General features: G+C 60.4%; 51 protein-coding genes and 1 pseudogene (1 of these 52 only partly in view). 35 read left to right on the top strand and 17 right to left on the bottom strand.

All coding sequences use genetic code 11. From position 1 onward, the window contains the following. Positions 1-677, top strand: partial view of a DUF808 domain-containing protein gene (locus tag AO064_RS07485; protein ID WP_012723078.1) — the 3' portion only. Its footprint begins 238 nt before the window's first position; the window shows 677 of its 915 coding nt (coding positions 239-915); its start codon lies beyond the left edge, outside the window; its stop codon occupies positions 675-677. A gap of 166 nt (positions 678-843) precedes the next feature. Here AO064_RS07485 and AO064_RS07480 read toward each other — a convergent pair whose 3' ends face one another. The 3 genes from AO064_RS07480 to AO064_RS07470 form a co-directional block, all read right to left on the bottom strand. Further along, the gene (locus AO064_RS07480) at positions 844-1,275 is read right to left on the bottom strand and encodes a hypothetical protein (RefSeq protein WP_064052889.1); all 432 of its coding nucleotides are present in this window, start codon (positions 1,273-1,275) and stop codon (positions 844-846) included. Positions 1,276-1,537: 262 nt separating this feature from the next. Then, positions 1,538-2,326, bottom strand: a complete 789-nt coding sequence (locus AO064_RS07475) for an MlaA family lipoprotein (RefSeq protein ID WP_012723080.1) — start codon at positions 2,324-2,326, stop codon at positions 1,538-1,540. Next, on the bottom strand, positions 2,319-3,617 hold the full coding sequence (locus tag AO064_RS07470) for a serine/threonine protein kinase (RefSeq protein ID WP_046033851.1): 1,299 nt from the start codon (positions 3,615-3,617) through the stop codon (positions 2,319-2,321). The genes AO064_RS07475 and AO064_RS07470 overlap by 8 nt, the downstream gene beginning before the upstream one ends. Positions 3,618-3,853: 236 nt before the next feature. Between AO064_RS07470 and AO064_RS07465 the strand changes: the two genes are divergently transcribed. Next, the gene (locus AO064_RS07465) at positions 3,854-4,222 is read left to right on the top strand and encodes a hypothetical protein (protein WP_012723082.1); all 369 of its coding nucleotides are present in this window, start codon (positions 3,854-3,856) and stop codon (positions 4,220-4,222) included. Between the two features lie 81 nt (positions 4,223-4,303). On the opposite strand, the gene AO064_RS07460 is transcribed toward AO064_RS07465, so the two are convergent. Beyond that, positions 4,304-5,857, bottom strand: a complete 1,554-nt coding sequence (locus AO064_RS07460) for a glycoside hydrolase family 17 protein (protein WP_064052888.1) — start codon at positions 5,855-5,857, stop codon at positions 4,304-4,306. Between the two features lie 332 nt (positions 5,858-6,189). Here AO064_RS07460 and AO064_RS07455 point away from each other — a divergent pair, with 332 nt between their 5' ends. The 3 genes from AO064_RS07455 to AO064_RS07445 all read left to right on the top strand — a co-directional run bounded on the left by AO064_RS07455 (position 6,190) and on the right by AO064_RS07445 (position 9,270). Beyond that, on the top strand, positions 6,190-7,041 hold the full coding sequence (locus tag AO064_RS07455; protein ID WP_012723084.1) for a glycine betaine ABC transporter substrate-binding protein: 852 nt from the start codon (positions 6,190-6,192) through the stop codon (positions 7,039-7,041). Between the two features lie 262 nt (positions 7,042-7,303). Further along, positions 7,304-7,615 carry a DUF485 domain-containing protein gene (locus AO064_RS07450; protein WP_064052887.1) on the top strand — a complete coding sequence of 104 codons (312 nt, stop codon included), beginning with the start codon at positions 7,304-7,306 and terminating at the stop codon, positions 7,613-7,615. Beyond that, positions 7,612-9,270, top strand: a complete 1,659-nt coding sequence (locus tag AO064_RS07445; protein ID WP_012723086.1) for a cation acetate symporter — start codon at positions 7,612-7,614, stop codon at positions 9,268-9,270. Before AO064_RS07450 ends, AO064_RS07445 begins: the two co-directional genes overlap by 4 nt. A 267-nt stretch (positions 9,271-9,537) precedes the next feature. On the opposite strand, the gene gltA is transcribed toward AO064_RS07445, so the two are convergent. Next, positions 9,538-10,827: a citrate synthase gene (gene gltA / locus AO064_RS07440; protein ID WP_012723087.1), complete on the bottom strand. Its 1,290-nt coding sequence runs from the start codon at positions 10,825-10,827 to the stop codon at positions 9,538-9,540. A 365-nt stretch (positions 10,828-11,192) separates the two neighbouring features. Here gltA and sdhC point away from each other — a divergent pair, with 365 nt between their 5' ends. From sdhC to AO064_RS07385, 11 genes are all read left to right on the top strand, one after another. Further along, a complete protein-coding gene (sdhC, locus tag AO064_RS07435) occupies positions 11,193-11,567 on the top strand; it encodes a succinate dehydrogenase, cytochrome b556 subunit (protein WP_003190005.1) in 375 nt (124 codons plus the stop codon). Further along, the gene (gene sdhD / locus AO064_RS07430; RefSeq protein WP_003172805.1) at positions 11,561-11,929 is read left to right on the top strand and encodes a succinate dehydrogenase, hydrophobic membrane anchor protein; all 369 of its coding nucleotides are present in this window, start codon (positions 11,561-11,563) and stop codon (positions 11,927-11,929) included. The genes sdhC and sdhD overlap by 7 nt, the downstream gene beginning before the upstream one ends. 3 nt (positions 11,930-11,932) lie before the next feature. Further along, positions 11,933-13,705 (top strand): succinate dehydrogenase flavoprotein subunit, encoded by a 1,773-nt coding sequence (gene sdhA / locus AO064_RS07425; protein ID WP_012723088.1) that lies wholly within the window; start codon positions 11,933-11,935, stop codon positions 13,703-13,705. Between the two features lie 11 nt (positions 13,706-13,716). Next, positions 13,717-14,421: a succinate dehydrogenase iron-sulfur subunit gene (locus tag AO064_RS07420; RefSeq protein ID WP_003172807.1), complete on the top strand. Its 705-nt coding sequence runs from the start codon at positions 13,717-13,719 to the stop codon at positions 14,419-14,421. Positions 14,422-14,682: 261 nt separating this feature from the next. Further along, positions 14,683-17,514, top strand: a complete 2,832-nt coding sequence (locus AO064_RS07415) for a 2-oxoglutarate dehydrogenase E1 component (protein WP_064052886.1) — start codon at positions 14,683-14,685, stop codon at positions 17,512-17,514. Between the two features lie 44 nt (positions 17,515-17,558). Continuing rightward, complete coding sequence (odhB, locus tag AO064_RS07410; RefSeq protein WP_064052885.1) at positions 17,559-18,782, top strand: 2-oxoglutarate dehydrogenase complex dihydrolipoyllysine-residue succinyltransferase; 1,224 nt, start codon at positions 17,559-17,561, stop codon at positions 18,780-18,782. A gap of 99 nt (positions 18,783-18,881) precedes the next feature. Further along, entirely contained in the window at positions 18,882-20,318 is a 1,437-nt protein-coding gene (lpdA, locus tag AO064_RS07405; protein ID WP_012723091.1) for a dihydrolipoyl dehydrogenase, read from the top strand. A gap of 204 nt (positions 20,319-20,522) precedes the next feature. Next, positions 20,523-21,689, top strand: a complete 1,167-nt coding sequence (sucC, locus tag AO064_RS07400) for an ADP-forming succinate--CoA ligase subunit beta (protein WP_003210567.1) — start codon at positions 20,523-20,525, stop codon at positions 21,687-21,689. Beyond that, positions 21,689-22,570, top strand: a complete 882-nt coding sequence (gene sucD / locus AO064_RS07395; protein ID WP_003210566.1) for a succinate--CoA ligase subunit alpha — start codon at positions 21,689-21,691, stop codon at positions 22,568-22,570. The genes sucC and sucD overlap by 1 nt, the downstream gene beginning before the upstream one ends. 416 nt (positions 22,571-22,986) lie before the next feature. Continuing rightward, positions 22,987-24,300 (top strand): branched-chain amino acid transport system II carrier protein, encoded by a 1,314-nt coding sequence (brnQ, locus tag AO064_RS07390; RefSeq protein WP_046033847.1) that lies wholly within the window; start codon positions 22,987-22,989, stop codon positions 24,298-24,300. Between the two features lie 196 nt (positions 24,301-24,496). Further along, positions 24,497-25,234 (top strand): DUF599 domain-containing protein, encoded by a 738-nt coding sequence (locus AO064_RS07385; protein WP_012723094.1) that lies wholly within the window; start codon positions 24,497-24,499, stop codon positions 25,232-25,234. Between the two features lie 90 nt (positions 25,235-25,324). On the opposite strand, the gene AO064_RS07380 is transcribed toward AO064_RS07385, so the two are convergent. Beyond that, entirely contained in the window at positions 25,325-25,576 is a 252-nt protein-coding gene (locus tag AO064_RS07380; protein ID WP_012723095.1) for a hypothetical protein, read from the bottom strand. 158 nt (positions 25,577-25,734) lie between these two features. Between AO064_RS07380 and AO064_RS07375 the strand changes: the two genes are divergently transcribed. The 4 genes from AO064_RS07375 (at position 25,735) to AO064_RS07360 (ending at position 29,449) form a co-directional block, all read left to right on the top strand. Then, entirely contained in the window at positions 25,735-26,211 is a 477-nt protein-coding gene (locus tag AO064_RS07375; protein WP_064052884.1) for a PaaI family thioesterase, read from the top strand. Further along, positions 26,208-26,660, top strand: a complete 453-nt coding sequence (locus tag AO064_RS07370; protein WP_064052883.1) for a PaaI family thioesterase — start codon at positions 26,208-26,210, stop codon at positions 26,658-26,660. The genes AO064_RS07375 and AO064_RS07370 overlap by 4 nt, the downstream gene beginning before the upstream one ends. Before the next feature lie 89 nt (positions 26,661-26,749). Further along, positions 26,750-28,654, top strand: coding sequence for a molecular chaperone HtpG (htpG, locus tag AO064_RS07365; RefSeq protein ID WP_043205029.1), 1,905 nt, complete (start codon positions 26,750-26,752; stop codon positions 28,652-28,654). A gap of 66 nt (positions 28,655-28,720) precedes the next feature. Further along, entirely contained in the window at positions 28,721-29,449 is a 729-nt protein-coding gene (locus AO064_RS07360) for a dienelactone hydrolase family protein (protein ID WP_064052882.1), read from the top strand. Between the two features lie 54 nt (positions 29,450-29,503). Here AO064_RS07360 and AO064_RS07355 read toward each other — a convergent pair whose 3' ends face one another. Next, positions 29,504-30,370: a pirin family protein gene (locus AO064_RS07355; RefSeq protein WP_064052881.1), complete on the bottom strand. Its 867-nt coding sequence runs from the start codon at positions 30,368-30,370 to the stop codon at positions 29,504-29,506. A gap of 64 nt (positions 30,371-30,434) precedes the next feature. Next, positions 30,435-30,851: an OsmC family protein gene (locus AO064_RS07350; protein ID WP_012723101.1), complete on the bottom strand. Its 417-nt coding sequence runs from the start codon at positions 30,849-30,851 to the stop codon at positions 30,435-30,437. Between the two features lie 139 nt (positions 30,852-30,990). On the opposite strand from AO064_RS07350, the gene AO064_RS07345 reads away from it, so the two are divergent. Next, positions 30,991-32,013, top strand: a complete 1,023-nt coding sequence (locus AO064_RS07345) for an amidohydrolase family protein (protein WP_012723102.1) — start codon at positions 30,991-30,993, stop codon at positions 32,011-32,013. Between the two features lie 144 nt (positions 32,014-32,157). On the opposite strand, the gene fabB is transcribed toward AO064_RS07345, so the two are convergent. The 5 genes from fabB to AO064_RS07320 form a co-directional block, all read right to left on the bottom strand. Continuing rightward, positions 32,158-33,378: a beta-ketoacyl-ACP synthase I gene (gene fabB, locus AO064_RS07340; protein ID WP_012723103.1), complete on the bottom strand. Its 1,221-nt coding sequence runs from the start codon at positions 33,376-33,378 to the stop codon at positions 32,158-32,160. Positions 33,379-33,389: 11 nt separating this feature from the next. Then, a complete protein-coding gene (gene fabA, locus AO064_RS07335; RefSeq protein WP_010211704.1) occupies positions 33,390-33,905 on the bottom strand; it encodes a 3-hydroxyacyl-[acyl-carrier-protein] dehydratase FabA in 516 nt (171 codons plus the stop codon). A gap of 249 nt (positions 33,906-34,154) precedes the next feature. Further along, a complete protein-coding gene (locus AO064_RS07330; protein ID WP_064052880.1) occupies positions 34,155-36,056 on the bottom strand; it encodes an ATP-binding protein in 1,902 nt (633 codons plus the stop codon). Next, positions 36,053-36,982, bottom strand: a complete 930-nt coding sequence (locus tag AO064_RS07325) for an ABC transporter substrate-binding protein (protein ID WP_064052879.1) — start codon at positions 36,980-36,982, stop codon at positions 36,053-36,055. Before AO064_RS07325 ends, AO064_RS07330 begins: the two co-directional genes overlap by 4 nt. Position 36,983: 1 nt before the next feature. Beyond that, a complete protein-coding gene (locus tag AO064_RS07320; protein WP_341844896.1) occupies positions 36,984-39,104 on the bottom strand; it encodes a TonB-dependent receptor plug domain-containing protein in 2,121 nt (706 codons plus the stop codon). 195 nt (positions 39,105-39,299) lie between these two features. On the opposite strand from AO064_RS07320, the gene AO064_RS07315 reads away from it, so the two are divergent. The 9 genes from AO064_RS07315 (at position 39,300) to AO064_RS07275 (ending at position 47,145) form a co-directional block, all read left to right on the top strand. Continuing rightward, positions 39,300-40,325 carry an NAD(P)H-dependent glycerol-3-phosphate dehydrogenase gene (locus AO064_RS07315; RefSeq protein ID WP_012723107.1) on the top strand — a complete coding sequence of 342 codons (1,026 nt, stop codon included), beginning with the start codon at positions 39,300-39,302 and terminating at the stop codon, positions 40,323-40,325. A gap of 10 nt (positions 40,326-40,335) precedes the next feature. Further along, positions 40,336-40,683 carry a DUF4389 domain-containing protein gene (locus tag AO064_RS07310; protein ID WP_012723108.1) on the top strand — a complete coding sequence of 116 codons (348 nt, stop codon included), beginning with the start codon at positions 40,336-40,338 and terminating at the stop codon, positions 40,681-40,683. Next, entirely contained in the window at positions 40,680-41,129 is a 450-nt protein-coding gene (gene sixA, locus AO064_RS07305; RefSeq protein WP_064052877.1) for a phosphohistidine phosphatase SixA, read from the top strand. Before AO064_RS07310 ends, sixA begins: the two co-directional genes overlap by 4 nt. 85 nt (positions 41,130-41,214) lie before the next feature. Beyond that, a complete protein-coding gene (locus AO064_RS07300; RefSeq protein ID WP_064052876.1) occupies positions 41,215-42,864 on the top strand; it encodes an AMP-binding protein in 1,650 nt (549 codons plus the stop codon). 30 nt (positions 42,865-42,894) lie between these two features. Then, complete coding sequence (locus AO064_RS07295) at positions 42,895-43,338, top strand: hotdog fold thioesterase (protein WP_012723111.1); 444 nt, start codon at positions 42,895-42,897, stop codon at positions 43,336-43,338. A 97-nt stretch (positions 43,339-43,435) separates the two neighbouring features. After that, entirely contained in the window at positions 43,436-44,239 is an 804-nt protein-coding gene (locus tag AO064_RS07290) for an alpha/beta fold hydrolase (RefSeq protein WP_064052875.1), read from the top strand. Beyond that, positions 44,236-45,090 carry an alpha/beta hydrolase gene (locus tag AO064_RS07285; RefSeq protein ID WP_064052874.1) on the top strand — a complete coding sequence of 285 codons (855 nt, stop codon included), beginning with the start codon at positions 44,236-44,238 and terminating at the stop codon, positions 45,088-45,090. Before AO064_RS07290 ends, AO064_RS07285 begins: the two co-directional genes overlap by 4 nt. Positions 45,091-45,192: 102 nt before the next feature. Next, on the top strand, positions 45,193-46,011 hold the full coding sequence (locus AO064_RS07280; RefSeq protein ID WP_064052873.1) for a DUF4892 domain-containing protein: 819 nt from the start codon (positions 45,193-45,195) through the stop codon (positions 46,009-46,011). Positions 46,012-46,083: 72 nt separating this feature from the next. After that, the gene (locus AO064_RS07275; protein WP_012723115.1) at positions 46,084-47,145 is read left to right on the top strand and encodes an AI-2E family transporter; all 1,062 of its coding nucleotides are present in this window, start codon (positions 46,084-46,086) and stop codon (positions 47,143-47,145) included. A gap of 53 nt (positions 47,146-47,198) precedes the next feature. On the opposite strand, the gene AO064_RS07270 is transcribed toward AO064_RS07275, so the two are convergent. After that, positions 47,199-48,236, bottom strand: coding sequence for a sensor histidine kinase (locus tag AO064_RS07270; RefSeq protein ID WP_046033839.1), 1,038 nt, complete (start codon positions 48,234-48,236; stop codon positions 47,199-47,201). Further along, the gene (locus AO064_RS07265) at positions 48,236-49,000 is read right to left on the bottom strand and encodes a response regulator (RefSeq protein ID WP_043206166.1); all 765 of its coding nucleotides are present in this window, start codon (positions 48,998-49,000) and stop codon (positions 48,236-48,238) included. Before AO064_RS07265 ends, AO064_RS07270 begins: the two co-directional genes overlap by 1 nt. A gap of 261 nt (positions 49,001-49,261) precedes the next feature. On the opposite strand from AO064_RS07265, the gene pyrF reads away from it, so the two are divergent. Further along, the gene (gene pyrF, locus AO064_RS07260) at positions 49,262-49,960 is read left to right on the top strand and encodes an orotidine-5'-phosphate decarboxylase (RefSeq protein ID WP_012723118.1); all 699 of its coding nucleotides are present in this window, start codon (positions 49,262-49,264) and stop codon (positions 49,958-49,960) included. 68 nt (positions 49,961-50,028) lie between these two features. Here the strand turns inward: pyrF and AO064_RS07255 are convergent, their stop codons facing one another. Beyond that, a complete protein-coding gene (locus AO064_RS07255; RefSeq protein ID WP_064052872.1) occupies positions 50,029-51,036 on the bottom strand; it encodes an NADP-dependent oxidoreductase in 1,008 nt (335 codons plus the stop codon). 229 nt (positions 51,037-51,265) lie between these two features. On the opposite strand from AO064_RS07255, the gene AO064_RS07250 reads away from it, so the two are divergent. From AO064_RS07250 to AO064_RS31730, 4 genes and pseudogenes are all read left to right on the top strand, one after another. Then, positions 51,266-52,027, top strand: coding sequence for an SDR family oxidoreductase (locus tag AO064_RS07250; RefSeq protein WP_012723120.1), 762 nt, complete (start codon positions 51,266-51,268; stop codon positions 52,025-52,027). Between the two features lie 203 nt (positions 52,028-52,230). Then, positions 52,231-53,643 carry an aminotransferase-like domain-containing protein gene (locus tag AO064_RS07245; protein WP_064052871.1) on the top strand — a complete coding sequence of 471 codons (1,413 nt, stop codon included), beginning with the start codon at positions 52,231-52,233 and terminating at the stop codon, positions 53,641-53,643. A gap of 114 nt (positions 53,644-53,757) precedes the next feature. Continuing rightward, positions 53,758-54,819 (top strand): annotated as a pseudogene (locus tag AO064_RS31735) (HAMP domain-containing protein); the annotation flags it as partial. After that, positions 54,808-55,725 carry a methyl-accepting chemotaxis protein gene (locus AO064_RS31730; protein WP_370636081.1) on the top strand — a complete coding sequence of 306 codons (918 nt, stop codon included), beginning with the start codon at positions 54,808-54,810 and terminating at the stop codon, positions 55,723-55,725. The pseudogene AO064_RS31735 and the gene AO064_RS31730, both read left to right, overlap by 12 nt. A 36-nt stretch (positions 55,726-55,761) precedes the next feature. Here AO064_RS31730 and AO064_RS07235 read toward each other — a convergent pair whose 3' ends face one another. After that, complete coding sequence (locus AO064_RS07235) at positions 55,762-56,574, bottom strand: alpha/beta fold hydrolase (RefSeq protein ID WP_064052869.1); 813 nt, start codon at positions 56,572-56,574, stop codon at positions 55,762-55,764. Between the last annotated feature and the right edge of the window lie 464 nt (positions 56,575-57,038).

Here is a 57,038-nt window from a genome sequence, read left to right as displayed (position 1 = left end):
GTGCATTCGCGCCGTGGGCGGTGACGCCGCTGCTGATGCTCGGGGGTGCCTACCTGTGTTTTGAAGGTTTCGAGAAGCTCGCGCATAAATTCCTGCACAGCAAGACCGAAGACCAGGCTGAACGTGCGCAGCTGGTCGAGGCCGTGGCCGACCCGGCCACCGATCTGGTGGCCTTTGAAAAGGACAAGATCAAAGGCGCCATCCGCACCGACTTCATCCTCTCGGCCGAAATCATCGCCATCACCCTCGGCACTGTGGCTGACGCGCCGTTGATGCAGCAGGTGGTCGTGTTATCCGGCATTGCCATTGTCATGACCATCGGTGTCTACGGGCTGGTGGCTGGCATCGTCAAGCTGGATGACCTGGGCCTGTGGCTCACCCAGAAGCCTGGCCAAGTGGCACGCAGTATCGGCGGCGCGATCCTGCGGGCGGCGCCTTACATGATGAAGAGCCTCTCCGTGATCGGTACAGCGGCGATGTTCCTGGTGGGCGGCGGCATTCTCACCCATGGCGTGCCGGTGGTGCATCACTGGATCGAGACGCTCAGCCAGGGCGCGGGCGGGGCGGCGTGGCTGGTGCCGGTGCTGCTGAATGGGGTGGCGGGGATTATTGCGGGCGCGGTGGTGCTGGCGGTGGTCAGCGTGATCGGCAAGGTGTGGAAAACATTCAAGGCTTGATGCGGGTGTGGAATTAAAAAGGCCGCTCAACCGAACGGCCTTTTTGTGCGCGTTTACTGTGCAGTCTGCACGTTGTGTGATGTTCATAAGCATCTTGGTTTTTGCGGGCAGGTGATACTGTCAGGTGCTGCCCGCGCAAACTTTTACTTACCCACGCTGATGGCGTTTAATCTTTGGGGATGAGGTATTCATAAAGCTTTTCAAGTTCAGAGCCCGGTTTAGTCAATTCAGACACGCTGTGAACGGCCCTACGGTTCATATACAGTTGGGCCCCGTCGATCTGGTGATTACCGTTTTGATCAAAACTCTTGATTATTTCATTGGCTTTCAGAAGGGAAGCCTGCCTCTCTTTTTTGCTGCGACTCACATCGTCCCAGTCACCTACGCGCTGCTTCAACAACGCGCTGGGGGTAGATATCGAAAAATCCTTAGTCACCGGGTCAACGTACTCGATGGCATCGTAGAGATTGCGGCCTAGTGAAGCAAGATAAGGGGTTTTTTCTGCTTTCTCAGGCCTCATGTGGTTTGAAGGCTGTGAAGGCAATGCAGGTGCCGCATAGAAAAACCGTTGGGGGTCGAGGGTCATAGAGGGCGACATATAACAATCCTTGTGTGATTTTTAATGTAACGATATTGAAAGTTAAGTTGGAGTCCATTTGCTGTCCTCATAAAGTGATTGGCGAATGAGGGAGGGGGGTTCCTAAAATAGATAGTTTGTAACGCTTATGAGAAATACCTTTTAGCTCGTAGGGTATGTATGTTTGCAGTCGTAGGGGGTTTTACTAATTGTATGGTGTTCTGCTGGCCATAAAAAAAGGCCATTCGACTTGCTCGAATGGCCTTGTTCTTATTGAGCTTTTTTACTCAGCTATTTGTAACTTTCGAGACTCAGTATAGATGTACCGCACCTTCTCATACTCGAACGGCGAGTTCATCTGACCATACCGGAAGCTGGTCTGGTAGCGCTTGTCGACCGCGCGCAGGGCCCAGACTTCCGGGTGGTTGGAGCTGACTTCGGCCACGTTGAGGAAGTTGATCTGGGTTTCGGCGGTGTAATCGACCAGCAAACCGCCGGTGTCGCGCAGGTTCGATGGGCCGAAGATCGGCAGCACCAGGTAGGCGCCGCCGGGCACGCCGTAGAAGCCCAGGGTCTGGCCGAAGTCTTCGCTCTGGCGCGGCAGGCCCATGGCGGTGGCTGGGTCCCACAGGCCGGCGATGCCGATAGTGGTGTTGACCAGCAGGCGCCCGGTGGTTTCCAGGGAGCGGTGGCCCTTGAGCTGAAGCAGGCTGTTCAACAGGTTGGGCACATCGCCCAGATTGTTGAAGAAGTTGCTCACGCCGGTGCGCAGGAAGCTGGGCGTCACATAGGTGTAACCGTTGACCACCGGCAGGAACACCCACTGGTCGAAGCGGTAGTTGAAGTGGTACACGCGACGGTTCCACGATTCCAGTGGGTCGTACACGTTGAGTGCGGTCAGCGACGAACGCTCGAACTCGCGCTGGTCCAGGCCCGGGTTGAACTTGAGCTTGGTCAGCGGTTCCTTGAACCCGTCGGCACCCACGTTGACCGGCTCATGGGCCTTGCTGTTGTCGGCATTGGCCACGCCTGCGCACATCAAGGCGGCAAGCAGCAGAAGATATTTAGCCACGGAAGAACTCCAGCATGGCGTCGGCGTTGACGCGGTAATTAAGGTTGCCGCAGTGGCCGCCCAGCGGGTAGACGGTCAAGCGATCGCCGAAGGTTTTACGCAGGAAACCGAGGTCGCCAGGGCCGAGGATTACGTCGTCGGCGTTGTGCATGACGGCGATCTTCGGGTTGGTGTGCAGGTAGTCCTTAAGGGCGTACAGGCTGACCTGGTCGACCAGTTGCAAGAGGCTGCCGCCATCGGAACGGGCTCGCCACATCGGGATCACCTGTTCGGTGAGGTAGCAATCGAAATCACATTGCAGTGCACGTTTGAGGAACGGCGTGAGGCTGGTGCCTTCGGTGATCGGGTACTTCGGCGGGATGATCAAGCCACGGCGGTTGATCAAGTCCGAGGTAAAGGCGATGTCGGCCGCCGAGAAGCGGAACGAGGTGCCGATCAGCATGGCCATCTGTTCGTTGGTCAGGTGCTGCTTGGATTGCTGGAAGTCGTAGAGCAGGGCGTCATTGAGGTCAATGTAGCCCTTTTGCTGGAAGTAACGGGTCAGCTTGTTCAGCACCAGCTCGTAGAAGGTGGTGGTGTTGTTGATGCCCTTCACTTCAGTTTGAACAAGCTTGTCGAGGTTGGTGATCGAGGTGTAGAGGTTGACCGGCGGGTTCAGCAGCAGCACTTTCTTGAAGTTGAAGCTGCGACGGGTCTCGTCGAGCTTGCTGACAAACGCCGCATCCAGGGCGCCGAGGCTGTAGCCGGTGAGGTAGAAGTCGGTCACCGGCAGCGAGGCGTTCTGCGCCCGCACGGCCTGCATCACGCGGTACATGTCTTCGGCGTCTTCCTGGGTGATCCCCGGAGTCGCGAAGCGCGAGGCGGCGCTGATGAAGTCGAAGCTGGTGGGCGACGACAGTTGCACCACGTGGTAGCCGGCCTGGTAATAGAGCTTTTTCAGGTATTCGTTGATGCTGCTGTCAAACCGCGCGCCGGTGCCCGCGATCAGAAAGATCAGCGGCGCGGCGCGATCCTGCTTGGCGATGCGGTAGGTGAGTTTCTTCACCGCCCAGAAGTTGTCCGGCAGGCTGAACTCGCGCTCGGGGCGCATGTTCAAGGTGTAGTCGGATTGGTTGATCTCGTCATCGTTCGGCAATTTGGGCCGAAGGTCGGGCGGTGTGGTGGCGATAGTCGCTTCAAATGGGTTGGTCAAAGGGTAGCCATAGCTGGCTTGGTCGATATCGACGGCCAGTGCTGACGCACTCAGAAAAAGGCTGCCCAGTAAGGCAGCACAGCGCAAGGAACGGAGCATGACTTAATCCCTAGGAGGAAACGTGCTTAATGAAGTTCGCAGGCTATGACCGCCGTCCTATCGCCGAAGTGCCATCACTCGGCACGAAATGTCGGAAAAAAACGTCGGAATCGGGGTAATAGTAGCCAGACGATACACTTTGACACGTGTAGGTGAACACTAATTGTGTATATGCGCCTTGCTAATGGCCGGCGGGGCATTAAGCTGAGCGCCGTTTTTGCCTATCGGAGTGCCTCATGTCCCGTCGTTTGCCGCTGATTTTGCTGCTTGTTGCACTGCCGCTATGGCTGGCCGCCAGTTACGGTGCGCGCTATGGCTTTATGGAAGATGGCCAGTGGGTCGGTATCTGTGCGGACGAAGCCAGCCGTTGGGAATGCCAGTTGCGTTCGAACCTGGGGTTGATGATCCACTTCAAGGTGCTGGGCTGGGCGGCGCTGATCACGTCGGTGCTGGCGTTTTTCGTGCCGGGTCGTGCAGGGTGGGGTTTGGCGGTGCTGGGGATGGTCTTCGGTTTGCCGGCGCTGGCGTTGTACAACACCACGTTTGCGGTGTTTGCGGTGGTGATTGCGGGGTTGCGGTTGGTCAGGAAGCCCCGCGTCGCCTGATAGGGCCTCATCGGGGGCAAGCCCCCTCCCACATTTGGAATGCATTCCCCTGTGGGAGGGGGCTTGCCCCCGATAGCGATGTTAAATCTTGCGTACCCGCAAGCAGCGCCACAAGGCTGCCGTCATGAGCAGGCTCACGACCGCCCAACCCCACGCCTGCTGGTTCAACAACCCTTCACGGTACAACTGCGGCGCAATGCCCGCACCGATGATAAAGGTCAGCAGCGCAATCTCCCGACGCGGTCCGGTCACCGGCCGCACCAGGTACACCAAGGCCGGCACTACCAGCGCCGCCGTCGGGAAGCTGCGATAGCGCGGGTCAAACACCAACGCCAGCATCATCACCGCGCCAGCGAACCCGGCAATCGCCACCAGCCAGCCCGCGCGCTGTTCCAGCCAGTTGAAGGCCCGTGCGCGCCAACCTTCCCGGGCGCTCAGGGCCAGTGCCGCGTGAGCCAGCACCAGCAGGTTCAACACCACCAGCAAGCCTGCCCACACCCATTCATCATTGAAACGCGCGGTAACGCGGGTCAGTTCAGCCCAGGTGCCGATGGCGCATGCGGAAACGGCGCCCAGCAGCGGCAGGGCGATAGCGGCACGCACACTGCGTACACGACCACCCAGCACCAAGGCGCCCAGCAGGATGATCCCGCCCACCCCCAGCCACAGTGGCCAGTAAGGCACATTGGTCACTGGCCCGGCGAGAATGCCCTTGTCCTGGCGGTCGGCATCGAACAGGCCCCAGTAACCGCCCACGGCGCCTTCGCTGGCGCGCTTCCACGGCTGGTCAAAGGCTTCGATCAGGTTGTAACGCCAGCCATTGGCCTCGGCCATGGCCACGAAGCCGCGCATGAACTTGGCTTCGTTGACCCGGCTTGGCACGGCGGTTTCGCGCTGGCGGCCTTCGCTGGGCCAGCCGGTTTCACCGATCAGGATGTCCTTGGGCGCAAACTTGTTGCCAAAGGTCTGGCGCACGTCACCCACGTGCTTGAGGGCCTGGTCGATGCCGGACGGCTCATCTTCCCAGTACGGCAACAGGTGGATCGTGAGGAAGTCCACCGCCGGCGCGATTTCCGGGTGTTGCAGCCAGAACTCCCAGACATCCGCGTACGTCACCGGCTGCTTGATCTGGCTTTTGACAGTGTGGATCAGCGCCACCAGCTGTTTGGCGGTGACTTCCTTGCGCAGCAGCGCTTCGTTGCCGACGATCACTGAGGTCACGACGTCAGGGTTGGCGTTGGCCGCGGCGATCAATTCGTTGACTTCCTTGGCGGTCGCCACCGGGTCGCTGCTGACCCAGGCACCGGCCATCACCTTAAGGCCATGCTTGCGTGCCATTTCCGGCAAGGCTTCCAGGCCGGTCATGGAGTAGGTGCGAATGCACTCGAAGCGGGTCGCCAGCAGGGCCAGGTCAGCGTCCATGCGCTCCGGACGCAGGGTGAACGGCTGGTCAAACGGCGACTGGTCCTTATCGAATGGCGTGTAGGACGCGCACTGCATCTTGTGCGTGGCGCTGGCGACGTCGGGCAGTACCACCGGCCGGCCGAGGCCATACCAGTAGCCGATCATGGCCAGCAGGCCAAGGATCAAGGCGAAGCAATAGGGGAGGGCAGGGAAGCGGGCGGTCGCGGGCATGGTTGGCTTATCTGGAGGAGCAAAGGCGCGCATCTTACCCGGATTTAGCCCTTCCCAGTGGGGCAGCATAATTTTGACATGCAAAGTTCGGGCGGGATTCTGGCGTCAAATCCTACAAAGCGTCCTACTGGCTATGTGATGTCGTTTCCTGCTTGCACAAGGTCGCTGACAGAGCAGGTCGAAGGTCCCGGCAGGTTGATGATCGAAGCGTCAGTACTCCGCTGACGGCGCACTACCGTGATCGATGCGCGTGAAGGGGGCGCGGTGCACCACATAACAACAGGTTGACGTCGCTCGGCATCCGCCGGGCGCAGCACTTTCGGGGAAGTACGATGAAGATGCGACGACTCTTGGGCGCAGCTGCCACTCTGGTAGTTGCGATGAGCTCCACACTGGCCAGCGCCGACAGCAAAACCCTGAGCATCGGCTATGTGGATGGCTGGTCTGACAGCGTTGCCACCACGCACGTGGCGGCTGAGGTGATCAAGCAAAAGCTCGGTTATGACGTGAAACTGCAAGCGGTCGCCACCGGGATCATGTGGCAGGGTGTCGCCACCGGCAAACTCGATGCCATGCTCTCCGCCTGGCTACCCGTGACGCACGGTGAGTATTGGGCGAAGAACAAGGACAAGGTGGTCGACTACGGCCCTAACTTCAAGGACGCGAAGATCGGCCTGATCGTGCCGGAGTACGTCAAGGCCAAGTCCATCGAAGACCTCAAGACCGATACCACCTTCAAGAACAAGATCGTCGGCATCGACGCCGGTTCAGGCGTGATGCTCAAGACCGACGAAGCCATCAAGCAATACGGCCTTGATTACAAGCTGCAAGCCAGCTCGGGCGCGGCGATGATCGCCGAGTTGACCCGTGCCGAAGACAAACAGGAATCCATTGCGGTCACCGGTTGGGTGCCACACTGGATGTTCGCCAAATGGAAGCTGCGCTTCCTGGACGATCCAAAAGGGATTTATGGTGCTGCTGAAACCGTCAACAGCATCGGCAGCAAGGGCCTGGAGAAGAAAGCGCCGGAAGTCGCGGCCTTCCTGAAGAAATTCCAGTGGGCCTCCAAGGACGAAATCGGCGAAGTCATGCTCGCTATCCAAGAGGGCGCCAAGCCGGATGCCGCGGCCAAGGATTGGGTAGCCAAGCACCCTGAGCGTGTGGCCGAGTGGATCGGTAAGTAACTCCCCAATGCCTTGATACACCCCCTGTGGGAGGGGGCTTGCACCCGATGGCAGTGTTTCAGTCAGCTTATCTGTAGCTGACCCACTGCCATCGGGGGCAAGCCTCCTCCCACATTATTTTCGTGACCCGCAAATCTTTCTTCGCCCTCCCAATCCCTCGCTACACTCCCTCTAATACTAAGGTCGTCTGGAACCTGTTCCGCAGCCGCATACAGTGGATACGTTCCAATAATAAAAAAGCTGTGCTGCGAGGATAAAAACAATGAACGACAGCATTTACCTCTCGATTCAAAACAGCCCGCGTTTCAAGGAGCTGGTGAGAAAAAGGGAACGGTTCGCCTGGATTCTCTCGGCGATCATGCTAGGGCTCTACTCCGGATTCATCTTGTTGATCGCCTACGGGCCACACGTGCTGGGGGCCAAGATCAGCCCCGGTTCATCGATTACCTGGGGCATTCCCCTGGGCGTCGGGCTGATTGTGTCTGCGTTTGTCCTGACCGGCATCTATGTGCGTCGGGCCAACGGCGAATTTGACGACCTGAACAATGCGATTCTCAAGGAGGCTGCGCAATGATCCGGCGTCTACTGGCAGTACTCGGCGCTTCGCTTTTTGCTCCAGCCCTTTGGGCGGCGGACGCATTGACCGGTGAAGTACACAAACAACCGCTGAACGTCTCCGCCATCTTGATGTTCGTCGCGTTTGTCGGTGCCACTCTGTGCATCACCTACTGGGCTTCCAAACGTAACAAGTCGGCGGCCGACTACTATGCGGCCGGCGGCAAGATCACCGGCTTCCAGAACGGCCTGGCGATTGCCGGCGACTACATGTCGGCGGCGTCTTTCCTGGGTATTTCCGCGCTGGTGTTTACCTCCGGCTACGACGGCCTGATCTACTCGATCGGCTTCCTGGTGGGCTGGCCGATCATTCTGTTCCTGATCGCAGAGCGCCTGCGTAACCTGGGCAAGTACACCTTTGCCGACGTGGCGTCCTATCGCCTCGGGCAAACCCAGATCCGCAGCCTGTCGGCCTGTGGCTCGCTGGTGGTGGTGGCGTTCTACCTGATCGCGCAGATGGTGGGCGCGGGCAAGTTGATCCAACTGTTGTTCGGCCTGGACTACCACGTGGCGGTGATCCTGGTGGGCATCCTGATGTGCCTGTATGTGCTGTTCGGCGGCATGCTGGCGACCACGTGGGTGCAGATCATCAAGGCTGTGCTGTTGCTGTCCGGTGCCTCGTTCATGGCGCTGATGGTGATGAAGCACGTCAACTTTGACTTCAACATGCTGTTTGCCGAGGCGATCAAGGTTCACCCTAAAGGTGAGGCGATCATGAGCCCTGGCGGTCTGGTGAAAGACCCGATCTCGGCATTCTCCCTGGGCCTGGCACTGATGTTCGGTACCGCCGGCCTGCCGCACATCCTGATGCGCTTCTTTACCGTGAGCGACGCTAAGGAAGCGCGTAAGAGCGTGTTGTATGCAACCGGCTTCATCGGCTACTTCTACATCCTGACCTTTATCATCGGCTTCGGCGCGATCTTGCTGGTCAGCACCAACCCGGCGTTCAAGGATGCGGCAGGCGCCTTGCTGGGCGGTAACAACATGGCGGCGGTGCACCTGGCCAACGCGGTGGGCGGCAGTATCTTCCTGGGCTTCATCTCGGCCGTGGCCTTCGCCACCATCCTGGCAGTGGTTGCCGGTTTGACCCTGGCGGGTGCCTCGGCGGTGTCCCACGACCTGTATGCCAGCGTGATCAAGAAAGGCAAGGCCAACGATAAAGATGAGATTCGCGTGTCGAAGATCACCACCATCGCCCTGGCGGTGCTGGCTATCGGCCTGGGTATCCTGTTCGAAAGCCAGAACATTGCGTTCATGGTCGGCCTGGCGTTCTCCATTGCTGCCAGCTGTAACTTCCCGGTGTTGCTGCTTTCCATGTACTGGAAGAACCTCACCACCCGTGGCGCGATGATCGGCGGCTGGTTGGGCCTGGTCAGTGCGGTTGGCCTGATGGTGCTGGGCCCGACCATCTGGGTCTCGATCCTGCATCACGAAAAAGCCATCTTCCCGTACGAGTACCCGGCGCTGTTCTCGATGATCATTGCGTTCGTCGGCATCTGGTTCTTCTCTATCACCGACAAGTCGGCGGCGGCAGAGAAAGAGCGTGCGCTGTACTTCCCGCAGTTTGTGCGTTCGCAGACTGGCCTGGGGGCGAGCGGGGCGGTTAATCACTAAGGTTGCAGTTGGATAAAGAATGCCCCGGTCGCAAGGCCGGGGCATTTTTTTACCTGAATATCGGTGAGGGTGGGTCTGTAGTGAGCGGGCTTGCCCCGCGCTGGGTGGCGAAGCCGCCCCATCTCAGGCACTCAGTTCTCCAATTAGAACCGAGGTGCCTGGGTTTGGGGCGGCTTCGCCACCCAGCGCGGGGCAAGCCCGCTCACTACAAGTTGCACAAATGAATAAGGCCTCCAGAGGAGGCCTTATTCAGTACAACTCAAGTGCTTACTTGCGATCTTCCAGCTTGGTGATGTCACGCGACTCGTAGCCGGTGTACAGCTGGCGCGGGCGGCCAATCTTGTACGGGCTGGAGAGCATTTCTTTCCAGTGGGAGATCCAGCCCACGGTCCGCGCCAGGGCGAAGATCACGGTGAACATGCTGGTTGGAATGCCGATCGCCTTGAGGATGATCCCCGAGTAGAAGTCGACGTTCGGGTACAGCGAGCGTTCGATGAAGTACGGGTCGGTCAGGGCGATCTCTTCCAGGCGCATGGCCAGTTCGAGTTGCGGATCGTTCTTGATCCCCAGTTCCTTCAACACTTCGTCGCAGGTCTGCTTCATCACGGTGGCGCGTGGGTCGCGGTTTTTGTAGACCCGGTGACCGAAGCCCATCAACTTGAACGGATCGTTCTTGTCCTTGGCCTTGGCGATGAATTTGTCGATGTTCGACACATCGCCGATTTCATCGAGCATGGTCAATACGGCTTCGTTCGCACCGCCGTGGGCAGGGCCCCAGAGTGCGGCGATACCGGCGGCGATACAGGCGAACGGGTTGGCACCCGAAGAGCCGGCCAGGCGCACGGTGGACGTGGAGGCGTTCTGCTCGTGGTCGGCGTGGAGGATGAAGATCCGGTCCATTGCCTTGGCCAGCACCGGGCTGATCGGTTTGATCTCGCACGGGGTGTTGAACATCATGTGCAGGAAGTTTTCCGCGTATGTCAGGTCGTTGCGCGGGTACATCATGGGTTGACCCATGGAGTACTTGTAAACCATTGCGGCCAGGGTCGGCATCTTGGCAACCAGGCGGATCGCGGAAATTTCGCGATGCTGCGGGTTATTGATGTCGAGGGAGTCGTGATAGAAGGCCGACAGGGCGCCAACCACGCCGCACATGACGGCCATCGGGTGGGCGTCGCGACGGAAGCCGTTGAAGAAGGTCTTCAATTGCTCGTGAACCATGGTGTGGTTCTTGACGGTGCTGACGAACTGGGCCTTCTGCTCGGCTGTTGGCAATTCGCCATTTAGCAGCAGGTAGCAGGTTTCCAGGTAGTCCGACTGTTCGGCGAGTTGCTCGATCGGGTAGCCGCGGTGAAGCAGAATGCCATTGTCGCCATCGATATAGGTGATCTTCGACTCGCAAGAGGCGGTCGACATGAATCCTGGGTCGAAAGTGAAACGGCCCGTGGCCGTCAGGCCCCGTACGTCGATAACATCGGGACCAACGGTGCCGGTTAAAATGGGCAGCTCGACGGGGGCTGCGCCCTCGATGATCAACTGCGCTTTTTTGTCAGCCATGTGGCCTCCTATTTATGCTTCAAATCATCAGACAGACCCCCCACGCAGGGCCCGCACCACTATAGTGAGATAAATTCAGATGTCAATTTGCCTAAAGTCTTGCCCCAGAAGGCTTTAACCGTACTTTTTCCTCGAAATTGAGCGCCATTTACGCCTTTTATCCCGCCAGCGCAATCAGCTATTAGGGTGAGGAGTGCGCGTTGTCATTAGTAACCTAACTGTCTATACTCGGCCACCGACCGCCAAGGGCTTTTGGGCTTGCTTTCATTGGGGGTCGCACTCCCTGGGTGGTGCTTACCTGACCAGTCGCACTCCCCAACAACTTTGCCCTGATTGTTAGGGGCTCTTCAGTGTGAAAAAAAGCCGTGAATAGCCAACGACCTGTAAACCTAGACCTAAGGACCATCAAACTCCCCATCACCGGCGTTACGTCGTTCCTGCACCGTGTTTCCGGCATCATCCTGTTCCTGGGCTTGGGCATCATGCTTTATGCATTGAGCAAATCCCTGGGTTCCGAGGAAGGATACGCCGAGGTGAAGGCATGCTTGACCAGCCCGCTGGCCAAGTTCGTAGCATGGGGCCTCCTGTCTTCTCTTCTGTATCACCTGGTAGCCGGTGTGCGCCATTTGATCATGGACATGGGCATCGGTGAGACGCTGGAAGGCGGCCGCCTGGGCTCGAAAATCATCATCGCCATTTCCGTGGTGCTGATCGTTCTGGCAGGAGTTTGGATATGGTAACCAGCGTTACGAACCTTTCGCGTTCGGGCCTCTATGACTGGATGGCACAGCGTGTGTCTGCGGTCGTTCTCGCGGCTTATTTCATTTTCCTGATCGGATACCTCGTCGCAAACCCGGGCATCGGCTATGAGCAATGGCACGGCCTGTTTTCCCACAATGCGATGCGAATCTTCAGTCTGCTGGCCCTTGTTGCCCTGGGCGCACACGCCTGGGTTGGCATGTGGACCATCGCGACCGACTACCTGACGCCGATGGCGCTGGGCAAGTCCGCGACTGCAGTACGTTTTCTCTTCCAGGCAGTCTGCGGCGTCGCGATGTTCGCTTACTTCGTCTGGGGTGTGCAGATTCTTTGGGGTATCTGATTCATGGCTAACATTCCAACTATTTCATTCGACGCCATCATTATTGGTGGCGGCGGTGCTGGCATGCGCGCTGCGCTGCAGCTGGCCCAGGGCGGTCACAAGACTGCCGTGATCACCAAGGTGTTCCCGACCCGTTCCCACACCGTATCGGCCCAGGGTGGCATCACCTGCGCCATCGCCTCCGCCGACCCGAACGATGACTGGCGCTGGCACATGTACGATACCGTCAAGGGTTCCGACTACATCGGTGACCAGGACGCTATCGAATACATGTGTCAGGAAGGCCCGGCCGCGGTGTTCGAGCTGGACCACATGGGTCTGCCGTTCTCCCGTACCGAACAAGGTCGTATCTACCAGCGTCCATTCGGCGGCCAGTCGAAGGATTACGGCAAAGGCGGGCAGGCTGCCCGTACCTGCGCCGCGTCCGACCGTACCGGTCACGCGCTGTTGCACACCCTTTATCAGGGCAACCTGAAAGCCGGTACCACGTTCCTGAACGAGTACTACGCTGTTGACCTGGTGAAGAACGCACAAGGCGAGTTCGTCGGTGTGATCGCCATCTGCATCGAAACCGGTGAAACCACCTACATCCGCGCCAAGGCTACCGTGCTGGCGACGGGCGGTGCAGGCCGTATCTACGCGTCGACCACCAATGCCCTGATCAACACCGGTGACGGCGTCGGCATGGCACTGCGTGCAGGCGTGCCGGTACAAGACATCGAAATGTGGCAGTTCCACCCGACCGGCATCGCCGGCGCCGGTGTACTGGTGACCGAAGGTTGCCGTGGTGAAGGTGGTTACCTGATCAACAAGCACGGCGAGCGTTTCATGGAGCGTTATGCTCCGAACGCCAAGGACCTTGCCGGTCGTGACGTTGTGGCCCGTTCGATGGTTAAGGAAATCATCGCCGGCAACGGCTGTGGCCCGAATGGCGACCACGTACTGCTGAAGCTCGATCACCTAGGCGAAGAAGTGCTGCACAGCCGTCTGCCGGGTATCTGCGAACTGTCCAAGACCTTCGCACACGTTGACCCGGTGGTTGCTCCGGTTCCGGTTGTTCCAACTTGCCACTATATGATGGGCGGCGTGCCGACCAACATCCATGGCCAGGCGATCACCCAGAACGCCGACGGCGTGGACGAGATCATTCATGGTCTGTTCGCGGTAGGCGAAGTGGCTTGCGTATCGGTACACGGTGCCAACCGCCTGGGCGGCAACTCGCTGCTCGACCTGGTGGTCTTCGGCCGCGCGGCCGGCCTGCACCTGGAAAAAGCGCTGACCGACGGCATCGAATACGATGACGCAACCGACGCCAACATCGAAGCTGCCCTGGCGCGCCTGAACGCTCTGAACGAGCGCACCGACGGCGAAGACGTGGCAACCCTGCGTCGCGAGCTGCAAAGCTGCATGCAGAACTACTTCGGTGTGTTCCGTACCGGCGAATACATGCAGAAGGGCATCGCCCAGCTGGCTGACCTGCGCACGCGCATCGCCAACGTCAAGATCAACGATAAGAGCCAGGCGTTCAACACGGCTCGTATCGAGGCCCTTGAGCTGCAAAACCTGCTGGAAGTGGCCGAAGCGACCGCGATCGCCGCCGAGGTTCGTAAAGAATCCCGTGGTGCCCACGCTCGTGAAGACTTTGAAGACCGCGACGACGAAAACTGGTTGTGCCACACCCTGTACTTCCCGGGTGACAAGCGCGTGACCAAGCGTGCCGTGAACTTCTCGCCGAAGACGGTTCCGACGTTTGAACCGAAGATTCGGACTTACTAAGGGTGGCTGCCATGTTGAAAGTCAGTGTTTATCGCTACAACCCTGATCAGGACGCTGCGCCGTTCATGCAGGAGTTCCAGGTCGATACCGGTGGTAAAGACCTGATGGTGCTGGATGTATTGGCACTGATCAAAGAGCAGGACGAAGGTTTCTCCTATCGTCGCTCTTGCCGTGAAGGTGTGTGCGGTTCCGACGGCATGAACATCAACGGCAAAAACGGCCTGGCGTGCATCACGCCGCTGTCCGCCGTGGTTAAAGGCAACAAGCTGATCGTTCGTCCTCTGCCAGGTTTGCCGGTTATCCGTGACCTGGTCGTCGATATGAGCATCTTCTACAAGCAATACGAGAAAGTTAAGCCGTTCCTGCAGAACGACACGCCGGCCCCGGCCATCGAGCGTCTGCAGTCCCCGGAAGAGCGCGAGAAGCTCGACGGTCTGTACGAGTGCATCCTGTGCGCTTGCTGCTCGACTTCGTGCCCGTCCTTCTGGTGGAACCCGGACAAGTTCCTGGGTCCAGCTGCCCTGCTGCAAGCGTACCGCTTCCTGGCAGACAGCCGTGACACCAAGACGTCCGAGCGTCTGGCTTCGCTGGATGACCCGTTCAGCGTATTCCGCTGCCGCGGGATCATGAACTGCGTCAACGTATGTCCCAAAGGCCTGAACCCGACTAAGGCCATTGGTCACATTCGTAACATGCTGCTGCAGAGCGGCGTGTAACTGACGTTGTAACAAGGCAGGACCGTTGTGCCCGTAAATGCTACGGCGCAGGCTTCAACCGGCGCCGTAGTTTTAACTTGAGCAGCGACTTACAAAGCCGCGGCTCTTATTTTGAAGAAATGAGACAAGCAGGGGCATTCGGGTTGGTACCCGAACTATCAGCGTGATCCTAAGTGGCTTGTTTTGGTCGCTGCACTTGGCCTTTTGCAAGCAAACTCGGTGTTTTCGCCGGTGGTGTCCCCAAATCGAGGGTGACCAAGCATGCAAGAAAGCGTGATGCAGCGCATGTGGAACAGCGGCTATCTTTCAGGTGGTAACGCTGCCTATGTGGAAGAGCTTTATGAGCTCTACCTGCACGACCCTAACGCTGTGCCAGAAGAATGGCGCACCAAATTTCAGACGTTGTCTTCAGACGGCAACGCTGCCACCGATGTATCGCATGCAACGATTCGCGATCAATTCGTGCTGCTGGCAAAGAACCAGCGCCGCGCTCAACCGGTTTCCGCCGGCAGCGTGAGCAGTGAGCACGAGAAGAAGCAAGTTGAAGTACTGCGACTGATCCAGGCCTATCGGATGCGTGGCCACCAGGCGGCCCAGCTTGACCCGCTGGGGCTCTGGCAGCGTCCTGCACCTGCTGACCTGTCGATCAATCATTACGGCTTGACCAATGCCGATCTTGATACGACCTTCCGTGCCGGCGACCTGTTCATCGGCAAAGAGGAAGCGAGCCTACGCGAAATTCACGAAGCGTTGCAGCAGACATATTGCCGCACCATTGGCGCTGAGTTCACGCACATCACCGATTCCGAGCAACGTCACTGGTTCCAGCATCGCCTGGAAGGTGTGCGTGGCCGTCCGGTGCTGTCCGCCGACGTACGCAGCCACCTGCTCGAGCGCGTTACCGCTGCCGAAGGCCTGGAAAAATACCTGGGCACCAAATACCCGGGCACCAAGCGTTTCGGCCTGGAAGGCGGCGAAAGCCTGATCCCGATGCTCGACGAGCTGATCCAGCGTTCCGGTTCCTACGGTACCAAGGAAGTCGTGATCGGCATGGCCCACCGTGGTCGCCTGAACGTGTTGGTCAACACCTTCGGCAAGAACCCGCGTGAGCTGTTCGACGAGTTCGAAGGCAAGAAGAAGGTCGAGCTGGGTTCCGGTGACGTTAAATACCACCAGGGCTTCTCGTCCAACGTGATGACCACCGGCGGTGAAGTTCACCTGGCCATGGCTTTCAACCCGTCCCACCTGGAAATCGTTTCTCCAGTGGTCGAGGGTTCGGTGCGGGCTCGCCAGGATCGTCGTAACGACACCACCGGTGAGAAGGTCCTGCCGATTTCCATCCACGGCGACGCGGCATTTGCCGGTCAAGGCGTGGTCCTGGAAACCTTCCAGATGTCGCAGACCCGCGGCTTCAAGACCGGCGGTACGGTTCACATCGTCATCAACAACCAGGTTGGCTTCACCATCAGCAACCCGCTGGATGCGCGCTCTACCGAGTACGCCACCGACGTTGCCAAGATGATCCAGGCGCCGATCCTCCATGTGAATGGCGATGATCCGGAAGCCGTGCTGTTCGTGACCCAGCTCGCCATCGACTATCGCATGCAGTTCAAGCGTGACGTGGTGATCGACCTGGTTTGCTACCGCCGTCGCGGTCACAACGAAGCGGACGAGCCAAGCGGCACCCAACCGTTGATGTACCAGCAGATCAGCAAGCAGCGCACCACCCGTGAGCTGTACGCCGAAAGCCTGACCAAGGCCGGTGTACTGGATGACGCGCGTGTTCAGGAGAAAATCGATGAATACCGCAACGCGCTGGACAATGGCCTGCATGTTGTAAAAAGCCTGGTTAAAGAGCCGAACAAAGAGTTGTTCGTGGACTGGCGTCCGTACCTGGGCCACGCCTGGACTGCGCGTCACGATACGTCGTTCGATCTGAAGACCCTGCAGGAATTGTCCGCCAAACTGCTGGAAATTCCGGACGGTTTCGTGGTGCAGCGTCAGGTCTCGAAGATCTACGAAGACCGTCAGAAGATGCAAGCCGGCGGCCTGCCGATCAACTGGGGTTACGCCGAAACCATGGCGTACGCGACCCTGGCGTTCGAAGGTCACCCGATCCGCATGACCGGCCAGGACATCGGCCGTGGTACGTTCTCGCACCGTCATGCGGTGCTGCACAACCAGAAAGACGCGGGCACCTACATCCCGTTGCAGAACCTGTACGAAGGCCAGCCACGTTTCGACCTGTACGATTCGTTCCTGTCCGAAGAAGCCGTTCTGGCGTTCGAATACGGTTACTCGACCACCACGCCTCAGGCGCTGGTGATCTGGGAAGCCCAGTTCGGCGACTTCGCCAACGGTGCACAGGTGGTTATCGACCAGTTCATCACCAGCGGCGAGCACAAGTGGGGTCGCCTGTGCGGTCTGACCATGCTGCTGCCACACGGTTATGAAGGTCAGGGGCCTGAGCACTCCTCGGCCCGTCTGGAGCGTTACCTGCAGCTGTGCGCCGAGCACAACATCCAGGTGTGCGTGCCGACTACCCCGGCCCAGATCTACCACTTGCTGCGTCGCCAGGTGATCCGCCCGCTGCGCAAGCCGCTGGTTGTGCTGACACCGAAGTCGCTGCTGCGTCATAAATTGGCCATCTCGACCCTGGAAGATCTGGCTGATGGTTCGTTCCAGACCGTTATTCCAGAAATCGACACGCTGGGCGCGGCCAAGGTGACTCGCCTGGTCCTGTGCAGCGGCAAGGTCTACTACGACTTGCTGGAAAAACGCCGTGCCGAAGGCCGCGAAGACATCGCCATCGTGCGTATCGAGCAGCTTTACCCGTTCCCGGAAGACGACCTGATGGAGGCCATCGCGCCTTACACCAACCTCACTCACGTGGTGTGGTGCCAGGAAGAGCCGATGAACCAGGGCGCGTGGTACAGCAGCCAGCATCACCTGCGTCGCAGCATCGGCAACCACAACAAGGCCCTGGGCCTGGAATATGCCGGCCGTGATGCTTCCGCTGCACCTGCGTGTGGTTATGCGTCGATGCACGCCGAGCAGCAGGAAAAACTGCTGCAAGATGCTTTCACTGTTTAACGCCTTCGCGCTGACTGAAACCGAATTTTAAGGACCCACAGATAATGGCTATCGAAATCAAAGCCCCGTCATTCCCGGAATCGGTTGCCGATGGCACCGTTGCCACCTGGCACAAGAAACCAGGTGAGGCCGTCAAGCGTGACGACCTGATCGTTGACATCGAGACTGACAAGGTCGTGCTGGAAGTGCTGGCTGAGGCTGACGGCGTGCTGGGCGCAATCGTTGCCGAAGAAGGCGCTACCGTTCTGTCGAACCAGGTACTGGGTTCGATCGAAGAGGGCGGGGCTGCCGCCGCTCCTGCCGCCGCCGCTGCACCGGCTGCTGCTTCGGCTCCTGCTGCCGCTCCGGCTGCTGGCGCTGAAGACCCAATCGCTGCACCGGCTGCCCGTCAGTTGGCTGACGAGAACGGCATCAACCTGGCGTCCATCAAAGGCACCGGCAAAGACGGCCGCGTGACCAAGGAAGACGTGGTTGCCGCTGTTGAAGCCAAGAAAAACGCTCCCGCTGCCGCACCTGCCAAGGCTGCTGCCCCGGCTGCCGCTGCACCTGTGTTCGCTGCCGGCGACCGCACCGAGAAGCGCGTTCCGATGACCCGCGTACGTGCCACCGTGGCCAAGCGCCTGGTTGAAGCACAGTCGAACATGGCGATGCTGACCACGTTCAACGAAGTCGACATGACTGAAGTCATGGCCCTGCGTTCGAAGTACAAGGACCTGTTCGAGAAGTCCCACAACGGCGTACGCCTGGGCTTCATGTCGTTCTTCGTGAAAGCGGCCACCGAAGCGCTGAAACGCTTCCCGGCGGTCAACGCTTCCATCGACGGCGGCGACATCGTTTACCATGGCTACGCAGACGTCGGCGTTGCCGTCTCCAGCGACCGTGGCCTGGTGGTTCCGGTCCTGCGTAACGCCGAACTGATGAGCCTGGCTGAAATCGAAGGCGGCATCGCCGGCTTCGGCAAGAAAGCCCGTGACGGCAAGCTGACCATCGACGAGATGACCGGCGGTACCTTCACGATCACTAACGGTGGTACCTTCGGTTCGATGATGTCGACCCCGATCGTCAACCCGCCACAAGCCGCGATCCTGGGCATGCACAACATCATCCAGCGTCCGATGGCCATCAACGGCCAAGTCGTGATCCGCCCAATGATGTACCTGGCACTGTCTTACGATCACCGCCTGATCGATGGTAAAGAAGCCGTGACTTTCCTGGTGACCATCAAGAACCTGCTGGAAGACCCGGCTCGTCTGCTGCTGGACATCTAAAGACGCAGCGGCAAGTTGCGAGCTACAAGCTGTAGGAAAAAGCAGCTTGGCTTGCGGCTTGTCGCTTGAAGCTTGTCGCTGAATAGAGGAACTATTTTCATGTCGCAGAAATTTGACGTTGTAGTGATTGGTGCAGGTCCTGGCGGCTATGTTGCCGCCATCAAGGCCGCACAACTGGGCCTCTCGACTGCTTGCATCGAAAAATACACCGACAAGGAAGGCAAACTGGCACTGGGCGGTACTTGCCTGAACGTTGGTTGCATTCCTTCCAAGGCGCTGCTGGACAGCTCCTGGAAATTCCACGAAGCCCAAGACGGTTTCGCGATCCACGGTATCAACCATGCTGGCGTGACCATGGACGTGCCAGCAATGGTCGGCCGTAAAGCCAACATCGTTAAAGGCCTGACTTCCGGCGTTGCCACCTTGTTCAAGGCCAACGGCGTCACTTCCCTGCAAGGCCACGGCAAGCTGCTGGCCGGCAAGAAAGTTGAAATCACCAAGCCAGACGGTTCGACCGAAATCATCGAAGCCGAAAACGTGATCCTGGCACCAGGCTCGCGTCCAATCGACATTCCACCGGCTCCGGTCGACCAGAACGTGATCGTCGATTCGACCGGCGCTCTGGAATTCCAAGCGGTACCTAAGCGTCTGGGCGTGATCGGCGCTGGCGTGATCGGCCTGGAACTGGGTTCGGTCTGGTCCCGCCTGGGTTCCGAAGTCACCGTGCTGGAAGCCCTGGACACGTTCCTGCTGGCTGCCGACACCGCCGTGTCCAAAGAAGCGCTGAAGACCCTGACCAAACAAGGTCTGGACATCAAACTGGGCGCTCGCGTGACCGGTTCGAAAGTCAACGGTGAAGAAGTTGTCGTCAACTACACCGACAAGGATGGCGAAAAGACCATCACTTTCGACAAGCTGATCGTCGCCGTGGGTCGCCGTCCAGTGACCACCGACCTGCTGGCTTCGGACAGCGGCGTGAACATCGACGAGCGTGGCTTCATCCACGTTGACGATCACTGCGCTACCACCGTGCCTGGCGTCTACGCCATCGGCGACGTGGTTCGCGGCATGATGCTGGCGCACAAGGCGTCCGAAGAAGGCATCATGGTGGTCGAGCGCATCAAGGGCCACAAAACCCAGATGAACTACGACCTGATCCCGTCGGTTATCTACACCCACCCGGAAATTGCATGGGTCGGCAAGAACGAACAGCAGTTGAAAGCTGAAGGCGTTGAAGTTAACGTCGGCACCTTCCCGTTTGCCGCTTCTGGCCGTGCCATGGCAGCCAACGACACCGGTGGTTTTGTCAAAGTCATCGCTGATGCCAAGACTGACCGCGTATTGGGCGTCCACGTGATTGGCCCAAGCGCTGCAGAACTGGTTCAGCAAGGCGCAATCGGTATGGAATTCGGCACCAGTGCCGAAGACTTGGGCATGATGGTCTTCTCCCATCCGACCCTGTCCGAAGCGTTGCACGAAGCAGCATTGGCAGTGAATGGCGGCGCCATCCACATCGCCAACAAGAAGAAGCGTTAAGCGAGATAATAAGAAACCACGGCGGAGTTGCCCGTCGTGAGCCTTGCGCGCAAGACTCACCGCGGAATATCCGCTGGACGCAGTCTTGCGCAGCTTTACGGGCCTTGAGCCCCGCAAGCTGCGCAAGCAGCAGTCACAGGTGGCGCGGCACTCATAATGAGCGCAGCGCCGAATGCGCAGTACCTAACGAAGACGGTAAAAAGCATGAATCTTCACGAGTATCAGGGTAAGCAGCTGTTCGCTGAATACGGCCTGCCAGTTTCCAAGGGCTACGCAGTAGACACCCCGGAAGCAGCAGCAGAAGCTTGCGACAAAATCGGCGGCACTGAGTGGGTTGTCAAAGCCCAGGTCCACGCTGGTGGTCGCGGTAAAGCGGGCGGCGTTAAGCTGGTTCGCAGCAAAGAAGACGCCAAGGCCTTCGCACAGCAGTGGCTGGGCAAGCGTCTGGTGACTTACCAGACTGATGCCAATGGCCAGCCAGTCACCAAGATCCTGGTTGAATCGTGCACTGATATCGCTAAAGAGCTGTACCTGGGCGCTGTCGTTGACCGTTCGAGCCGTCGCATCGTGTTCATGGCTTCCACCGAAGGTGGCGTGGACATTGAGAAGATCGCCGAAGAAACCCCAGAAAAAATTCTGAAAGCCACTATCGATCCACTGGTTGGCGCTCAGCCATTCCAGGGTCGCGAGCTGGCTTTCCAGCTGGGTCTGGAAGGCAAGCAAGTTGCCCAGTTCGCCAAGATCTTCGTAGGTCTTGCCAAACTGTTCCAGGATCACGATCTGGCCCTGCTGGAAGTGAACCCGCTGGTGATCAAGGCTGACGGCGATCTGCATTGCCTCGACGCCAAGATCAACATCGACGCCAACGCCATGTACCGTCAGCCTAAGCTGAAGACTTTCCACGATCCGTCGCAAGACGATCCGCGCGAAGCGCACGCTGCCAAGTTCGAACTGAACTACGTAGCCCTGGAAGGTAACATCGGTTGCATGGTCAACGGTGCTGGCCTGGCCATGGGTACCATGGACATCGTCAACCTGCATGGCGGCAAACCAGCCAACTTCCTCGACGTGGGCGGTGGTGCTACCAAAGAACGCGTAACCGAAGCCTTCAAGATCATCCTGTCCGACTCCAACGTCGCTGCAGTACTGGTCAACATCTTCGGCGGCATCGTTCGTTGCGACATGATTGCCGAAGGCATCATCGGTGCAGTGAAAGAAGTGGGCGTTAAAATCCCGGTTGTTGTTCGCCTTGAAGGTAACAACGCTGAACTGGGCGCTAAAGTACTGGCAGAAAGCGGTTTGAACATCATCGCGGCTACCAGCCTGACCGACGCTGCTCAACAAGTTGTCAAAGCTGCGGAGGGCAAATAATGAGCGTCCTGATCAATAAAGACACCAAAGTTATCTGCCAGGGTATTACCGGTTCGCAAGGTAGTTTCCACACCCAGCAAGCCATCGAATACGGCACCAAGATGGTTGGCGGCGTAACGCCGGGCAAAGGCGGCACCGAGCACCTGGGCCTGCCTGTGTTCAACACCGTGAAAGACGCTGTAGCTGCCACTGGCGCCACCGCCAGCGTGATCTACGTTCCAGCTCCTTTCTGCAAGGACTCGATCCTGGAAGCGGCCTTCGGCGGCATCAAGCTGATCGTCTGCATCACCGAAGGCATTCCTACCCTGGACATGCTGGATGCTAAAGTTAAGTGCGACGAGCTGGGCGTAGTCCTGATCGGCCCTAACTGCCCAGGCGTGATCACGCCAGGCGAATGCAAGATCGGCATCATGCCAGGTCACATTCACTTGCCAGGTAAAGTCGGTATCGTTTCCCGTTCCGGCACCCTGACCTACGAAGCTGTTAAGCAGACCACTGACGCCGGTTTCGGTCAGTCGACTTGCGTCGGCATCGGCGGTGACCCGATCCCAGGCTCCAACTTCATCGACATCCTGAAGCTGTTCCAGGAAGACCCGAAGACCGAAGCGATCGTGATGATCGGTGAGATCGGCGGTTCGGCTGAAGAAGAAGCGGCTGCCTACATCAAGGCACACGTGACCAAGCCGGTTGTTTCCTACATCGCTGGTGTGACTGCCCCTGCGGGCAAGCGCATGGGCCATGCGGGCGCAATCATCTCTGGCGGCAAGGGTACTGCAGACGAGAAGTTTGCTGCCCTGGAAGACGCAGGCGTTAAAACCGTGCGTTCGCTGGCAGACATCGGCAAGGCCTTGTCCGAGCTGACCGGTTGGGCTGTCAAGTAAGCCTCGCGCTTTACTGACGCTTCACCAGCAAAGGCCACCTTCGGGTGGCCTTTGTGCTTTCTGAGGTTTAATAAAGATCAAAATGTGGGAGGGGGCTTGCCCCCGATTGCAGGGGGTCAGTTAACAAATACAGTGACTGACACTTCGCCATCGGGGGCAAGCCCCCTCCCACATTTATCTGCATTGCCAGATTAAGTATGAAAATGCGACATAGAGATGTCGCTTATCGGACAGTGCGCCCCGCAACAGTGCGTTTGTCAGCCCAATTCTGTACCCTTGCCGCCTCTTTATGCGCCCGCATCCCAAAAGGAAGCCGCGCGCTAGACCGTTCGGCGCCCATAAGGGCCGGCAGTATTTCCCTCATCCACAGGGAATCCCCCTCTAAATTCCGATTCAGTAGTGTGGTATTTCCTCAAATGAAAGTGTTGAAAAGCCAGGACATCCTGGCGCTGGGCTTTATGACGTTTGCCCTGTTCGTGGGCGCCGGCAACATCATCTTCCCGCCTATCGTGGGTTTGCAGTCCGGGCCTCATGTCTGGATGGCAGCGCTGGGCTTCCTGATCACCGCAGTGGGTTTGCCGGTGGTCACGGTGATCGCCCTGGCCAAGGTCGGTGGCGGTATGGACGCGTTGAGCAGCCCGATCGGCAAGATCGCCGGTGGCCTGCTCGCGGCGGCGGCGTATCTGGCGGTAGGGCCGCTGTTCGCCACCCCGCGTACCGCGACCGTCTCCTTCGAAGTGGGCCTGGCGCCGCTGACCGGCGAAAGCCCGCTGGCGCTGTTCCTCTATAGCTCGGTGTACTTCCTGGTGGTGTTCTTTGTCTCCCTGTACCCAGGTCGTCTGTTGGACACTGTCGGCCGCTTCCTGGCGCCGCTGAAGATCATCGCGCTGGCCATCCTCGGTATCGCCGCGTTCGCCTTGCCGGCCGGTGACGTGGGCGTTGCTACCCCGGAATACGTGGCTGCGCCGTTCTCCCAGGGCTTTATCAATGGTTACCTGACCATGGACACCCTGGGCGCCCTGGTATTTGGCATCGTGATCGTCAATGCCATTCGCTCCCGTGGCGTCGAGTCGCCGAAGCTGATCACCCGCTACGCGATCATTGCCGGGCTGATTGCCGGTGTGGGACTGGCGCTGGTGTATATCAGCCTGTTCCGCCTCGGCTCGGGCAGCCATGCCGTCGCCTCGGGTGCGGCGAACGGTGCCGCCGTGTTGCATGCCTACGTGCAGCACACGTTCGGTTCCCTGGGCAGCGGTTTCCTGGCGGTGTTGATCTCGCTCGCGTGCCTGGTTACCGCCGTGGGCCTCACCTGCGCTTGTGCTGAGTACTTCAGCAAAATCCTGCCGCTGTCCTACAAGACGCTGGTCGTGATCCTGGCTTTGTTCTCGCTGTTCGTGTCGAACCTGGGCCTGACCAAGCTGATTGCGTTCTCGATCCCGGTACTCACCGCGATCTACCCGCCGTGCATCGTGCTGGTGGCGCTGAGCTTCTGCAAAGACTTCTGGCAGGAGCAGGGCCGTATCGTTGGCCCGGTGATGCTGGTGTCGTTCATCTTCGGTTGCATCGACGCGCTCAAGGGCGCGGGCCTGGCGGGCTGGATGCCGTCGCAACTGGCGAACCTGCCGCTGAGCGAACAAGGCCTGGCGTGGTTGGTGCCGTCGGTGATGACGTTGGTCGTGGCGGTGGTGATTGACCGTATGCTCGGCAAGCGTAGCGAAGCGATCGCATAACCCACGTTCGCGCAGCACTGAAATGCCCCGTATCAATCGATACGGGGCATTTTTTATGGGCATCAGGCAGTGTCTTTTGGCCTGAGCTAGCGTCGAACAGGCTACAGAATCTAAACATTGGAATGCGGTCAGTGTGGGAGCGGGCTCCCACCTTCAGACCGTGTTCCGCCACCCGCCACCGTGTAACAGGACCCGCATGTCGTTCGTCGAAACCAATCAGATCCATCTGCTGGCCGCCCTCTGGTTCATCCTTTGCTGGGGCGGCTACACCCGCTACGCCACCTGGAAGGCCCGCGACACGGCCTGCCTGGCCAGTGTGCTGCACCTGTATCGCGAAGACTGGATGCGCCGCATGCTGTTGCGCGACAACCGCATCGCCGACGCCAGCGTGATCGGCAACCTGGAGCGCAACGCCTCGTTCTTCGCCTCCAGTACCTTGATCATCCTGGCCGGTATTCTCACCGTGCTGGGTGCCTCGGAACGCGCGGTGTCGCTGTTGGCCGACATTCCCATGGTGCAGCAGGCTTCCCAAGGCATGTCGGAGATCAAGCTGTTGTGCCTGGCGCTGGTGTTCGTCTATGCGTTCTTCACGTTCAGTTGGTGCATGCGCCAATACAACTTCGCGGCGGTGCTGGTCGGCTCGGCACCGATGATTGGTGAGCGGCATGTGTCGGAGCAGGAGCGCAAGGCGTTTGCACTGCGCGCGGCGCGGGTGATCTCCATGGCCGCCAACCAGTTCAACTTTGGCCTGCGCGCTTATTACTTCGGCATGACCATGCTGGCGTGGTTTGTCAGCCCTTGGTTATTCATGTTGATGAGCAGTGGGGTAGTGTTGGTACTGTACCGTCGGGAATTCCATTCCGACGTACTGCAAGTGATGGTGTATACACAGACGGATACGTCGCCGCCGGAGGCGGTGAAAGAGGCTGTTTAATTAACGCGTCAACTAAAAACAGCAGACAAAGAAAAGCCCGCTATTTAAGCGGGCTTTCTTTTTGCAGCGAAGCTATTTCAAGCCGCGGTCTCAAGAACCGGTGGCAGGCGTAGCAGGTGCTGCTTCTTTTGCGGCGGCTGCGTTCGATTCAGCCTGAGCTTTGGCAGCATCGGCGTTTTCTTTCGCAGCGTCGTTCACTTTATCCTGAGCTTTCGCCATATCTTTCTGAGCTTGCTCAGAATGCGCGGCGGCATCTTGGGCTTTGTCTTCGGATTTTTTATCGCAGGCAGCGAGACCGAGGGCAGCGGCCAACATCATGGAAATAGCTAAAGTCTTGCGCATGGGGTGTTTCTCCTTATTGAAGATATCTACTGGCCTTTCGAGCATGGCCGTTCAGCATTAGTTCCTTTTATTGCGCAGATATATAAACCACGGTCGCCAAGGAACTTTCACGCGTACCACCTGCACGGCATATCCCCACCCATAAGAGTCTGGAGCCCATGACCGAAAATCCTTTGTTAGAGCGTGCGAAGCGTTTTGTATCGGCCTTGCGCCACTGTCAGGTACTGGGTATTGCCGCTTATCAGGCCAGCGAGGAGGGCATCACGCTGGTCATGCCTTATGCGCTGCATTTGGTCGGTGACCCGCGGACCGGAGTGATCCATGGCGGCGCGCTGACCTCGCTGATGGACACCGCCTGTGGCATGGCCACCCTGTGTGTGTTGCCGGAGTTCGAGGTGTGCCCGACCCTGGACCTGCGCATCGACTACATGCATCCCGCCGAGCCGCGCAAGCCCGTCTACGGCTTTGCTCAATGCTACCGAGTGACTGCCGACGTGATTTTTACCCGTGGATTCGCCTATCAGGATGACCCGCAGCAACCCATTGCCCATGTGGTCGGTACCTTCATGCGCATGGGTAAGCGCCTCAAGGGCACTCAAGGGTTGAGCAGCACGATCAAAGGAGAGCAGGCATGACGCACCGCTTCAAGACCCGTCTGGAACAAGCCCATGAGCGCGGCGACTACGCGGCGCTGCTCGAGCTGATTCCCTACGCCAAACTGATTGGCATCGAATGCACCCGGCTGGGGGATGAGCTGCTGTTTCGCCTGCCGGCCAACAAGGACAATATTGGTAACCCTATATTGCCGGCGCTGCACGGCGGGGTGATCGCGGGCTTTATGGAGCTGTCGGCGGCGCTGCACCTGCTGGTGTTTACTGGCACACCGGGTATCCCGAAAATCATCGATTTTTCCCTGGATTACCTGCGCGCCGGCCAATTTCGCGACACTTACGCCAAATGCCAGGTGTGGCGCCAAGGCCGACGGGTGGCCAATGTGGCGATTACCGCCTGGCAAAGCACGGCGGCGGAGCCCATCGCCACCGCTCGCGCGCATTTCAAGATCGAGGAACCAAGCCGCCCTTGAAATCCTGGTCTTAGCCCCCAACTTTGATGACAACCCGCCGCCAACCCTTCAGGGCGCGGCCACTGCCATCCAATTGGAGTTTGATGACCATGAGTGTGGAAACTCAAAAGGAAACCCTGGGCTTCCAGACCGAGGTGAAGCAACTGCTGCACCTCATGATCCATTCGCTGTATTCCAACAAGGAAATCTTCCTTCGCGAATTGATCTCGAACGCCTCTGACGCTGTCGACAAATTACGTTTCGAAGCCCTGTCCAAGCCTGAGTTGCTGGAAGGTGGCGCGGAACTGAAAATCCGTGTGAGCTTCGACAAAGACGCCAAGACCGTCACCCTCGAAGACAACGGCATCGGCATGAGCCGCGAAGACGCGATCACCCACCTGGGTACCATCGCCAAATCGGGCACCGCCGATTTCATGAAGAACCTGTCGGGCGACCAGAAAAAAGATTCGCACCTGATCGGCCAATTCGGCGTGGGCTTCTATTCGGCCTTTATCGTCGCTGACAAGGTTGAGGTATTCAGCCGCCGTGCCGGCCTCGACGCCAGCGAAGGCGTGCACTGGTCGTCCAAAGGCGAGGGCGAGTTCGAAATCGCCACCGTCGACAAGGCCGATCGGGGTACCCGTATCGTGCTGCACCTTAAAGACGGTGAAGACGAGTTCGCCGATGGCTGGCGCCTGCGCAACATCGTCAAGAAGTACTCCGACCACATCGCCCTGCCGATCGAACTGCCGAAAGAACAAGCGGCCGCCGAAGGCGAAGAGACGCCTGCCCAGGAATGGGAAGTGGTCAACCGTGCCAGCGCCCTGTGGACCCGTCCGCGTACCGAGATCAAGGACGAGGAATACCAGGAGTTCTACAAGCACATCGGTCATGACTACGAAAACCCGCTGAGCTGGAGCCACAACAAGGTCGAAGGCAAGCTGGAATACAGTTCGCTGCTCTACGTACCGGCCCGTGCTCCGTTCGACCTGTACCAGCGTGAAGCGCCAAAAGGCCTCAAGCTCTACGTCCAGCGCGTGTTCGTGATGGACCAGGCCGAATCCTTCCTGCCGCTGTACCTGCGCTTTATCAAAGGCGTCGTCGACTCCAACGATTTGTCGCTGAACGTGTCTCGGGAAATCCTGCAGAAAGACCCGATCATCGACTCCATGAAGTCGGCGCTGACCAAGCGCGTGCTCGACATGCTGGAAAAACTGGCGAAGAACGAGCCTGAGCAATACAAAGGCTTCTGGAAAAACTTCGGCCAGGTCATGAAAGAAGGCCCGGCGGAAGATTTTGCCAACAAGGAAAAAATCGCCGGCCTGCTGCGGTTTGCCTCCACCCAGGGTGACGATGGCGAGCAGGTGGTGTCCCTGGCCGAGTACCTGGCGCGCGCCAAGGAAGGTCAGGACAAGATCTACTACCTTACCGGCGAAACCTACGCACAGGTCAAGAACAGCCCGCACCTGGAAGTCTTCCGCAAGAAAGGCATCGAAGTGCTGCTGCTGACCGACCGTATCGATGAGTGGCTGATGAGCTATCTCAACGAATTCGACGGCAAGTCCTTCGTCGACGTGGCCCGTGGTGACCTGGACCTGGGCAACCTGGACTCCGAAGAAGAGAAGAAAGAAGCCGAAGAAGTCGCCAAGTCCAAAGAAGGTCTGGTCGAGCGGATCAAGGCTTCCTTGGGCGATGCCGTCAGCGAAGTGCGGGTTTCCCACCGCCTGACCGACTCCCCGGCGATTTTGGCCATCGGCGAGCAGGACCTGGGCATGCAGATGCGCCAGATCCTTGAAGCCAGCGGTCAGAAGGTGCCGGATTCCAAGCCGATCTTCGAATTCAACCCGGCTCACCCGCTGATCGAGAAACTCGACGGCGAGCAGAGCGAAGAGCGTTTTGGCGACCTGTCGCACATCCTCTTCGACCAGGCGGCCCTGGCCGCTGGTGACAGCCTCAAAGATCCGGCCGCGTATGTGCGCCGACTGAACAAGCTGTTGGTTGAACTGTCGGTTTAACACCGTTGTAGAAAAACCCGCTTCGGCGGGTTTTTTCGTTCTACTGCACCTCAACTGGAGAAAATGATGAGCCAAGTCACTGTGCGTTCCGTGGTCTATCAGATTGATGGCCAGTCCTATGAAAGCCGCCTGGCGTTCGATGCCAGCCACAAGGGTCCGCTGCCGGGCCTGTTGATGGCACCGAATTGGATGGGGGTGAGTGCGGGTGCCGAAGAGATCGCCAAGCGCGTGGCGAGCAACCGCTATGTGGTGTTGATCGCCGACCTGTACGGGCAGACTGTGCGTCCGTCGAACGGCGATGAAGCCGGTGCGGCGATGATGCCGTTGAAGGATGATCGCGCGTTGCTGAACAAACGCATGCAGGCGGCCTTTGAGCAGCTGCAGGGCCAGACTGAGGCAGCGGTTGATACGTCCAAGCTGGCGACTTTTGGTTTCTGCTTCGGCGGTTGCTGCTCCCTGGAGCTGGCGCGTACCGGTGCACCGCTCAAGGCGGCCATCTCGTTCCACGGTACCCTCGACACGCCTAACCCGGCGGATGCCAAGAACATCAAGGGCTCAGTGCTGGTGCTGCACGGTGCCTCGGACCCCTTGGTGCCGAAAGAGCAGCTGCCGGCGTTTGAAGATGAAATGAACGCGGCCGGTGTGGATTGGCAATTGCTGAGCTACGGCGGCGCGGTGCATTCCTTCACCGACCCGGACGCGAATGTGCCGGGCAAGATGATGTACGACGCGAAGACTGCTGAGCGGGCCTTCCGGTCGATGCATAACGTGTTGGATGAAGTGTTCAAGGGCTGATTCTTCAGCGCCTGTCAGGGCTTCATCGGGGGCAAGTCGCACCGCCCCCGATGGCTATCTCACTGGCAACTCAATTCTTTCAGATTCACCCGGCACCGTCGGCCAATCCCCAGCCGCCCAACGCTGCCTGGCCTGCTCGATCACCGCCGGATCACTCGCGACAAAATTCCAATTGATCCGCCGTGGCCCATCCAGCGCCGCGCCGCCAATCAAGACCAGGTGACAATCGGTATCGGCAGACAACGTCATCTCCCGTTCGGCCGGCAACACCACCAGGCTGTGCACCTCTAGCGCCTCACCGTCCAACTGAGCCTCGCCCTCCAGCACATACACCGCACGTTCCTCATGCTCATCCGGGATCAGCAACGTGGTGGCCGTTTGCATTTGCACCTCGGCATACAAGGTGGGCGAGAGCACCGGCACCGGCGATTTGAGGCAAAAACCGTCGCCCGCGATCAGGCGGATCTGCACGCCCAGGTTGTCGCTCACCGGCAGGCTCGCGGCCGGGTGATGACTGTAGTGGCCTGGCCCGGTCTCGTGGTCCTTGGGTGAGGCCAGCCACACTTGCAGCCCATGCAGGCTGAAACCATGGGGCCTGACCGCCTCGGGCGTACGCTCGACGTGGGCAATCGCGCTGCCGGCGGTCATCCAGCTGACGTCGCCTGCCTGCACCACCTGGTCCGAGCCCAAGCTGTCCTTGTGTTGCAATACCCCTTCGAACAGGTACGTCAGCGTGGACAGCCCGATATGCGGATGTTGGCGGATATTCATGCCATCGCCCGGTGCATAGCGGGTGAGCAGCATATGGTCGAAAAACACAAAAGGCCCGACGCTGCGGCATTCCCGTGATGGCAGCGGGCGCAGGATCGGTTGGCCTTCGACGTCTTCGGCGCGAGGGCGAATCACGGTGAGGGTGTTCATGGTGCGTCCCAGTCTGAGCGGGTTGGAGAGTGCTGAGCATAACCCGCTCGACGGGAGGTTGCCGCTATTGGCTGAAGGCGCCTTCCGACAGTTGAGTGTCAATGCTGATCTCGGCAGTGGTCATCAGCTTGTGCACGGGGCAGCGGTCGGCCACGCGGTGCAGCTCATCGCGCTGCTCATCGGTGAGCACACCTTTAAGGGTCAGCTTGACGTTGAGTTTGTATTTGCCCTTCTGTTCCTCGGCGGCGTCGTGGGTGACCTCCACGGTGACACCGGTGAGCGGGATGTCTTTTTTCTGGGCGTAGAGCTTGAGGGTCAGGGCCTTGCACGACGCCAGGGCGGCATCGAAGTAGTCATGGGGGGAGGGCGCCGAATCGTCACCGCCCAGGCTTTTGGGCAGGTCGGTAAACAACTCATGGTTGTTGATGTTGACGCTGTGGCGAAAGTTGTCCTGGTTCAGGGTGTTCACGGTAACAGGCATGGCAAACCTCACAGGGGGGCAGGATGAAGGTCATGCAGTTATAGAGCATGCTGGCACTTCAGTGTTCCACGTTTTTTGGGGATGAACCGCGGCACGCCGCGCAAGGTCTACCCGTATCAGCCCTTATCGAGGTTTTACCGTGCCCTGGACTCGCCTGACTCTTGCCCTGTTGCTCGCCGCCGGCAGCCTTGCCGCGCAGGCCCGCGACTATGCCTACAGCGACGCGCACCTGCATTACGTGGATTTCTTCCAGGAAACGGCGGGCATGGACAAGCTGCTCAAGGCCATGGCCGACAACCGCATCGAGCACGTGATGATTTCCGGCATTCCAGTGGCGAAGAAATGGCACGAAGACGAACCCAAGCGCCCACGCTATTACGCCGGTGACGACGCCGATGCCTACTGGTACAGCGCAACCGATGTGATCGTGGCCGCAGCGGTCAACAAACTGACCCCTGAGCAGCGCCAGCGTTTTCACCCGTTTCTGTCGGGCTTCAACCCCAACGACAAGAACTCCGATGCCCATATCCAGCGCATGCTCGACCTCAACCCTGGGCTGTGGCAGGGCATCGGCGAAGTTTTCACGCGCCATGATGACCTGACGGCCATCACTGCGGGCGACACCCCGCGCGCCAATAACGAAGCCATGACCCGCATCTATCATTTGGCGGCGGAAAACGACCTGCCGGTGATGCTGCACTCCAACATCACCTCCAAGCGCGAGCGCAACCCGCTGTACCTGGCGGAAGTGGAGGAGCCGCTGCGCAACCATCCCCACACCCGCTTCATCTGGGCGCATGCCGGCACCAGCAAGGAGATCCACCGCCATCAGGTGCGGATGGACTTTTTGCTGCCCACCTTGAGCCGCATGCTGGAGGCCTATCCGAACCTGTATATCGACCTGTCCTGGAGCATGCTCACGCCGTACTTGCTGGATGATGGGGGTCAGCCGCGCCCGGAGTGGGTAAAGCTGGTAGAGCGCTTTCCAGAGCGCTTCATGCTGGGCTCTGACGTAGTAGGGCGCTTCAACAAGCTGGGTAAGGAAATGCGCCGCTTTGACCCTTTTCTGGATGCCTTGCCCGAGGACGTTGCGCAAAAAGTCGCGCGGGACAACTTCTTGGCCATCCTGCCTAAAGCGGCGCGCGAGGGTGTGGCACGTTGATATCGCGTTTCGCATTAACCTTGCGCCTGTTGATCAATCGTGACCCCAGGCGTTGGCGCAGAACGAACAGAAACTCACCGACATCAACACGCATAAAAAAGCCCCGAACCAGTCGGGGCTTTTCATGTGATCAACCTGCGGGGTTTATTTACCCTGCCAGCGTTTCAGCACCAAGGTAGCGTTAGTGCCACCAAAGCCGAAGCTGTTGCTCATCACGGTGTCGATTTTTGCGTTCTCAACGGTCTTGGTCAGGATCGGCATATCAGCCACAACCGGATCAATCTCGTCGATGTTGGCCGAACCGGCCATGAAGTTGCCTTCCATCATCAGCAGGCAGTAGATCGCTTCGTGAACGCCAGCGGCGCCCAGGGAGTGACCGGACAGGCTCTTGGTGGAGCTGATGGCCGGAGCCTTGTCGCCGAACACCGCACGCACGCCTTCCATTTCCTTGGCATCGCCGACCGGAGTCGAGGTGCCGTGGGTGTTCAGGTAGTCGATTGGGGTGTCCACGGTGGACATGGCCATCTGCATGCAACGGATGGCGCCTTCACCGCTTGGGGCAACCATGTCGTAGCCATCGGAGGTCGCGCCGTAGCCGACGATTTCCGCGTAGATCTTGGCACCACGGGCCAGAGCGTGTTCCAGCTCCTCGACGACCACCATGCCGCCACCGCCGGCGATGACGAAACCGTCACGCTTGGCGTCGTAGGCGCGGGAGGCTTTTTCCGGGGTTTCGTTGTATTGGGTAGACAGTGCGCCCATGGCGTCGAACAGGAACGACTGGCTCCAATGCTCTTCTTCACCGCCGCCGGCGAACACGATGTCCTGCTTGCCCAGCTGGATCTGCTCAACGGCAGTCCCGATGCAGTGAGCACTGGTGGCGCACGCGGAGGAGATCGAGTAGTTCACGCCCTTGATTGCAAACGGCGTGGCCAGGCAGGCGGAAACGGTGCTGCCCATGGTCCGCGTTACACGGTACGGGCCAACGCGCTTCACGCCTTTTTCGCGCAGGATGTCCAGCGCTTCCATCTGGTTCAGGGTGGATGCGCCGCCGGAACCGGCGATGAGGCCGGTGCGTACGTTCGATACCTGGTCTTCGCTCAGGCCGGAGTCGGCGATTGCGTCTTTCATCGCCAGGTAGGCGTAGGCGGCAGCGTGGCCGACGAAGCGATAGATCTTGCGATCGATCAGCTCTTCGAGGGGCAGGTCGATGGAGCCGGAAACCTGGCTACGCAGACCCATTTCGGCATATTCCGGGTTGAAGCGGATGCCAGGGCGACTTGCACGCAGGTTAGCGGTGACGGTCTCTTTGTCATTGCCCAGGCAAGAAACGATGCCCAGACCAGTGATAACGACGCGGCGCATGCGGATAACCCTTAAAAGTTGTCAGTGGAAGTGAATACGCCGACGCGAAGGCCTTCGGCAGTATAGATCTCGCGACCGTCAACGCTCACCGAACCATCGGCGATGGCCAGGTTCAGCTTGCCCTTGAGGACGCGCTTGATTTGAATGTTATAGGTGACTTTCTTGGCGGTCGGCAGGACCTGGCCAAAGAACTTCACTTCGCCCGAACCCAGGGCGCGGCCGCGGCCCGGCAGGCCTTGCCAGCCGAGGAAGAAACCGACCAGCTGCCACATGGCGTCAAGGCCCAGGCAGCCTGGCATCACAGGGTCGCCTTCGAAATGGCAAGCGAAGAACCACAGGTCCGGGGTGATATCCAGCTCGGCGACCAATTCACCTTTGCCGTACTTGCCACCCTCTTCACTGATATGGGTGATGCGATCCACCATCAGCATGTTGGGGGCGGGCAGTTGCGCGTTACCTGGGCCGAACAGCTCACCGCGACTGCAGCGCAGCAGGTCTTCCCGAGTAAAGGCGTTTTGTTTGGTCATGCGAGCTCCTCAATAATCCCATGCGGCAGGGTAGGGCAAATCTTCCCGAACCGAATGAAGCGTTCATGCCTCATGTCGGCAGCCTACACATAGACTATTGCGTTGTAGTGAAAGTCACAGCGGCAAGGTACTGAATGTACACTTGTTCACTGAAATTTTAAACCGGGCCTGTTTATGGGCCCGTTCGGGTGCCTAAGACTGCCGCACTTTCGTCTTTCACGCCAGTCGGAGTTGGCTGATGGCGCGGCGCTATTGCACCCATCGCTGTAGGATTTGCTGCAAATCCGTGCGTTTGAACGGCTTGGCCAGGTAATCGTTCATTCCCGCCGCCAGACAGGCTTCACGGTCACCCTGCAAGGCGTTGGCCGTCAGGGCGATGATGGGCAGGTCGGCGCAACCCGGCAGCTGACGAATCTGTCGGGTGGCCTCGTAACCATCGATCAACGGCAGCCGGCAATCCATCAGGATCGCCGTGAAAATCAGGCTCTCGGCGCTGCGGATCGCCTCGGCACCGTCGGTGGCCAGGCTCACTTCAAAGCCCAGGCTGCGCAGCATGGCTTCGACCACCGTACGGTTGACGGGGTTGTCTTCCACCAGCAGCACATGGCGGCCATTGCCGGCGCTGGCTTTGCCGTCGGTTTCGGCAGCGACGGCGGGGACGCTGTGCTGGTCGATGGCCAGGGGGATTTCCAGGGTGAACACCGAGCCGCGGCTTTCCTCGCTTTGGGCGCGCAGCGTGCCGCCCATGCGTTCAGCCAGGGTACGGGCGATGGGCAGGCCCAGCCCGGTGCCGCCGTAACGTCTTGAAATGGAACTGTCGGCCTGTTGGAACGCATCGAACATCAATTCCAGGCGGTCGGCGGAAATCCCGATGCCGCTGTCACGCACGGTGCAGGTGAACCACACCAGGTCATGGTCGAGGGTTTGCCAATGCGGCTCGACGCTGACGCTGCCGTTCTCGGTGAACTTCAATGCATTGCCGATCAGGTTCACCAGGATCTGGCGGATCCGCGTCGGGTCACCCTGCACCCGCAAGGCGTCCATTCCTTGCGGAATCGACAGCTGCAGCGCCAGCCCACGCTGCTGGGCGCTGTGCTGGAACGCCTGGGCGCAGCTGTTGATCAGGTCCGCCAGGTTGAACGGAATATGCTCCAGTTCCAGCGCGGCGCGCTCGATACGCGAGAAGTCGAGGATGTCGTTGATGACCTTGAGCAAGTGTTCGGTGGATTCGGAGGCGAGCGCCGCGTATTCGCTCTGCTCCTCGGTCATCTCGGTGGTTTCCATTAACTGCAACATGCCGAGCACGCCGTTCATGGGCGTGCGCAGCTCATGACTCATCATCGCCAGGAAATCCGACTTGGCGTTGTTGGCGCGCTCGGCCTCTTCGCGGGTCTGGATCAACTGGGCCATGGCCTGTTGCTGCTCGCGACTGGCCTGGTTGAGGCCTTCGGCGAGGTTGTTGATATGCCGCGACAGGTCGCCCAGCTCCGAGTCATCCACGATGGGCAGTGGCGTCTTGTAGTCGCCCTGCTGGATGGCCTTGACCGCGTTGCCCATGGCACTGATCGGCTGTGACAGGCTGGCGGCCAGGCGCCGGGCGAGCAGGAAGGTGAACAACAGGGCGAATAGCGCCAGGATGCCGGCCTTGAACAGGATCTCCTGCTGACGCTGGCTGAACGCATCATTGGACATGCCGACGATCACCCGGCCCAGGTAGTCCGCACGCGGTGCCTTGGATTCGTTGAGGTTGTCCTGGAAAAAGTCATTGCCCAATTGGATGTGTTGCAGGCGGATCGGTGCCTGGAAGACTTTTACCGACAGCGAGCGGTCGTGCTTTTCCGACGGTTGTTCGACATACACCAGGATGTTTTCGCTGCTGTCCTGGATCTCCAGGAAGCGCACATGGGGCGTGGCCAATGTGGCGCGCAACAGGCTGTCGAGCACATCGTTGTTGCCGGATATCACCCCGTACTCGGTGGCGGGCGCCAGTTGGTTGGCGATCAGTTGGCCGGTGTGGTCCAGTTCCTGGCGCAGGTCCTGGATACGCACGAAGGTGAAGAAGCTGATCAACAGCAACGTCAGCAACAGCGCCGGTCCCAGGGTGATGAGCTGGGTGCGGGTGTTGATGTCCCAACGACGACGCAAGGTCATGGGCGTTTTTCTCCTTCGGCCAATCGCAGGGCGACGTTGGCTTCGTCTACCTGTTCGATCCCCAATGAGCGCGCAACCTGCGGGTTGCCCACGACTTTGAAATGTTCCGGGTACAGCGAGTGCGGCCAGTTCGCCGGCGCGAGGTCCAGCAGGCGGTCGAGTACCGCCAGCCAGTCGGCCTGGTCGCTGTAGGTGCTGGCCAGGCTGCCTGCGCGTACAAATCCGGCATTCGGCCCCACCAGCGGCAATTGCTGGGCGTAGCTGCTCAGCAGCAGGTTCTTCGCGGTTTTCGGGTTGTACAGCTGCGGGTCATCGAGGCCGAGCAGCACGTCACTGTTCCTGAACAAGGTTTGCAGTGGCCGGCTGTCGCTGGTGTTGTCCCAGCGTTGTGGCACGATCTCCAGGCCGAGGGGCTTGGCGTGCTGGCGCAGTTCGGGCAGGAGGAATTCACTGTCGGCACTGTAGAGCACGCCGATGCGCCGCGCTTGGGGCAGGATGGCGGCGATCAGCCGCAGTTGGCGCTCCTGCGCAGGGTCGCTCCACAATAAGCTGATGCGTGGGTGCTGCGTTGTGCCCAGGCGTTGGTGCGCCTGCAGCCGACTGATGCGCAGTACCAGGGTCGGCGGGCCCTGGGTGTCTTGCAGGCGCCAGTCGAGGCCGGGCAGGTCCAGCAGGATCAAGCGCGTGCTGGCCGGCAGGCGGCTGGGCGCCGGCAAGTCGTTGAGGGGCGTGAAGGTGACGTGGTCTTCGGGGCGTTGCTGGGCCAGGGCCTGGGCAAAAGCCTGCACGCCTGCGCCGTCTTCGGCGGCGGTCAGCAGGATGTCGGCGCTCCAGGCCGGCGCGGCCCATAGCAGGCAGGCCAGCAGCACAGCGCGGCGCCAGAGCGAAGTGATAAATAAGCAGGTCATCCGTGACGAGTCGCCCATGTCAGAACTCTAACTCCGCGCTGAAGTAGAGCACATGGCGATGGTCATAATTGTTATCGGCCCACGTAGTGGGCTGGTTATCGAGGCGTTGTTGCAACATGCCGGCCAGCTCCACGTTGGCTTTGCCCAGGGCAATGCGCTTGGCCACCCGCAGGTCGACCCGTTCGAAGCGATATTGGTTGAGTGCGTCATCGCCGTAGTAGAACAGCGCACTGGACCAGCCTTGGCCCCATTCGCGCAACCAGCCGGCGGAGCCACTGTTACGTGCGGTTTGCGCTTTGTCCAAAGGGTTGCTGGTAGTGGCGTCGACGTAAGCATAGGTGAGCCGCAGGCGGTCGGCATTGCTGACGCGCCAGTCGAACTGCGATTCGGCGCCGGTAAACCGCGAGCTGTTGGCGTTGCTGGCGATGTACTGGTTATTGCGCAGCGGCGAACTGATCATGTCGGTGATTTCGTCGTAGAACAGTTTCACGTCCATGTTCAGCCCGATGTCGGCAAAGAAACCGTTGTACCCCAGTTCCCGTGACTTCATCAGCTCTTTATCGAGGTTGCCCGGGCCGCGGGTCTTTACGAAGTATTGCCCGGTGGTCTGCCCATAGGCGGGGGAGCTGAGGTTGGTGACGCGGTAGCTCCAGTTGACGTTGTTCTCAAACATGTCCGGCGAGCGGATGGCCTCGGAATACACCGCGCGCAGGCCGTGGCGCGGGTTGATCAGGTAGTTGACCGCCACTCGCGGTGTCAGCGAGTTGCCGCTCAGGTGGGTGTCCTCATACATCGCGCCGCCTTGCAGCAGCCAGTGTTCGCTGGCGCGCCATTCCATCTGGCCGAACAAACGCCAGGTGGTGTCGTCCAGGGTGCCATTGAAATAGGTGTCGGAGTCGGCGCGGTCATAGCGGTAGTTCATACCGCTGACCAGGCGCAGGCTGTCGGACAGGCTGAGGGTGTCTTGAATCTCCAGGTCGTAGCGGCTTTCGCGGGTGCTCTGGTCGATGTCACCGCACACGCTCTGGTTGGCGCCGTTGCGCCATTGGTTCAGTACCTGGTTGGCCAGGGCCTGCTCGGCGGCGCTGCCCGGTGGCGCGCTGCCCTGGCTGTAGGTGTCCATATGCCGGGCGAGCAGTTCGGCGTAGTTGGGGTTCAACTGCCACAACTGGGTCAGCTCCGGGCTGAACGAGACCTTGGCATCACAGGCCTTCCAGATTTGCCGGCGGTCCCATTGCTGGGCCGAGCCCTGGATATACAGGCTGTGGTCAGGGTTGAAGTCGACATTCCAACGCAGGGAGCCGGCATAGTCCTTGGCCGTGACGTCGGAATTGTTGCCGCCTTCGGTAATCCCGGCAAATACCGGACTGTAGGTATAAGGACGCTGGTTGGTGCCTTCCTTCGCATCCAGTTGCCAGTCGAGGCTTTGTTGGGTGTTCAGCATCTGGCTGACCGCCAGGCTGAAGCGGTTGAGGCGGCGGCCGTCACGGCGGTCGGCGCCCGCGGCATCGCTGTCGAAGCCGTCGTCCTGTTGCCCGGAGAGGGACAGGCGCAAGTCGCCGGTTTCCCAGCCCACGCCCTGGCTGGCATAGAAGTCATTGATGCCGCGTTCGCCACGCACCACCTTGACCCGCGTACCGTGGCTGTTGGCCGGTGAGCGCGTAAGGATGTTCACCACCGCCATCAAGGCATTGGCGCCGTAGCTGACGGTATTGGGGCCGCGGAAGACTTCGATGCGCTCGATATCTTCCATCGCCACCGGAATGTCACTCCAGTCCACAGTGGCCAGGCCTGCGCGGTACACCGAACGGCCGTCGATCAACACCTGCATGCGCCGCGCGTCGCTGGCACTGGTGCCGTGGTAGTTCACCGCCGCCTGGTTGCCGGAGGTGTAGCCGACCATCATCCCCGGTACCAGGCGCAGCAACTCACTGATGTCCCGCGCACCGCTGGCCTTGATCAGCTCGCTGTCGATCACGGTCATGCTGCCGGGCACGGCGGCGGCCGATTGCTTGAGGCGCGTGGCGGTCAGCACTTGCGGCAGCGGTTGGCTGTCGAGGAACAGGTCGTCGGCCAGCACCGGTGCGCTGCACAACAACATCAACCATAGGGATGAACGAGGAGGAGGGCCCAAATACACGGCGCAGCCTTGATAATTACGGATAGCCGACCATGTTAACTGAGGTGGGGCCTTTTGCCAGTCGCCCGACTTGCAATTACTTCATGTAAGCGTGGCGTTTTCCGACAAACGCACGAATTGCTAGGGGGGCTGGCCGCAAGCGGGTCGGCCCGTATAATGCCGCCATCGCCACTGGTATGGATTAACGGATTGCATATGACTGAACAGCGCCCTATCGCGGTCCTGGGAGGCGGAAGTTTTGGTACCGCCGTGGCTAACCTGCTGGCCGAGAACGGTCACGCTGTGCGCCAATGGATGCGCGATCCCGAGCAGGCCGAGGCCATTCGGGTGCACCGGGAAAATCCGCGTTACCTCAAAGGCATCAAGATTCATCCGGCAGTCGAGCCTGTTACCGACCTGCTGGAAACCCTTACGGCCTGTGATCTGTGCTTCGTCGCGCTGCCGTCCAGCGCGTTGCGCTCGGTGCTGGCGCCCCACGCCGAACGCCTGGCGGGCAAGCTGCTGGTCAGCCTGACCAAGGGCATCGAGGCGCAGACCTTCAAACTGATGAGCGAAATCCTCGAAGAGATCGCGCCCCAGGCGCGCATTGGCGTGCTGTCCGGGCCCAACCTGGCACGGGAAGTCGCCGAGCACGCGCTGACCGCCACGGTGGTCGCCAGTGAAGACGAAGAGCTGTGCGAGCGCGTCCAGGCCGTGCTGCATGGCCGTACCTTCCGCGTCTACGCCAGCAGCGACCGCTTTGGCGTCGAATTGGGCGGTGCGCTGAAAAACGTCTACGCGATCATTGCCGGCATGGCCGTGGCGCTGGGCATGGGCGAAAACACCAAAAGCATGCTGATCACCCGCGCCTTGGCGGAGATGACCCGCTTTGCGGTGAACCAGGGCGCCAACCCGATGACCTTCCTGGGGCTGGCGGGCGTGGGCGACTTGATCGTCACCTGCTCCTCGCCGAAAAGCCGCAACTATCAGGTCGGCTTTGCCCTCGGCCAGGGCCTGAGCCTGGAAGACGCGGTCACGCGCCTGGGCGAAGTGGCCGAAGGCGTCAACACCCTCAAGGTGCTCAAGGCCAAGGCCCAGGAAGTCGGGGTGTACATGCCGCTGGTCGCCGGGTTGCACGCGATCCTGTTTGAAGGGCGCACCTTGAACCAAGTCATCGAGCTGCTGATGCGCGCCGAGCCGAAAACCGATGTCGACTTTATTTCCACCAGTGGTTTCAACTGAGGAACGCGTCATGAACGATCCGAAAGCAGCCCCCAAGTACGAGTCCATTGCCCTGCGCATCCTGTGGATGCTGGTGTTTGCCCTGGTGTGGCAGGTGGCGCAGTTCCTGCTCGGCGCGCTGGTGGTGGTGCAGTTGGTTTACAGATTGATCTATGGCGCACCGAACCTGGGGCTGATGAACTTCGGCGACAGCCTCAGCCAGTTCCTCGCACAGATCGGCCGTTTCGGCAGCTTCCACTCCGAACAGAAACCGTGGCCGTTCGCCGACTGGCCGACCCCGCGCGCGCCGGAGGGCGAAGCTGCCCACAGCGTGCCGCCGGCGCCGCACCCGGTCCGTGACGAAGAGCCGAAGCTATGAAGGTGTGGATACTGCGCCACGGTGAGGCCGAAGGGCATGCGCGCACCGATGCCGAGCGCAACCTCACCGAGCATGGCCGCGCCGAAGTGTTGCGCAGTGCTGCGCAACTGATGGGCCAGCCCCTCAACGCGATCATCGCCAGCCCCTATGTGCGGGCGCAGCAGACCGCGCAACTGGTGCGCGAGGTGCTGGGGTTCGAACCGCAGGTTCGCACGGTGCCGTGGCTCACCCCCGAGGGCAACCCGTTGCAGGTGCTGGACAAGCTCGACACCGATGACAACGTGCTGCTGGTCAGCCACCAGCCGCTGGTGGGCAACCTGATCAGCTTTTTGCAGCATGGCCATCAGCGTCAGCCACAGCCGATGCACACCGCCAGCCTGGCGGAACTGGAGGGGGATTTCCCGCTGGCGGGGCTGATGAGCCTGGTCAGCGTAAAAAACCCTTAGGCTGGATCGCGGCTTTGTGTGTGCTATATAGTCAACCAAGCAAGTGCTTGGTTGGCTATTGTCGGACCACAAAGGAGCGCGTCCCATGCCCGTCGCTTTTCGTTTGCCGTTGCAGGTCTTCTTCGAACGTGAAGCGCGTCATCCGCGCCAAACCTTCCTGGTCCAGCCCTCTGGCGGCGGCGAGGTGCAGCCTCTCACCTGGGGGGATGTCGGCCACCAGGCCCGTTGCGCCGCGCACTGGCTGCGGGCCCGCGCGTTGCCCCAGGGCTCGCACATTGCCCTGATCTCGAAAAACTGTGCCCACTGGATCATCGCCGACTTGGCGATCTGGATGGCCGGGCACGTCTCGGTGCCGCTGTACCCTAACCTCACCGCCGACTCCGTTGCCCATGTGCTGACCCATTCCGAGGCGGCGCTGGTGTTTATCGGCAAACTCGACGATTGGCCCGCGATGGCGCCTGGCGTGCCGTCCAATGTCCCGACCATCAGCTTGCCGCTGTGCCCGACCGGCGCGTTCGATTTCAGCTGGGCTGACCTGCAAGCCTGTTCGCCGATCCAGGACGAGCCGCTGCCGGCCGCTACGGCCCTGGCCACCATCATCTATACGTCCGGCACGACCGGCCTGCCCAAGGGCGTGATGCACAGCTTCGGCGCGCTGGGGTTTGCCGCCACCCGTGGCACCGAGCTGTTCGGGTTGGGGGAGGGCGACCGTCTACTGTCGTACTTGCCGCTGTGTCATGTGGCGGAGCGCATGTTTGTAGAAATGGCGGCGATCTACACCGGGCAAACGGTGTTTTTCGCCGAAAGCCTGGACACGTTTCTGACCGATCTGCGTAGGGCGCGTCCGACCGCCCTGTTTGGAGTGCCGCGTATCTGGACCAAATTCCAGATGGGCGTCTACGCCAAAATCCCCGAGAAGCGCTTGGACACCCTGCTGCGCCTGCCTTTCATCGGCAAGCGGGTGGGCCACAAGGTGCTCGCCGGCCTGGGCCTGGACGCGTTGCGCATTGCCCTGTCGGGTGCGGCGCCGGTGCCAGAGGCGCTGCTGCGCTGGTATCAACGCCTGGGCCTGGATGTGCTGGAGGTGTACGGCATGACCGAAAGTTGCGGCTACTCCCACGTGTGCCGCCCCGGCCAGCAGACCCTCGGCTGGATCGGCCTGCCGTGCCCCGGCGTGGAAGTGCGTATCGACCCCGAAGGCGAGGTCCAGGTGCGCAGCGGTGCAACTATGCTCGGTTACTACAAAGACCCGCAGAAAACCGCCGAGACGATTACCGCCGATGGTTTCCTGCGCACCGGCGACAAGGGCGAACAGGATGCCGATGGCCGCCTGCGCCTGACCGGGCGGCTCAAGGAAATCTTCAAGACCAGCAAAGGCAAATACGTAGCGCCGGCGCCGATTGAAAACCGCTTGGCTGAACATGCGCGTATCGAGCAGGTGTGCGTAGTGGGGGATGGGCTGCCCGCGCCGATAGGGTTGTGCGTGTTATCGGCGGTGAGCGAGGACCCGCACACACTGCGCAGCAGCCTTGAGCGTTGGCTGGCACAGGTCAACAAGGCGCTGGATAAGCATGAACGCCTGCGCCAACTGGTGGTGGTGAAAGACAACTGGGCGGTGGAGAACGGCTTCCTGACCCCGACCTTGAAGATCAAGCGCAACGTGATCGAATCGACTTACGGTGCACAATTCCAGGCATGGAGCGAGCGTTCCGAAACCGTTCTGTGGCAGGATTAGGATCATCATAAAACCAACAAGGACAACGGCATGAGCCTTTGGCGTACCCAACCGAATATCGACCAACTCAATGCGGCCCAGAAAAACACCATCGGTGAACTGTTGGATATCCGCTTTGAAAGCTTCGACGACGACTCCCTGACTGCCAGCATGGTGGTCGATCATCGTACCCACCAGCCCTACGGCCTGCTGCACGGCGGCGCGTCGGTGGTGTTGGCCGAGAGCGTCGGCTCCATGGCGGCCTACCTGTGCATCGACGCCAGCAAGTTCTATTGCGTGGGGCTGGAGGTCAACGCCAACCACCTGCGCGGTGTGCGCAGCGGGCGCGTGACGGCGGTGGCCAAGGCGATCCACATTGGCCGCACCACCCAGGTCTGGGACATCCGCTTGACCAGTGACGATGGCAAAACCAGCTGCGTGTCGCGCCTGACCATGGCCGTGGTGCCGCTGGGCGAGACCCCACCGGCGCGATAGGCGTGGCGTGAGTGTCATCATTCCTGGCAGTTACAGTCATTGCTGTGTACGTCGGGCATGGTGACAATCAATCTCTGTTTTTGTAGATGGATCCGGTATGTCGCAGCATGTGTTTTTTGCCCACGCCAATGGTTTCCCTTCGGCCACCTACGGCAAGTTGTTTGCCGCCCTGGCGCCGGAATACGCAGTGGCTCACCTGCCGCAACACGGTCACGACCCCAGGTTTCCGGTGGACGATAACTGGCAGAACCTGGTGGACGAACTGATCCATCATCTGGAGCAGCAACCGGAACCAGTGTGGGGTGTGGGCCATTCCCTTGGGGGCGTCTTGCACCTGCACGCGGCCATGCGTTGCCCGCAGCTGTATCGCGGCGTGGTGATGCTGGATTCGCCGGTGCTGACGCGTGCCGACCGCTGGGTGATCCGCGCGGCCAAGCGCTTCGGGTTTATCGACCGCCTGACCCCGGCGGGGCGCACCCTGGGGCGGCGCGAAGAATTCAGCGACCTGGACGCCGCACGCAGCTATTTCGCCGGCAAGACCCTGTTCCGTGGCTTTGACCCGGAATGCTTCGACGCTTACCTGCAACATGGCCTGCATCAGGTGGGCGATCGCCTGCGCCTGCGCTTCGACCCGGCCACCGAAATCAGCATCTACCGTGGCGTGCCCCATACCAGCCCCGGCCAGGTGCGCCAATTGAAAGTGCCGCTGGCCGTCGTGCGTGGCCGGCAGAGCCGGGTGGTGATGCGTCACCACGCCAGCGGTGTCGGGCGCCTGCCCATGGGTGAAATGCTCACCATGCCCGGCGGCCATATGTTCCCCCTTGAACGCCCCCAGGACACCGCGGCCTTGATCAAGCAGTTGTTCTCCCGCTGGGAAGCCCGCGAGCAGAGTTGCGCATGAGCACGCCGGTTGAAGAGTTGCGCTTGAGCCTGCCGCATATCGAACTGGCGGCCCATCTGTTCGGCCCCGAGGACGGTTTGCCGGTGATCGCCCTGCATGGCTGGCTGGACAACGCCAACAGTTTTGCGCGACTGGCGCCCAAACTTCAGGGCCTGCGCATCGTTGCCCTGGACATGGCCGGGCACGGGCATTCGGCGCATCGTCCTAGCGGCGCCGGTTATGCCTTGTGGGATTACGTGTATGACGTGCTGCAAGTCGCCGAGCAGTTGGGTTGGAAACGTTTTGCATTACTTGGCCACTCCCTCGGCGCCATCGTGTCCCTGGTGCTGGCGGGGGCGTTGCCGGAGCGCGTGACGCACCTGGGATTGATCGACGGGGTGATCCCGCCGACCGCCAGCGGTGAGAACGCCGCCGAGCGGCTGGGCATGGCCTTGCAGGCGCAATTGAACCTGCAGGACAAGCGCAAGCCGGTCTATAACACCCTGGACCGAGCGGTCGAGGCGCGCATGAAAGGCGTGGTGGCGGTCAGTCGCGAAGCCGCGCAACTGCTGGCCCAGCGCGGTTTGATGCCGGTGCCGGGCGGCTACACCTGGCGTACCGACAGTCGCTTGACCCTCGCTTCGCCGATGCGCCTGACCGACGAACAAGCCATGGCTTTCGTACGGCGCGTCAGCTGCCCTACGCAGTTAGTGGTGGCTGCCGACGGCATGCTGGCGAAACATTCAGAATTGCTTTCTCAACTACCCTTTACGGTCACCACGCTGCCGGGTGGCCATCATTTACACCTGAATGATGAGCCCGGCGCGGTCCTTGTTGCAGACTGTTTCAATCGGTTCTTCACCACGCCTTGACTTGGCGCGGTCAACTGCCGAGGCTGGGCGGATTGAAAGGGAGTCAACCATGAACCATCTCAACACCGCTGTGCGCTCCGATGGCCAGGGCTCATTGATCCGATGAGCCTACGTAAAGGATCTATCCGTGCCCTCGGGCTGTGCTGTTTCAGTCCCCTGGTGTTCGCCGCCGATGTGCCAGGAAGCCAGGATTTACCGGCAGTGTCACGTCAGGTCGACTCACAGATCGTCGACTACCGCCCCGCCGAAGAGAAGGAACGCATCTACCCGATGGGCGCGATCCGCAAGATCAGCGGCCAACTGCGTTACGAAGGGCAGGCCACCGCCCGTGGGCACGCCACGGCGATTACCTATGAACTGCCCGCCGAGCACACCTCCAGTGCTGCGTTTACCGCTACGCGTGAAGCGTTGCAGGCGAAGGGCGCGCAGCTGTTGTTCTGGTGCCAGGCCCGCGATTGCGGCGAAAGCAGCCTGTGGGCCAATGAAGTATTCGGCAACGCCAAGCTCGTCGGTGCCGATGGTCAACAGGAATACCTGCTGCTGCGCCTGGCCGCCCCGCAGGACAACTCCCTGGTGGCGCTGTACGGCATCACCCGTGGCAATCGCCGCGCCTATCTGCATGTGGAACAACTGGACGCCAACGCGCCGCTGGGCAACCTGTTGCCCACCTCGGCGACCCTGCTGCGCGAGTTGAAAAGCACCGGCGAGCTGGATTTTCCAGCGCTCGGCGGCGACCCTGACGACACCTGGCTGACCCTGATTTCCCGTGGGTTGAACCTTGACGCCACCTTGCGCGTCAGCCTGGCCGGCCCGAATGCCGAAGCCTGGCGCCAGGCCCTGGTCGACAAAGGTGTGCGCGCCGCGCGCATGGAAACCGGCACCGCTGAAACCAAAGGGCTGCACCTGCATCTGATACGCTGACCGTTACGAGGCGAACGGACCCGCGCCGTTCGCCTAAGCTCTCTTCCTACAGCCTTCCTCTAGAGATACTCCATGCTCAATAACGATCGCCTGCTGGTGCAAATCCTGCTGCTGGTGCTATTCGGTGCCAGCTTCTGGGTGATGGCGCCGTTCTGGTCGGCGCTGTTCTGGGGCGCGGTGCTGGCGTTTGCCAGTTGGCCGTTGATGGTCCTGCTCACCCGCTGGCTGGGTGGGCGTGAATCCCTAGCCGCCGGTATCCTCACGTTGTGCTGGATGTTGCTGGTGGCATTGCCGCTGGTGTGGCTGGGTTTCAACCTCGCGGACCATGTGCGCGATGCCACGGCATTGATCAAGGATATCCAGGTCGATGGCCTGCCGGCGGCACCGACCTGGCTCGGCTCGATCCCGTTTGTCGGCGAACGGCTGGTGGCAATGTGGGACAGCATCGACCAGCAGGGCGCGGCCTTGATGGTGAGCATCAAGCCGTACCTGGGGCAGGTCGGCAATTGGCTGCTGGCGCGCAGTGCACAGATCGGTGGTGGCATCCTGGAACTCACCCTGAGCCTGGTCTTCGTGTTCTTTTTCTACCGGGACGGGCCGCGCCTGGCCATGTTCGTCCATCGCCTGCTGGAGCGCTTGATCGGCGACCGCGCCGGCTACTACATCGAACTGGTGGCGGGGACGGTCCAACGGGTGGTCAACGGCGTGATCGGCACCGCCGCCGCCCAGGCCGTGCTGGCGCTGATTGGTTTCCTGATCGCCGGCGTCCCAGGTGCGTTGGTGCTGGGTATTGTCACCTTCCTGCTCAGCCTGATCCCTATGGGCCCGCCGCTGGTGTGGATCCCGGCCACCGCCTGGCTGGCCTGGAAGGGCGACTACACCTACGCGGTGTTCCTTGGCGTGTGGGGCACCTTCATCATCAGCGGCGTGGACAACGTGCTCAAACCCTACCTGATCAGCCGTGGCGGCAACCTGCCGCTGGTGATCGTGCTGCTCGGGGTGTTCGGCGGCTTGATTGCCTTTGGTTTCATCGGCCTGTTCATCGGCCCGACCTTGCTGGCGGTGGCCTACAGCTTGTTGATGGATTGGAGCGCGACCCAGGCCCAGGGGCGTCGTGAAGACAAGCCGCTGTAACGGTGGTGTGAGGGCTCATGGGGGGTGGGCTGTCTGTGGTAAGGGGTTGGATCTCAGGTCCTCGGTAACCACATCACCGCAGTCAACCCACCGCCTGGGGTTTCCTCAAGCTCCAGTCGACCGCCGAGACGTTCCGCCGCCTCCTTGGAAATCGTCATGCCCAGGCCGACCCCGCCGGAATTGCGATTGCGTGAGCCTTCCAGCCGATAGAACGGCTCGAACACCGCCTCGCGTTTGTCTGCCGCAATTCCCGGCCCGTGGTCGATAACGCGAATGACCAAGGCTTCACGGCTGTCTTGCAGTTCGATGCGCGCAGTACCGGCATAACGCAAGGCATTGTCGATCAGGTTGTTGAGGCAGGAACGCAGGGCCATCGGCTGCACCTGCAAGGGCACGCAGCTGCCGGCGAATTGCACATCGCAGCCTTGGTCCTGGGCGTTCTCGCTCATCGACTCCACCAACGCCTGCACATCCAGCCAATGCCGGGTTTCGCTGGTGCGTTGTTCGTGCAGGTAGCTCAGGGTGGCGTCGAGCATGCCGATCATGTCGTCCAGGTCCTGGCGCATCTGGCCCTGCAGCTTGGTGTCTTCGATCTGTTCCAGGCGCAGCTTGAGGCGTGACAGCGGGGTGCGCAGGTCATGGGAGACGGCACCGAGCATGCGCGCACGTTGGCTGACCTGTTCGCGGATACGCCGTTGCATCAGGTTGAAGGTCGACGCCGCTTGCTGAGCCTCCCGCGGTCCCGATTCGTCGAGGGGCGGGCTGTCGAGGTCCAGGCTCAAGCGCTCGGCGGCGTCGCTGAGGCGTTGGATCGGTCGGCTCAACAGTTTGGCGCCGTACCAGGCGGCGATAATCAGCGAGACAAATTGAAACGTCAGGGGCACCACCGGGCCGCCAAACCAGGGGCGATGGTGCTCCTTGCGCAGCGGCACCAGCCTGCCGTCCGGCTGCTCGATAAACTGTTCAGGCGGTGGGGGGGGCGGTTGGCCGTAATGGTGGAACCAGAAGAACGCCAGCGCATGGGCCAGCACGATAGCCACCAGCAACACGCCGAACAGCCGACCGAACAGCGTGTTGAAGGGGGCACGCATCAACCGATATCCCGCGCATCGAACAGGTAGCCTTCGCCCCGCACGGTCTTGATCAGTTGCGGCGCCTTGGGGTCATCGCCGAGTTTTTGCCGCAGGCGCGAGACCAGCAAGTCGATGCTACGGTCAAAGGCTTCGATCGAGCGACCACGGGCGGCATCCAGCAATTGCTCGCGGCTGAGTACCCGGCGCGGGCGCTCGATAAACACCCACAGCAGGCGGAATTCGGCGTTGGACAGCGGCACTACCAGGCCATCATCCGCCACCAGCTGGCGCAATACGCTGTTGAGGCGCCAGTTGTCGAAGCGGATATTGGCACGCTGTTCGGTGCGGTCATCGCGCACCCGGCGCAAGATGGTCTGGATACGCGCCACCAGCTCACGGGGTTCGAACGGCTTGGACATGTAGTCGTCGGCGCCCAGCTCCAGGCCGATGATGCGGTCGGTGGGTTCGCAGCGGGCGGTGAGCATCAGGATCGGGATATCCGATTCCGAGCGCAGCCAGCGGCACAGCGACAGGCCGTCCTCGCCAGGCAGCATCAGGTCGAGCACCACCACGTCAAAGGTTTCGGCTTGCATGGCCTGGCGCATGGTCGTGCCGTCGGTCACGCCGGTGGCGAGGATACCGAAGCGTGCCAGGTAGTCGATAAGCAGTTCGCGGATCGGCACATCGTCGTCAACAATCAGCGCACGGGTGTTCCAGCGCTTGTCATCGGCGATCACCGCGCCTTTTTGCTCGTCGTTCACAGGGGCGGAAGGGGTCTGCATAGTGTGATCATCTGCCTGGTTGTTGCGGTCAGCATAGGCGCCCAGCCACATGGCTGGAAGTGCTGGTCGGTGGGTCGTGCGAGCGAGGCTAGCGGTGGGGCGTGTTGGGGGCATGTCGTGAATGTATCTGTTTTGAAACAATTGCCCAAAAAATGCCCGCTCAAGGGCGGTTGGGCAGTATTTACCGATCATCGGATCCCGCAACGGCGCTGCGTGCGCTACAATCCGCGCCGATTTCGACTTGCCTGAGAGCCCATTCCAATGTCCGTCTGCCAGACGCCTATCATCGTCGCCCTGGATTACCCCACCCGTGACGCCGCACTGAAGCTGGCTGACCAGTTGGACCCGAAACTGTGTCGGGTCAAGGTCGGCAAGGAGCTGTTCACCAGTTGCGCCGCGGAAATCGTCGGCACCCTGCGTGACAAAGGTTTCGAGGTGTTCCTCGACCTGAAATTCCACGACATCCCGAATACCACCGCCATGGCGGTCAAGGCCGCCGCCGAAATGGGCGTGTGGATGGTCAACGTGCACTGCTCCGGTGGCCTGCGCATGATGACGGCCTGCCGTGAAGTGCTGGAACAGCGCAGCGGCCCTAAACCTTTGCTGATCGGTGTGACCGTGCTGACCAGCATGGAGCGCGAGGATCTGGCCGGTATCGGCCTGGATATCGAGCCTCAGGAACAGGTGCTGCGTTTGGCCGCCCTGGCGCAGAAAGCCGGCCTTGATGGCTTGGTGTGTTCGGCGCTGGAAGCCCAGGCGTTGAAAACTGCGCATCCATCGCTGCAACTGGTGACTCCGGGGATTCGTCCGGCGGGGAGCGCCCAGGATGATCAGCGCCGTATCTTGACCCCGCGTCAGGCGCTGGACGCGGGTTCGGATTACCTGGTGATTGGGCGTCCGATCAGCCAGGCGGCGGATCCGGCCAAGGCGTTGGCTGACGTGGTCGCCGAAATCGCCTGATTGTCAAAGGTGGGAGGGGGTAAGCCCTCTCCCACATTCAGATCTCCAACCTCTAGATCTATCGCTTGTCAGCTGACCTTGAGCACCAGCTTTCCGAAGTTCTCGCCGTTGAACAACTTCATCAGCGTCTCCGGGAACGTTTCCAGCCCCTCCACGATGTCCTCCTTGCTCTTGAGCTTGCCCTGCGCCATCCAGGCGGCCATTTCCTGGCCGGCGGCGGCGAAATTTGCGGCGTGATCCATCACCACAAAACCTTCCATGCGCGCGCGATTGACCAGCAGTGACAAGTAGTTGGCCGGGCCCTTCACGGCTTCCTTGTTGTTGTATTGGCTGATGGCACCGCAAATCACCACGCGGGCCTTCAACGCCAGGCGGCTGAGCACCGCGTCGAGGATATCGCCACCGACGTTATCGAAATACACGTCCACCCCTTTGGGGCACTCGCGTTTGAGTGCGGCGGGCACGTCTTCGCTTTTGTAGTCGATGGCGGCGTCGAAGCCCAGTTCGTCCACCAGGAACTTGCACTTGTCGGCGCCGCCGGCAATGCCCACTACGCGGCAGCCTTTGATCTTGGCGATCTGGCCGGCAATGCTGCCCACGGCGCCGGCTGCGCCGGAAATCACTACGGTTTCACCGGCCTTGGGCGCGCCGGTGTCCAGCAGTGCGAAGTAAGCGGTCATGCCGGTCATGCCCAAGGCAGACAGGTAACGGGGGAGGGGCGCGAGTGTCGGGTCCACCTTATAGAAGCCGCGTGGCTCGCCGAGGAAGTAATCCTGCACGCCCAAGGCGCCGTTGACGTAGTCGCCGACCGCGAATTTCGGGTTGTTCGAGGCAATCACCTTGCCCACGCCCAGCGCACGCATCACTTCACCGATGCCGACCGGCGGAATATACGACTTGCCTTCATTCATCCAGCCACGCATGGCCGGGTCGAGGGACAGGTATTCATTGCGCACCAGCACTTGGCCGTCCTGGGGGGTACCCACCGGTACTTCCTGGTAGGTGAACGTCTCCCGGGTGGCCGCGCCGACCGGGCGCTTGGCGAGCAGGAATTGGCGGTTGGTCTGGGCGGTCATGGCAGCGACTCTTCTGGAAATGAACCTGAAGTGATAGACCTTGAACGGGTAGAGGGCAAGGTTCACCGAGGGCGCGAATGCCGTTCGATAGACAGTGCTGATAATCGGGTAGTGGGTCTTATCACTGCGATTCATGCAGCGCCAACCGGCCTTTTGATAGTGCTGACGCGCCCGGCGCGGCGTTGGCTAGACTCGACCCACTGCTATTCCCCAACAGGACATCTTCTTTATGAGCATGACGTTTTCCGGCCAGGTCGCTCTGGTAACGGGTGCCGCCGCCGGTATCGGCCGCGCTACCGCGTTGGCGTTCGCCGCCGAAGGCTTGAAGGTCGTGGTCGCCGACCTGGATGCGGCGGGCGGCGAGGGCACCGTTGCCTTGATTCACCAGGCCGGCGGCGAAGCGCTGTTTGTACGCTGCAACGTCACGCTGGAGGGGGAGGTGCAGCAATTAATGGCCCAGACCCTCGCCGCCTATGGCCGCCTGGACTATGCCTTCAATAATGCCGGGATCGAGATCGAGAAGGGTAAGCTGGCTGACGGTAGCCTGGATGAGTTCGACGCGATCATGGGCGTCAACGTTAAAGGCGTGTGGTTGTGCATGAAGCACCAATTGCCGCTCTTGCTGGCCCAGGGCGGCGGCGCGATTGTCAACACCGCGTCGGTCGCGGGGCTGGGCGCTGCGCCGAAGATGAGCATTTATGCCGCGTCCAAACATGCGGTGATCGGCCTGACCAAATCGGCGGCCATCGAGTATGCGAAGAAGAAAATCCGCGTCAACGCGGTGTGCCCGGCGGTGATCGATACCGATATGTTCCGGCGTGCCTATGAAGCCGACCCACGCAAAGCCGAATTCGCCGCCGCCATGCACCCGGTCGGGCGCATTGGCAAGGTCGAGGAAATCGCCAGTGCGGTGCTGTACCTGTGCAGCGACGGTGCGGCATTTACCACTGGCCAGGCGTTGGCGGTGGACGGTGGCGCGACGGCGATCTAGGACCTCACGTCGCTCTCCATTCGAAAACGTTTGGGGGGCTGTGGGGCTTTTCCATAGCTGGCAGTGTGCCCTGTCAGAATGTGTATCATTAGGTAAATAATCCAATAGAATCAATACTTTAATAAAACTTGGCGACGGGTCGACAAGGGCTTCTGTGCTTAACTGTTCCGGGTTGAATAACAGACAGTTGAAGTGAGTGGCGCATGGATTTAGGGATCGATCGACAAGCCCTTGTACCGGTGGTGCAGCAGATCATCAGCGCAGTGGCGCAATGGATTCGCACGAGTGGGGCGAGCCCTGGCACACGCTTACCGTCCATCCGCCAGGTGGCCCTCGATAACCTGCTCAGCCAGTCCAGCGTCATTGAGGCGTTCGAGCGGATGGTCGCCCAGGGCTTGCTGGTGTCCAAGCAGGGGGCAGGTTTCAGGGTGGCCCAGCCGCCGCAGGCGCACGAAGGCCAGTGGTACGAAGGTGCTGAGCGGGAATGGGGGGCTTTCGCCGATAACCCATTGGGCGAGCTCAAGCTGGGTTGCGGCTGGTTGCCGGATGCCTGGCGCGAAAGCGATGACATCAGTTACGCGATTCGTGAAGTCACCCGTACCGACACCGCCGGGCTGTTCAACTACAGCCCCCCATTGGGTCTGCCGGCGTTGCGTGAGCAACTGCTCAAGCGCCTGGCCCAGGCGCATATTGCCAGCAGCGTTGACCGTATCCTCACCACCGCAGGCGCCAGCCATGCCCAGGACTTGCTGATACGCACACTGCTCAAGGCCGGTGATTGCGTGGTGGTCGAAACGCCGGGGTACGGCAACCTCTATCGGCAACTGGCATTCCACGGTGTGCAGTTGCTGGAAGTGCCGCGCACGCGGGGTGGCCCGGACATTCCTGCACTGGAAACCCTGCTGCAGCGGCATCGGCCCAAATGCCTGTTTATCAACAGCCTGTATCACAACCCGACCGGCTCCAGCCTGTGTCGCGAGGTGGCGGAGCGTTTATTGGCGCTGGCGCACCGCGAGAACTTCCTGATTATCGAAGAGGACGTGTTCGGCGACCTGCAACACGCCAGCTGCACGCGGCTGTCGGCAATGACCCATGATGATCGGGTGATCTACGTCGCGAGCTTTTCCAAGACCCTGAGCAGCGCCTTGCGCGTGGGCTATCTCAGTGCCAGCACGGCGATCATCACTCAATTGACGAGCCTCAAGACGTTGACCGGCTTCGGCACCTCGCGGTTTGCTGAAGCGGTGGTGGCCACGCTGCTGGCTAATGGCACCTATCGTAAGTGGGTGCAACGCTTGCGCAAGCGCTTGAGTATGGAAATGGCGGCGACCTTGCAAGTGCTGGAAGACGAGGAGTGGGAGGTGTTCGCCACTCCCGCCGGCGGTATGTTCTTGTGGGCGCGGCCTGGGCAGGCGGATCAATCACGGCTGCAGGCGTGTGCCCGGCGTCTCGGGGTGTTGTTATCGCCGGGTGCGTTGTTCAGCCCGACCAGCGAACCCAGTGAGTGGCTACGCATCAATGTGGCCTATGCTGCTGATCAACGGGCTTTGGCATTGTTCCGCGCCATGGGACCCGCCAGATCGACATCGATCATTCTGAAAACGACGAACCTGTAGCTTTTTGCCATTATTGTGGCGCCAACGACTTGTGCTCAGGGCCTTGTGGTTGCCAATCTCGCCGGTGTAAACCGGGCTCGATGGCAATTGCCATTGCAAGAGGATTCAAGTGCAATGATTTCGGCCGTGCAACGACAATTCGCCAACCTCGGTATGGCAAAAAAACTGGGCTTGGGCTTCACCCTCGTGCTGCTGTTGACGGCCTTGGTCGCGGCGATCGGCGTGTGGTCCCTGCAAACCGTTGGCCAGCGTTTCGAAGGCCTCAAGGTCATGTCGTCGCTCAACAGCGGCTTGCTCAAGGTGCGCCTGATCGAGCAGAACTATGCGTCGCATGCCGACCCCAAGGACGTCGACGCGCTGCATGAAAGTGTCGATGCCTTGGCGGCCCTCGCCGCCAGCCTCAAAGCCGAATCGGCCGCCAACGTGCCGGTCATGGCCGAGGTCGAACAGGCCCTGGCCGCTTATCGCAAGGCGTTCGATGAGTTTGTCGAATTGACCCAGACCAAGGACCTTGCGTTGGAAATGGCCAGTTGGTCGGTGTCCAGCGTGGCCAATAACCTCGACGTATTGCAGGCCGGGCTGGCAGACGACGGCGCTTATGGCCTTAAGGAAAGCCAGGGCAAGGAAGGTGCCGAGTTTATCGAGCAGGCGGGGCAGGTCAGCCAGGTGTCGCGGCTGATGCTGCAAGCCATGAACGAAGCTCACGTACGCCTGGACCAGAGCCGCAAGGCGGACCAGGACGACGCCGAGCAAGGCAAGATCGAGCAGGCTGACCAGGCGCTGGCTCAGGTTGAGCAACTGAAGACCTCGGTCAAGGACTCCGGCTACCAGACGGTGCTTAACGAAGTGGCTGGGCATATCGCCGCGTTCAGCGAGAAGCTCGGTGAGTACACCGGCCTGCTGGCGCAGGAGAAGGTGGTCTACACGCAATTGCATGATCGGGCCGAGCAAGTGGTCGGCCGGGTCAATCAGGCCTATGCCGCCGAAGACCTGTCGATGCAGGCGCAGTTGAAGAAAAGCGCGATGCTGATCATCGGCTCTTCGGCCCTGGCCTTGCTGGTGGGGTTGATTGCAGCGTGGGTGATTACCCGGTTGATCGTCGCGCCGCTGCGCAGTGTGATCGCCGTGGCCCAGCAGATTGCCGCCGGTGACTTGAGCGGGCGCATGGAGGTCAGCCGCCGCGATGAAATCGGCCAGTTGATGCAGGCAATGCAACAGATGGGCAACGGCCTGAGCCAGATGGTCAGCGGTCTGCAAGCCGGTATCGAGCAACTGGCCAGCTCGGCGCATTCCTTGTCCAGTGTGACAGAGCAGACCAACGTCGAAGTCAGCAGCCAGAAAGAAGAAACTGAGCAGGTTGCCACGGCGATGAACCAGATGACCGCCACCGTGCACGATGTGGCGCGCAACGCCGAGGAGGCTGCGCAGGCCGCACAGACGGCGGACGACAAAGTCGACAGTGGCCAACAGGTGGTGCGCCAGAGTTTGCAGCGCATCGAGTTGCTGGCCACCTCCAGCACACGCGCCAGCGCGAGCATCGAGAGCCTGAGCACCGAGATCCAGCATATCGGCACCGTGTTGAGTGTGATCAAAAGCGTGGCCGAACAGACCAACCTGCTGGCCCTCAACGCCGCTATCGAAGCCGCGCGTGCCGGCGAGCAGGGGCGCGGTTTTGCGGTGGTGGCCGATGAGGTGCGGGCCTTGGCCAAGCGCACCCAGCAATCCACCGAAGAGATCGAGCGGCTGGTCAGCACCTTGCGCAGCGCGGCACAGTCATCGGTGCAGCAGATCCAGCAAAGCGGTGAGCTGGTGAAACTGGCGGTAAGTGATGCGCTGGAAACCGAAAGTGCCCTGGGCAGCATCGCGGTGGCGGTGTCGTTGATTCAGCAGATGAACCAGCAGATTGCTGCAGCGGCCGAGCAACAAAGTTCGGTGGCCGAAGAGATCAACCGCAGCGTCACCAGTATCCGTGCCAGTGCCGATCAGTCGGCGCTGAGCATGCAGGGCAACGCCGCGTCGAGTATTCAACTGGCGCAGTTGGGGGCCGAGCTCAAGGGGATGGTGGGGCACTTCCGCCTGTGATCACCGCGCCTGCGCAGCGATCACAGGGGAGGGTGGTCAGGCGTGGTTGGCGAGAAAGGTCAGCAGGGCTTCGTTGACGAAGTCCGGGTTTTCCCTGGCGCTGATATGCCCGGCTTGCGGGATCAGGATCAGGCTGCAACCAATCAGTTCGGCCATTTCCTCGGACTCGGCGGGTGGGCGCGGTTTGTCCTGTTCGCCGCACATCACCAGTGTGGTGTCGGCGTCCAGGCGTGGCAACTGCTCCAGCACAGCCTCGCGGCTGAAGATCAAGCGGCCCAGGGGCACGATGCTCTCCAGTAGGCGCTCTTTGGAGTAGCCCTGCAATTGTTTGCGGAAGTCCTGGTACAGCGCGGATTCGCGGTCGATGTTCGGGCGGAAGAAGATCGGTGCGATCACGTCCAATAAAGGCTCAGGGATGGCGCCGGCATCTTCAATCATCTTGAACAGTGAGAAATAGTACTGGCGCGTGGCCTCGGGCTCGGCGCCCAGGTACGTGTCCATCAGCACCAGGCTGTTGATCCGCTCGGGTGCCCGCAGTGCCAGGCGTGCGCCCCACATGCCGCCGACCGAGAGCCCCACCAGGTTGATCTGTGCGATGTCCAGATGGTCCAGCAGGGCCAGGGTCTGGCGCGCAAGGTCGTCGAGGGAGTGAGTTTGCGTCGGCAACGGGCCTGATTCGCCATGCCCCCATAGCTCGGGCACGATCACACGGTACTGTTGCGAAAGGGCTTCGATCTGCGGCGCCCACATGTCGCGGTCCCACAGGTAACTTGAGCCCAATAGGACGACAGGGCCGGAACCCTGGTCGACGTAGTGCAGCGGTTGTCCATCAATGACGGCGACAGGCATAGCAGGCCTCTGACTTCATGGAGTGAGGGGCACTTTTTTACGCTAGTCGGGGGCGGGGGGATAGGTGCAAAGTGATGGCATGTGGTGAACTGTGTTCGCCAGATGGGCAGCGAGGGAGCTTGCTCCCGCTGGCGGCCTGGCAGACGACGGCCATCTAACGGTTAGGCCGCGATCCAAATGTGGGAGGGGGCTTGCTCCCGATAGCGGTGTGTCAGTCGATTCATCAGGTGACTGATTCAGTGCCATCGGGGCCTCGGTATCTACACAATTCTGGGTATGGCGCAGGACCTGTGGCGAGGGAGCTTGCTCCCGCTGACGGCCTGATAGCCCACCGCCATCTAACGGTTAGGCCGCGATCCCAATGTGGGAGGGGGCTTGCTCCCGATAGCGGTGTGTGAGTCGATTCATCAGGTGACTGATTCAGCGCCATCGGGGCTTCGGTATCTACACAATTCTGGGGATGA

The sequence above is a fragment of the Pseudomonas marginalis genome (genome assembly GCF_001645105.1).
GTDB classification, from domain to species: Bacteria; Pseudomonadota; Gammaproteobacteria; order Pseudomonadales; family Pseudomonadaceae; genus Aquipseudomonas; species Aquipseudomonas petroselini.
Note: the sequence above shows the minus strand (reverse complement) of the source record. Positions and strands in the feature narration are given on the sequence as shown.

Excerpts from the sequence above, each read along its gene's own strand:
- AO064_RS07480 (WP_064052889.1), bottom strand. The coding sequence starts at position 1,275 with ATGTCGCCCTCTATGACCCTCGACCCCCAACGGTTTTTCTATGCGGCA.
- AO064_RS07470 (WP_046033851.1), bottom strand. The coding sequence starts at position 3,617 with ATGCTCCGTTCCTTGCGCTGTGCTGCCTTACTGGGCAGCCTTTTTCTG.
- AO064_RS07465 (WP_012723082.1), top strand. The coding sequence starts at position 3,854 with ATGTCCCGTCGTTTGCCGCTGATTTTGCTGCTTGTTGCACTGCCGCTA.
- AO064_RS07460 (WP_064052888.1), bottom strand. The coding sequence starts at position 5,857 with ATGCCCGCGACCGCCCGCTTCCCTGCCCTCCCCTATTGCTTCGCCTTG.
- AO064_RS07455 (WP_012723084.1), top strand. The coding sequence starts at position 6,190 with ATGAAGATGCGACGACTCTTGGGCGCAGCTGCCACTCTGGTAGTTGCG.
- AO064_RS07450 (WP_064052887.1), top strand. The coding sequence starts at position 7,304 with ATGAACGACAGCATTTACCTCTCGATTCAAAACAGCCCGCGTTTCAAG.
- AO064_RS07445 (WP_012723086.1), top strand. The coding sequence starts at position 7,612 with ATGATCCGGCGTCTACTGGCAGTACTCGGCGCTTCGCTTTTTGCTCCA.
- gltA (WP_012723087.1), bottom strand. The coding sequence starts at position 10,827 with ATGGCTGACAAAAAAGCGCAGTTGATCATCGAGGGCGCAGCCCCCGTC.
- sdhD (WP_003172805.1), top strand. The coding sequence starts at position 11,561 with ATGGTAACCAGCGTTACGAACCTTTCGCGTTCGGGCCTCTATGACTGG.
- sdhA (WP_012723088.1), top strand. The coding sequence starts at position 11,933 with ATGGCTAACATTCCAACTATTTCATTCGACGCCATCATTATTGGTGGC.
- AO064_RS07420 (WP_003172807.1), top strand. The coding sequence starts at position 13,717 with ATGTTGAAAGTCAGTGTTTATCGCTACAACCCTGATCAGGACGCTGCG.
- AO064_RS07415 (WP_064052886.1), top strand. The coding sequence starts at position 14,683 with ATGCAAGAAAGCGTGATGCAGCGCATGTGGAACAGCGGCTATCTTTCA.
- odhB (WP_064052885.1), top strand. The coding sequence starts at position 17,559 with ATGGCTATCGAAATCAAAGCCCCGTCATTCCCGGAATCGGTTGCCGAT.
- lpdA (WP_012723091.1), top strand. The coding sequence starts at position 18,882 with ATGTCGCAGAAATTTGACGTTGTAGTGATTGGTGCAGGTCCTGGCGGC.
- sucC (WP_003210567.1), top strand. The coding sequence starts at position 20,523 with ATGAATCTTCACGAGTATCAGGGTAAGCAGCTGTTCGCTGAATACGGC.
- sucD (WP_003210566.1), top strand. The coding sequence starts at position 21,689 with ATGAGCGTCCTGATCAATAAAGACACCAAAGTTATCTGCCAGGGTATT.
- brnQ (WP_046033847.1), top strand. The coding sequence starts at position 22,987 with ATGAAAGTGTTGAAAAGCCAGGACATCCTGGCGCTGGGCTTTATGACG.
- AO064_RS07385 (WP_012723094.1), top strand. The coding sequence starts at position 24,497 with ATGTCGTTCGTCGAAACCAATCAGATCCATCTGCTGGCCGCCCTCTGG.
- AO064_RS07380 (WP_012723095.1), bottom strand. The coding sequence starts at position 25,576 with ATGCGCAAGACTTTAGCTATTTCCATGATGTTGGCCGCTGCCCTCGGT.
- AO064_RS07375 (WP_064052884.1), top strand. The coding sequence starts at position 25,735 with ATGACCGAAAATCCTTTGTTAGAGCGTGCGAAGCGTTTTGTATCGGCC.
- AO064_RS07370 (WP_064052883.1), top strand. The coding sequence starts at position 26,208 with ATGACGCACCGCTTCAAGACCCGTCTGGAACAAGCCCATGAGCGCGGC.
- htpG (WP_043205029.1), top strand. The coding sequence starts at position 26,750 with ATGAGTGTGGAAACTCAAAAGGAAACCCTGGGCTTCCAGACCGAGGTG.
- AO064_RS07360 (WP_064052882.1), top strand. The coding sequence starts at position 28,721 with ATGAGCCAAGTCACTGTGCGTTCCGTGGTCTATCAGATTGATGGCCAG.
- AO064_RS07355 (WP_064052881.1), bottom strand. The coding sequence starts at position 30,370 with ATGAACACCCTCACCGTGATTCGCCCTCGCGCCGAAGACGTCGAAGGC.
- AO064_RS07350 (WP_012723101.1), bottom strand. The coding sequence starts at position 30,851 with ATGCCTGTTACCGTGAACACCCTGAACCAGGACAACTTTCGCCACAGC.
- fabB (WP_012723103.1), bottom strand. The coding sequence starts at position 33,378 with ATGCGCCGCGTCGTTATCACTGGTCTGGGCATCGTTTCTTGCCTGGGC.
- fabA (WP_010211704.1), bottom strand. The coding sequence starts at position 33,905 with ATGACCAAACAAAACGCCTTTACTCGGGAAGACCTGCTGCGCTGCAGT.
- AO064_RS07330 (WP_064052880.1), bottom strand. The coding sequence starts at position 36,056 with ATGACCTTGCGTCGTCGTTGGGACATCAACACCCGCACCCAGCTCATC.
- AO064_RS07325 (WP_064052879.1), bottom strand. The coding sequence starts at position 36,982 with ATGGGCGACTCGTCACGGATGACCTGCTTATTTATCACTTCGCTCTGG.
- AO064_RS07315 (WP_012723107.1), top strand. The coding sequence starts at position 39,300 with ATGACTGAACAGCGCCCTATCGCGGTCCTGGGAGGCGGAAGTTTTGGT.
- AO064_RS07310 (WP_012723108.1), top strand. The coding sequence starts at position 40,336 with ATGAACGATCCGAAAGCAGCCCCCAAGTACGAGTCCATTGCCCTGCGC.
- sixA (WP_064052877.1), top strand. The coding sequence starts at position 40,680 with ATGAAGGTGTGGATACTGCGCCACGGTGAGGCCGAAGGGCATGCGCGC.
- AO064_RS07300 (WP_064052876.1), top strand. The coding sequence starts at position 41,215 with ATGCCCGTCGCTTTTCGTTTGCCGTTGCAGGTCTTCTTCGAACGTGAA.
- AO064_RS07295 (WP_012723111.1), top strand. The coding sequence starts at position 42,895 with ATGAGCCTTTGGCGTACCCAACCGAATATCGACCAACTCAATGCGGCC.
- AO064_RS07290 (WP_064052875.1), top strand. The coding sequence starts at position 43,436 with ATGTCGCAGCATGTGTTTTTTGCCCACGCCAATGGTTTCCCTTCGGCC.
- AO064_RS07285 (WP_064052874.1), top strand. The coding sequence starts at position 44,236 with ATGAGCACGCCGGTTGAAGAGTTGCGCTTGAGCCTGCCGCATATCGAA.
- AO064_RS07280 (WP_064052873.1), top strand. The coding sequence starts at position 45,193 with ATGAGCCTACGTAAAGGATCTATCCGTGCCCTCGGGCTGTGCTGTTTC.
- AO064_RS07275 (WP_012723115.1), top strand. The coding sequence starts at position 46,084 with ATGCTCAATAACGATCGCCTGCTGGTGCAAATCCTGCTGCTGGTGCTA.
- AO064_RS07270 (WP_046033839.1), bottom strand. The coding sequence starts at position 48,236 with ATGCGTGCCCCCTTCAACACGCTGTTCGGTCGGCTGTTCGGCGTGTTG.
- AO064_RS07265 (WP_043206166.1), bottom strand. The coding sequence starts at position 49,000 with ATGCAGACCCCTTCCGCCCCTGTGAACGACGAGCAAAAAGGCGCGGTG.
- pyrF (WP_012723118.1), top strand. The coding sequence starts at position 49,262 with ATGTCCGTCTGCCAGACGCCTATCATCGTCGCCCTGGATTACCCCACC.
- AO064_RS07255 (WP_064052872.1), bottom strand. The coding sequence starts at position 51,036 with ATGACCGCCCAGACCAACCGCCAATTCCTGCTCGCCAAGCGCCCGGTC.
- AO064_RS07250 (WP_012723120.1), top strand. The coding sequence starts at position 51,266 with ATGAGCATGACGTTTTCCGGCCAGGTCGCTCTGGTAACGGGTGCCGCC.
- AO064_RS07245 (WP_064052871.1), top strand. The coding sequence starts at position 52,231 with ATGGATTTAGGGATCGATCGACAAGCCCTTGTACCGGTGGTGCAGCAG.
- AO064_RS31730 (WP_370636081.1), top strand. The coding sequence starts at position 54,808 with ATGGAGGTCAGCCGCCGCGATGAAATCGGCCAGTTGATGCAGGCAATG.
- AO064_RS07235 (WP_064052869.1), bottom strand. The coding sequence starts at position 56,574 with ATGCCTGTCGCCGTCATTGATGGACAACCGCTGCACTACGTCGACCAG.